Source organism: Escherichia sp. MOD1-EC6842, assembly GCF_002965705.1.
In the GTDB taxonomy this organism is placed as follows: Bacteria; Pseudomonadota; Gammaproteobacteria; order Enterobacterales; family Enterobacteriaceae; genus Escherichia; species Escherichia ruysiae.
On record NZ_PTRF01000008.1, the window covers coordinates 114,127 to 170,780 of the forward strand.

Consider the following 56,654-nt stretch of genomic DNA (forward strand, 5'->3'; position numbering starts at 1 on the left):
ACCTGCGAAAGCAAGGGCAGCGGCTCGCCTTTAAACGCTTTGCTGTACCAACTGCCTGCATCCACGCGCAGTAAATCCTGCCAGTTTAGTTCGCCTGCTACGCCCCAGCCGTTGCTGGTACGCTCGAGATTATCGTCATGGAGCAAGAAGATCTCACCATCTTTCGATAACTTCGCGTCAAATTCGATCATCTTATGACCGTATTTTGCCCCCACATCGATTGCCGCCAGGGTGTTTTCTGGAGCCAGTTTACCGCCGCCACGATGGGCGACGATGCGGGGATAAGGCCAGTTACTCATACTCGTTGTCCTGTTTCACCATCAAAAAGATGTAGCTGATTTTCCGGCAGATGCAGCCACAGTGTGCTGCCTGCCGTCGGGCGCTCCTGATGCGCCAGTCGTACCACCAGCTTCTGTTCGCCCCAGCGTCCGTGCACCAGGTTATCTGCGCCGAGGATCTCCAGCGTGTCCATCACCAGCGGCACGCCGCCTTCTGCCTGCGAGCTTAACGCAATATGTTCCGGGCGAATACCGAGGGTCATTTTACGTCCGGCATACTGCCGGTAGCTACCGTTTAGCGGCAGCGCGATACCGCCGTCCAGTTCGAAGTACGTGCCTTCGTTATTCACGCGGCCTGTCAGCAGGTTCATCGCTGGACTGCCGATAAAACTCGCCACAAACAGGCTGGCGGGCTTTTCATACACTTCAACCGGCGTGCCAATCTGTTCGGCAACGCCGCCGTTCATCACCATCACCCGCTGAGCGAGCGTCATCGCCTCAACCTGATCGTGAGTAACGTAGAGTGAAGTCGTTTTCAGGCGACGGTGCAATTGCTGCAACTCAAGGCGCATCTGCACGCGCAGCTTGGCATCAAGGTTCGAGAGCGGCTCATCAAACAAAAATACCGCCGGATCGCGCACAATCGCGCGCCCCATTGCCACGCGCTGGCGCTGCCCGCCGGAAAGCTCACGCGGGCGGCGCTTAAGCAGGCCGTCCAGTTCCAGAATGCGTGCCGCTTCTTGAACGCGCTCGGCAATTTGCTGCTTGCCCATGCCGCGAATTTTCAGCCCCCACGCCATGTTTTCTTCGACGCTCATATGCGGATAAAGCGCGTAGTTCTGGAACACCATCGCAATCCCGCGATCTTTCGGCTCCATTTCGGTCACCCGCTGGTCGTTGATCCAGATATCGCCTTCCGTCACCCGCTCCAGCCCGGCAACCATGCGCAGCAGCGTCGATTTCCCGCAGCCAGACGGACCGACCATCACGATAAATTCGCCATCCGCCACATCAAGGGTCAGTGGTTTAATCACCTGGGTTTTGCCATCCCAGCTTTTGGTTACTGCCTGTAATTTCAGTCCTGCCATCTTATTTCTCACTATCGACCAGGCCGCGCACGAAGGCACGCTGCATCACTAAAACAATCACCACCGGAGGGATAAGCGTTAACAACATCGCCGCCATCACCGAGTTCCATTCCGTGGTGCCTTCGCCTGTGGCAATCATCCCTTTGATCCCTGCAACGGTAGTGCCGAGATCAACGTCGGTAATAATCAGCAGCGGCCACAGATACTGGTTCCAGCCGTAGATAAAGGTGATCACAAACAGCGCCGCCAGATTGGTTTTCGACAACGGAAAAACAATGTCGCAAAAGAAGCGCATTGCCGACGCGCCGTCGATCCGCGCGGCTTCCACCAGCTCATCCGGCAGCGTCATAAAGAACTGGCGGAACAGGAAGGTAGCGGTCGCCGAGGCCATCAGCGGCAGCGTTAAACCGGCGTAGCTGTCGAGCATCTTCAGATTGGCAATGACTTCTACCGTCGGGAAAATACGCACTTCAACCGGCAGCATCAGGGTGATAAAAATCATCCAGAAGAAGAGGTTACGCAGCGGAAAACGAAACCAGACAATAGCAAATGCCGAAAGCATCGAGACGGTAATTTTGCCGAGCGTAATGCTGAACGCCATCACAAAGCTGTTAAGCAACATCCGCCAGAACGGCGCACTATTCGTGCCTACCCCGTTCACCCAGATGTTGTGGATGTTTTCCAGTAGATGTGTGCCAGGAATTAGCGTCATCGGCGCGGCGTAGACAGCTTGTTTATCCAGCGTTGCCGCGACAAACGCCACGTACAGCGGGAAGAGGATCACCGCGATCCCGAGGATCAGCATGGTATGGCTGAATATCGTCAGCCACGGACGGTTCTCAATCATTGGTAACGCACCTTGCTTTCAACATAGCGGAACTGCACCACCGTCAGCACGATGACGAGGAACATCAACACCACCGACTGCGCGGCAGACGAAGCCAGATCCAGTCCGGTAAAGCCTTCGCGGTAGATCTTATAAATCAGCGTCGTGGTGGCCTGAACCGGCCCGCCGGACGTGGCGGCGTCGATCACCGGGAAGGTGTCGAAGAAGGCGTAGACCAGGTTCACCACCAGCAGGAAGAAACTCACCGGGGCGATAAGCGGCAGCGCAATCTTAAAGAAGCGGCGAATTGGGCCTGCGCCGTCGATGGCTGCGGCTTCGATCAACGAACGGGGAATGGATTGCAGCGCGGCATAGAAGAACAGAAAGTTATAGCTGATTTGCTTCCACACCGAGGCAAACACCACCAGGAACATCGCCTGACCGCTGTTTTGCGCGTGGTTCCAGTCGTAGCCGAACTCAGCGAGAAAATGAGTGATCAGCCCACGACCGGGGTTAAACAGGAAGATCCACAATACGGCGGCAACGGCGGGTGCCACAGCGTAAGGCAGCAGCATTAAGGTTTGATAGAAACGGCTGCCGCGCACGATGTACTCCACCAACGCCGCAAAGAACAGCGACACCAGCAAACCACTGACGGTGACAAAGGTGCTGAATTTTATCGTCGTCCAGAAGGAGTCGAGATAGTAGCTGTCATGGAACAGCGTGACGAAGTTATCCAGGCCGACAAACTGGCTGGAGAAACCAAACGGATCGACGCTTTGTAGCGAATACCACAACGCTTCGCCCGCAGGCCAGATAAAAAAGATAACGGTGATGATGAGCTGCGGCGCGACCAGCAGATAGGGCAGCCAGCGCGAGCGGAACACCGGACGGGATGATGACATAAATAAACTCTTCGTGTTGTGTTCCCCTCACCCCGACCCTCTCCCCAAAGGGGCGAGGGAGAAAGGCGGTGCGGCGTTTTGCCATTGAGTCAACTTCGCTCTACCACGCCGGGTGGTTCCCTTCGCCTTCAGAACGAAGTGACAAACCGACACGGCACTTTCCCACCACGCCGATCGGTTCCCTCTCCCTTAGGGAGAGGGTTAGGGTGAGGGTAAGAGAATTAAGACTTAGTAGACTGCTCAAAGCGGCGCAGTAACTGATTCCCACGCTCAACGGCAGTATCCAGCGCCTGCTGTGGCGTCTTCTTGCCGGTCCACACGCTCTCCAGCTCTTCATCCACAATCACGCGGATCTGCGGCATGTTGCCCAGACGCAGCCCTTTGGTGAACGGCAACGGCGGTTTGTTCAGCATCTGACGCGTCGCGGTATCCGCCCCTGGGTTTTTCTCGTAAAAGCCCTGCTCACGGGTCAGGTCATACGCCGCTTTGGTGATCGGCAGATAACCGGTTTTCTGATGCCACTCAGCAGCGTTTTCTGGCTTCGCGAGGAAGTCGAGGAACTTAGCCACGCCGGTATACGTTTCTTTATCTTTGCCCTGCATCACCCACAGGCTGGCTCCGCCGATAATGGCATTTTGTGGCGCATCTTTCGCGTCAGCGTCGTAAGGCATCATGCCTACGCCATAGTTGAATTTGGCGTACTCGCGAATGTTGGCAAGCGAACCGGAAGAGGCGGTGGTCATCGCGCAATCACCGTTATAGAACTTCTCGGTGGATTCATCCTTACGACCGACGTAGCTGAAGTCGCCCTTCTTGTTCATCTCCTCGAGCATAGCAATGTGTCTCACCTGCTCCGGCTTGTTGAACTCCAGCACCGCGTCTGTGCCGTCAAAGCCGTTGTTTTTGCTGGCAAACGGTAGACCGTTCCAGGCGCTAAAATTTTCCAGTTGGATCCAGCCCTGCCAGCCGCTGGCGTAGCCGCACTTCATGCCGGAGGCTTTCAGTTTTGCGGAATAGTCCGCCAGATCCTGCCAGGTTTTCGGCGGCTGTTCCGGGTCTAAACCGGCTTTCTTGAAGGCGTCTTTGTTGTAATAGAGAACGGGAGTCGAGCTGTTGAACGGCTGGGAGAGTAAGTGGCCGGTTTTGCTGTCGGAGTAGTAACCTGAAACTGTCGGCACAAACTGCGACTCATCGAAGTTAATCCCCGCCTCTTTAAACACGTCATATACCGGTTTAATGGCTTTCGACGCCATCATGGTAGCGGTGCCAACTTCATAAACCTGCAAAATAGCCGGCGCGTTGCCGGTACGAAATGCGGCAATCCCCGCGCTTAAATTCTGTTCGTAGTTGCCTTTGTAGGTCGGTACAATTTTGTAATCCGGGTTTTCGGCATTAAAACGTTGAGCCAGAGAATCCACCTCTTTACCCAGTTCCCCTTCCATAGAATGCCAGAACGGAATGGTCGTCACTGCCTGTGCATTCCCCATTAACGCCAGTCCGAGCGCCAGTGCTGAAGCTGTATAATGTAACGGTTTCATCGTTTATCTCTCTTGTTGTACCGAATGCGCGAATTCACGCGTTTTATGCTCGCGGGGTAACATGACATGCTCGAATTACAGAAAAATAACTTTTTTGTTACATTTGTAAGATAGTAAGGTGTCAGAAAGATGACAAGGCAGTGACGGCGCGGGTGAGGGAAAATGGGAGATGGGACACGGATAAGCGGGAAAATATAGAAGGTCTGAATCAAACTCTACAGATTGCTCATCGTTTCATGCCGGATGCAGCGTAAACGCCTTATCAGGCCTACAAGCTCGTACAAATTCAATATATTGCAACTCACCCAGTAGGCCTGATAAGCGCAGCGCATCAGGCATTTTTACATTTGTCAGCAGTCTCAAAGGAGTCTTTTGACTCCTTATCAATCAACGTGTTATTACCCGCCTAAATACGCGCTTCTCACCGCTTCGTTCGCCAGCAGCGCGTCGCCGGTATCGGAGAGCACCACATGGCCGTTTTCCAGCACGTAGCCGCGATCCGCCAGCTTTAGCGCCTGGTTGGCGTTCTGCTCGACGAGGAAGATAGTCATCCCCTGCTCGCGCAGCTGCTCGATGGTGTCGAAAATTTGCTGGATGATAATCGGCGCAAGGCCGAGCGATGGCTCATCAAGCAACAACAAACGCGGGTTGCTCATCAGCGCACGACCAATCGCCAGCATCTGCTGTTCACCGCCGGACATGGTGCCCGCCCGCTGAATACGGCGCTCATGCAGACGCGGGAACAGCTCATACACCCACTTTATGCGCTCCTGAAACTGGTCGCGTTCGGCAAAGAAGCCGCCCATCGCCAGGTTCTCTTCCACCGTCATCCGCGAGAAGACGCGACGCCCTTCCGGGACAATCGCTACCGCTTCACGCATGATTTTCGCCGTCTGCCAGTCGGTAATGTCTTTATCATCAAACACAATTCGCCCGCTGGTGGCGCGCGGGTCGCCGCATAATGTGCCGAGCAAGGTGGTTTTCCCCGCCCCGTTCGCGCCAATGAGGGTGACAATCTCGCCCTGATTGATATGCAGGCTCACCTCATGCAGCGCCTGGATTTTGCCGTAGTGGGCGCTGACTTTGTCAAAGGACAACATGACTTTTTCCATCTTATGCCTCACCTAAATAGGCACGGATCACGTCCGGGTTATTACGGATCTGCTCCGGCGTACCGTTTGCCAGTGGCGTCCCCTGATTGACCACGTAAATTCTGTCTGAAATCCCCATCACCAGCTTCATATCGTGTTCAATCAACAAGATAGTGGTGTTGTGATGGTTACGCAGTTCGGCAATCAACTCATCCAGCTCTTTGGTCTCTTTCGGATTAAGACCTGCCGCCGGTTCGTCGAGCATTAAAATCTCCGGCTGCGTCACCATGCAGCGGGCAATCTCCAGGCGACGCTGGTCACCGTAGGCCAGGTTACTCGCCTGACGGTTAGCGTGTTCCAGCAAACCAATGCGCTCAAGCCAGGTTGCGGCTCGATCGAGCGCCTCACTTTGGGCGCGACGGAAAGAAGGCGTTTTCAACAGGCCAGAGAACAGCCCGGTTTTCAGTTGCTGATGCTGCGCCACCAGCAGGTTTTCAATCACCGTCATTTCACGGAACAGACGCACGTGCTGAAAAGTACGCACCACCCCCATACGGGCGATTTGCTGACCCGCCAAACCTTCCAGATGCTGATCGCGCAGTAAAATGGTGCCGCCAGTGGGTTTGTAGAATCCGGTCAGGCAGTTGAAGACCGTGGTTTTTCCGGCACCGTTAGGGCCGATTAACGAGACGATCTCCTGCGGGTACAGTTCGAGATTGACGTTATTCACCGCCAGCAGGCCGCCGAAGCGCATCATCAGGCCGTTAACAGATAATAATGGCTGATTCATGCCTGCTCTCCTTTCGCTGCGCCGTTTTTCAGCTTGAGTTGCGGGCGCGTCATGGGCAGCAAGCCCTGCGGACGCCAGATCATCATCAGCACCATCAAACCACCGAGCATTAACATGCTGTATTCGTTGAAATCACGCATCAATTCGCGCGACACCACCAGCAAAATTGCCGCCAGAATTACCGCAAATTGCGAGCCCATACCGCCGAGCACCACTATCGCCAGCACAAACGCCGATTCGGCAAAGGTGAAGGATTCCGGGCTGACAAAGCCCTGGCGCGCAGCAAACAGCGTTCCGGCAAAACCCGCAAACGCGGCGCTGATGGTAAAGGCGGTCAGCTTGATACGACGTGGGCTTAAGCCCAGCGAACGGCAGGCGATCTCGTCTTCACGCAACGCTTCCCACGCACGCCCCAGCGGCATCCGCAGCAGGCGGTTAATGACGAACAAAGAGAACACTACCAGCAGCAACGCCACCAGGTAGAGGAAGATGACGCGATCGGAGGGATCGTATTTCAGGCCAAAGAAATTACTGAACGTATCCCAGCCGCCTTCGCGGGCGGTACGGCTGAACTCAAGGCCGAAGAAGGTCGGTTTAGGGATCTGGCTGATACCGTTCGGACCACCGGTAATTTCGGTGTTATTGAGCAGCAATATGCGCACAATTTCGCCGAAACCGAGGGTAACGATCGCCAGATAATCACCACGCAAACGCAGCACCGGGAAGCCGAGCAGGAAGCCCGCCGCCGCTGCCATTAATCCGGCAATCGGCAGGCAAGTCCAGAAGCCAAGACCGTAATAGTGATTGAGCAGCGCAAAGGTGTAAGCGCCGATGGCGTAAAAGCCGCCGTAACCGAGCACCAGCAAACCAGAAAGCCCTACCACCACGTTCAGCCCGAGGCCGAGGATAATGTAGATCATGGTCAGAGTGGCAATATCCACCGTCCCACGTGACACCATAAACGGCCATGCCACCGCAAGCACCAGCAGCGCCACGAGGAACAGCTTTTGCTTCACCGTGGAACCATCAATCGCTGGCAGAATAAACTTCGGCCCTGAAACGCTTTTTAGCCCTTTCTGGAAAGCGGGTCGCACAAGCTGGAAGAAAAAGACCACCGCCGTGCCAATAAACACCCACTGCCAACGGATGTCCGAAGCACTATCAACCACCAGTTTGGTGCCATCCAGTTCCAGTTGCACGCCCATAAAGATGCCCGCCAGAACAAAGAACATAGCGGCAGAAAGCAGCGCCATTGCAATATGCATCGGTTTCATACTTTCTCTACCTCCGGGCGACCCAGAATACCGGTCGGCATCACCAGCAGAACCAGAATCAGTAGGGCAAATGAGACCACATCTTTATATTCCGTACTCAAATAAGCCGAAGAGAGCGCCTCCGCAATCCCCAGAATCAACCCGCCAATCATCGCCCCCGGAATACTGCCAATCCCACCGAGCACCGCTGCGGTAAAGGCTTTCATCCCGGCCATAAAGCCGATATAGGGGTTAATCACGCCGTAGAACTGACCGAGCAGAACGCCCGCCACCGCCGCCATCGCCGCGCCAATCACAAAAGTCAGCGCAATCACCCGGTCGGTGTTGATGCCAAGCAGGCTCGCCATTTTCAGATCTTCCGCGCAGGCACGACACGCGCGCCCCATGCGGGAATAGCGAATGAAAATCGTCAGCGCCAGCATGGCGAGGAAGGTGACAATCCAGATCACCGCCTGCATGGTGGTAATAGAGGCAGAGAAGTTTTCGCTATGCCCCACCACCCACTGACCGTTAAACAGGCTGGGCAGCGCCACGTCGCGCGAACCTTCGGTGAGGCTGACGTAGTTTTGCAGGAAGATGGACATGCCGATTGCCGAGATGAGGGCAATCAGGCGCTTAGAGTTGCGCACCGGGCGGTAAGCCACCCTTTCGATACTCCAGCCGTAGGCGCTGGCAATGACGATTGCGCCGACAAATCCCGCCGCTACCAGTAGCCAGCCGGTATCAATGCCCATCATCATCAGTGCAGCGATGATCATAAAGGAGACGTAGCTGCCAATCATGTAAACCTCGCCGTGGGCGAAGTTGATCATGCCGATAATGCCGTAAACCATGGTGTAGCCGATGGCTATCAGCGCGTAGGTACTGCCCAGCGTGACGCCGTTAAACATCTGCTGCAAGAAATACAAAAACTGCTCAGACATAAGGTAACCTTTCTAAACCCGCCCGCATTTCACGGACGGTGGGATGATCACTTGGCTGCCGTGGATGAACCGTCGGCGTGCCACTGGAAGACACCAAAATCAAATCCCTTCAGATCGCCTTTTTCATCCCAGTTCAGCGGCCCAATCACGGTGTTTGCACCGTTAGCTTTTAAATCTTTCACCAGCGCCAGCGGCTCATCGCTGCCGGTACGCTCAAGGGCAGTTGCCAGAGATTGCACCGCCGCATAGGTGATCCAGACATAAGGTCCGGACGGATCTTTCTTGTCCGCTTTCAGCGCATCAACGATGCCTTTGTTTGCCGGATCCTGGTCATAGCGTTTTGGCATGGTGACCAACATGCCTTCGGCGGCATCGCCGGCAATGTTCGACAGCGACGCATTACCTACACCTTCCGGCCCCATAAACTGAGTATTCAGGCCAACGGAACGCGCCTGGCGCAGCATCTGCCCCATTTCCGGGTAGTAACCACCGTAGTAAACAAAGTCGATGTTTTCTTTTTTCAGGCGGGCGATCAGCGCGGAGAAATCTTTCTCGCCAGCGGTAATGCCGTCGAAGAAGACGACGTTGGCGTTAGCCGCATTCAGCCCGTCCTGCACCGAACGCGCCAGCCCTTCGCCATACTGTTGTTTGTCGTGAATGATGGCGATGCGCTGAGGCTTCACCGTCTCAACAATGTATTTTGCCGCCGTTGGCCCCTGGGAAGAGTCCAGCCCGGCAGTACGCATGATGTGTTGATAACCGCGTTGAGTCAGCTCCGGGTTAGTCGCCCCCGGCGAGATCATCAGGATACCTTCATCTTCATAGATATCTGACGCAGGTTGGGTAGAAGAGGAACACAGATGGCCAATAACGTATTTAATGCCGTCGTTAACGATTTTGTTGGCGACCGCAACGGCTTGTTTTGGGTCGCAGGCGTCGTCATATTCCACGCCAACCAACTTATCGCCCTTAATTCCCCCTTTGGCATTAATGTCTTTAATCGCCTGACGCGCGCCGTTAAATTCCATATCACCCCACTGGGCAATCGGGCCGGACATCGCGCCGACAACGGCAACTTTAATATCGTCGGCTAAAGCAGTGTGTGAAATTGCCAGTGCAATCATCCCTGCGATGATAGTTTTCGCATTCCGTTTCATAGTCAAAAATCCCCACTCGTAATGTTGTGTTGCTTTGTTTTTTATGTGTTAACAAATCAGACTGTTCTTTTTTATACTGCGCTGTTTTTGCCTGTCCGATTAAGGGTTTAGCGCAGTTTTTTGTGATGATATCGATTAAAATCTCTATTTTTCAGTCGATTAATAACAGATAATATTCTGAATTAATTGATAGATAAACAGAAAAAAGCGCCGTTGTCAGCATAAAATAACGGCACAAAGGGCGGAATAATTCACTACCATTCAGGGGATTATGCTGGACAATTTTCATTCTATAATGTTTTTAATTTGTAATTATTGCTGAAAAAAAATTAATCACCTGCCAAAAGAAATAAAAAAGAGAAAGCCTCCGATTAAATTATTTCGCTACACTGGTTCCACTTTTGTGATTTACACGGGTTCCCCATGAAGCTGACCATCATTCGATTAGAAAACTTTAGCGACCAGGACCGGATTGACCTGCAAAAGATCTGGCCGGAGTATTCTCCTTCCTCTTTACAGGTTGACGATTCCCACCGTATTTACGCCGCGCGTTTTAACGAGCGCCTGCTCGCTGCCGTGCGAGTAACCTTAAGCGGCACCGAGGGAGCGATGGATTCCCTGCGTGTACGGGAAGTCACCCGCCGACGCGGCGTAGGGCAATATCTGCTGGAAGAAGTGTTACGTGATAATCCCGGCGTTTCATACTGGTGGATGGCGGATGCTGGCGTGGAAGATCGCGGCGTGATGACAGCGTTTATGCAAGCACAGGGGTTTACGGCACAGCAGGGCGGTTGGGAGAAGCGTTAATCACTCTGTGTAAAAAGCAGTTCTATGGATTTTGTTGGGAAAAATAACGCATTTTCGTTTTCTCCGACCAACGGGATAAAGCCCAGCGACTGATAAAACGTATGGGCTTTTTCATTCAGCGCCTCGACAAAAAGACCGTGAATACCTACCGCTAAAGAGGCTGACCAGACGACTTTCATGGCATGAGCAACCAGTGTTGCTCCCCATCCCTGCCCCTGTATTGAACGATCAATTGCCAGACGCCCAAGAGTGACGCTGGGAATATTTTTGTAGGGAATTTTTTTCTGTTTCGATTTCGAGGGCAATGCGGCTCGTTCAAAACAACTGCCGGATAATGTGTAATATCCCAGGACCTGACGTTCTGCCGTGTTGGCACGAAGGATGTACGCTCGCAGAATTTTATTGCGATGTTGACGAACCAGATGTGTCGTCAGAAAGAGATTTAAGGCTTCTTCGCCGCAGTCGAATCGCTGTAGATCATAATCTGCATCATCTGTCAGAATCTCTATCGTCAGATCATCCATAAATTATTACATTCCCTGAAGACGTTTTGCCGCACGTTTTAACTTTTCACCTGGTGACGGCGGATTACTCAGCGCATCCATCACCCGCGTCCAGGACTCCTCATTAAGGATCACTCGCCGATGCTGTTCAATCACTTCTGCAGCCCGCTGCGAGGCACTATTCAACATAAATTGGCTGACGGACTGATTAGATATCGCCGCCGCTTCCTCAATTAGACTTTTGTCATCGTCAGTTAAACGCAGATCGATACGCTGCTTTTTAACAGCAGACATGTAAACTCTCCTGCTACTTATAAATATGTACGGAATTCTACCGTACATTAAGCATATCCTGGATTGTTTAATCTTTCTACAACCATTTCGACAAACACAAAAAAACCCGATGGCGGTTCAGCTCATCGGGCATTTTCATTTATCTATCTGTTACTTCGCATCGGTCGCCGTGCCGTTGGCGTGCCAGTCAAACACACCGAACTCAAAGCCTTTCAGGTCACCTTTCTCATCCCAGGTCAGTGGCCCCATCACCGTATCAACCGAGTTCGCTTTCAGGTATTTGGCGATCTCCGCCGGATCGTCAGACTGATTCAGCCCCGCCTGCAAAGATTGCAGCGCCGCGTAGGTGGTCCAGACGAATGCGCCGCTTGGATCCTGTTTTTTCGCTTTGATCGCGTCAACAATCGGTTTGTTCGCCGGAACCTGATCGTAGTTCTTCGGCTTGGTCACCAGCAGTCCTTCCGCTGACTCGCCCGCGATATTAGACAGCGAGACGTTAGCCACACCTTCCGGCCCCATAAACTGAGTTTTCAGCCCCGCCGCGCGCGCCTGACGCAGGATCTGCCCCATTTCCGGGTGATAACCGCCGTAGTAAACGAAGTCGATATTCTCTTTCTTCAGGCGTGCCACCAGCGTCGAGAAATCTTTTTCCCCGGCGGTGATGCCATCAAAGAACACTACGTTAGCATTGCCTTTCTTCAGACCGTCCTGCACCGCACGCGCCAGACCTTCGCCGTACTGTTGTTTGTCGTGAACGATAGCAATACGCTGCGGTTTCACTTTCTCAAGAATATATTTTGCCGCCGTCGGCCCCTGGTCGGAGTCCAGACCGGTGGTGCGCAGGATCAGCTGATAGCCACGGGCTGTCAGCTCTGGCGCGGTTGCCGCTGGGGTGATCATTAAAATGCCTTCGTCTTCATAAATGTCAGACGCTGGCTGTGTTGATGAAGAACAGAGGTGACCAATGACATATTTAATGCCGTCGTTAACCACTTTGTTCGCCACCGCGACGGCCTGTTTCGGGTCACAGGCATCGTCATATTTTACGATTTGCAGTTTGTTGCCTTTAACGCCGCCTTTGGCGTTGATATCCGCAACCGCCTGTTCTGCGCCAGTAAACTCCTGGTCACCATACTGTGCCACCGGACCAGACATTGCGCCCACGACGGCGACTTTAATATCTTCTGCCAGAGCCATATTGCTGAATGCCAGCGCGATACATCCTGCCAGTAACGCTTTACCCTTTATGTTCATCCTGAGAATCCCCATTCTTCTGGTTATTACGTGTGTTGTGATGTTGTTGTTCAGCACTTTATTTCGTTTTATGCATGACTACCCGTGCTTTAGCAGCATACTCTGCTAAAACATACCCGATTTTTATGATATTGGAATAGCTATTTTGACAGTTTATTAACAATCTGCGTGGGGATTGGCGTTTTGCCGGAGGGGGGAATTGATTATTGTAGAGGCCCAAAAAACAAAAACCCCGGACTCTCATCCAGGGTTCTCTGCTTAATAGCGGAAATTACGCTTCAATGGCAGCGCGAAGTTTTTTCATCGCGTTCTTTTCCAGCTGACGTACACGTTCAGCGGAAACGCCGTAACGGTCAGCCAGTTCCTGCAACGTAGATTTGTTATCTTCGTCCAGCCAGCGCGCGCGGATGATATCCTGGCTACGCTCGTCCAGACCCTGCATCGCGTCGGTCAGACGGTTTGCCGCCTGCTCTTCCCAGTTATCATCTTCAATGCCGTCGGCAAAGTTAGATGATTTATCCTGCAGATAGAGCACCGGAGCCATCGGCTGGCTGTCTGAATCGTCGTCGGAAGACATGTCAAAAGTCATGTCCTGTGCCGCCATACGCGATTCCATCTCACGGACGTCTTTGCTGGTTACGCCCAGTTCGCGAGCCACCATTTCGACTTCATCCTGGTTAAACCAGCCCAGACGCTGCTTGGTTTTACGCAGATTAAAAAACAGTTTGCGCTGCGCTTTGGTGGTCGCAACTTTGACGATACGCCAGTTACGCAAAACGTATTCGTGGATCTCTGCTTTGATCCAGTGAACGGCGAAGGAGACCAGGCGCACACCCACTTCCGGGTTGAAACGGCGCACTGCTTTCATCAGGCCGATGTTACCTTCCTGAATCAAATCCGCCTGTGGCAGGCCATAGCCCGCATAATTACGAGCAATATGAACAACAAACCGCAGGTGAGACAGGATCAGCGTTTTAGCTGCTTCCAGATCGCCATGGTAATGCAGCTTTTCAGCCAGCGCCCGCTCCTCGTCAGCCGACAACATCGGCCACGCGTTAGCTGCCCGGATGTAAGAATCCAGGTTGCCAACAGGGGCTAAAGCTAAACTTTGCATTTTGTCAGTCATTCAAATCCTCTCAATCGATATCTTCTGGCGCTTCAGTGGTAGCAACAACTGTGCCAGAGCTTAAGAGCAACGAGATTATCATTCACAGTTTTATCAGACCGTGATTTTATCCACAAGTTCAATGCTGTCTTGTGAATAAATTACGCACAAAATGTGACATAGAGATGAAATACCGGGAAGAGACAACGGGGTCTCTTTCCCTGCTACGGAACCCATTGCAGGGAAAGAGTATAACACGATTTTATTATTCCGGCGTAAAGTGCCGTAAATGTTGTACCGTGGCAAGCCATGCTGCCACCCAGCCAATCATCGAACACACCAGCAGCAGCAGCAGGCATTCATCGAACGATAACCCATTGATATCAAACTTCGTTCCGAATACCTGTGCCACTTCCGCAACCGCCGATGACAAACGCAGCACCAGAATTTCTGACAAAATTAATGACAGTAATGCGCCAGAAAATCCCAGCAGCGCGCCACCATACAGGAACGGGCGAAGTATGAAACCATCCGTCGCGCCAATCAGTTTCTGCACGTTGATGGAGTCGCGGCGGGCAAATATGCTCAGACGCACGCTGTTGCCGATAACCAGGAACACTGCCGCCACCATCAGCACGCCGATCATCGCCGAAACACGCCCTACCAGCCCAGTCAGTGCGGTCAGACGGGCAAACCAGCTATCGTCCATTCGTACTTCATCGATGCCGTTAATTTGCGTGATGCGATCACGCAACGTATTCAGCGACTCCGTCCCCTGAAAATCGAGTTTTGGGATCACCACCGCCACAGCCGGAAGCGGGTTTTCCTCCAGCATGTCCAGCGCGCCGCCAAAACCAGACCAGTTACGGAACTCGCCCAACGCGTCCTCACGAGAAAGATAGTTCACTTTCTCCACGCCCTGTTCGGCCTGTAACTGTGCCACCACACCCGCTGCTGCGTCATCGTCCAGCGTTTTTTGCAGATAAACGGTGATTTGCGGTGAGGGATAATACTGCGTCGCCGCCTGGTTAACGTTTTTGTACACCATGTAGCAGACGCTTGGCAGCGTCAGGGAAATGGCGATGACCATCACCGTTAAAAACGTAGCGAACGGTTTGCTTTTGAGATCCTGCAAAGCGCCGTGGAACGCATAACGCACCTGTTCGTTGAAAACGTTAGTTTTGCGATTTACCGGTTTTGGCGAGGATTTCGGGCGTTTCGGCGCGTTACGACCACCGTCGCCTGAGCCGCCGACCGATTTACGGAAGCGATCCAGACGTCCGCCAAACTGCCGGATATGATTGATTGCATCGCGCTTATTCATGGCCCACGCCTCCATGCAAGTGACCATCGCTCAGGGTGAGCATACGATAGGAACGCCGCGAAATCAGGTTGATGTCGTGCGTTGCCATCAATACCGTTACCCCAACGCGGTTAAACTCTTCAAACAGACGTAAAATCCCTTCCGACAGCGCGTCGTCAAGGTTACCGGTCGGTTCGTCCGCCAGCAGTACCGCTGGTTTGTTAACCACCGCGCGGGCAATGCCAACGCGTTGTTGTTCACCGCCAGAAAGCTGAATCGGAAAGTTCTTCGCTTTGTCCAGTAGCCCGACTTTATCCAGCGCCGCCGATACACGACGACGAATATCGTCACCGCTGGCACCGGCGATAATCAACGGGATCGCCACATTATCGTAGACAGTACGATCCATCAGTAGATGGTGATCCTGGAAAATCATGCCAATCTGGCGGCGCAGAAACGGAACTTCACGGTTTTTCAGACGCGTGATGTCATGGCCGCTAAACCAGATTTTCCCGGCGCTGGGCCGCTCAATCCCACAGATCAGCTTCAGGAGGGTACTTTTCCCTGCACCGGAATGACCGGTCAGAAACGCCATCTCACCCGGCTGCATATGGAACGTAACGCCCTGCAGCGCCTGTCTCCCACCGAGATAAGCCTTGCTGACATGTTCAAAGCGAATCATTGTTAATCCTCTCGGGCAAAAAGTGCCTCTATAAAGTCGTCCGCCTTAAACGGACGCAAATCCTCAATACGTTCGCCGACACCAATATAGCGAATAGGAATACCAAACTGGTCAGCCACCGAGAAAATTACTCCGCCTTTCGCCGTGCCGTCCAGTTTAGTTAACGTGATGCCGGTTAAGCCGACGGCTTCATGGAACAGTTTGGCCTGGCTTACCGCATTCTGCCCGGTGCTGGCATCGATAGTCAGCATAACTTCATGCGGCGCTTCAACGTCGAGTTTCTTCATCACGCGGACGATTTTCTTCAGCTCTTCCATCAGGTGCGATTTGTTCTGCAAGCGTCCGGCGGTATCGGCAATCAGGACATCAACATTACGCGCCTTAGCGGCCTGAATAGCGTCGAAGATAACTGAGGCGGAATCCGCGCCGGTATGCTGGGCAATCACCGGAATATTGTTGCGCTGACCCCAGACCTGAAGCTGTTCAACCGCTGCTGCACGGAAAGTATCGCCCGCCGCCAGCATGACCGATTTACCTTGTTGTTCAAACTGACGCGCCAGCTTACCGATAGTCGTGGTTTTACCCACGCCATTGACGCCTACCATCAGAATCACGAACGGTGTTTTACCTTCGATATTCAGCGGTTCATCGACCTTCGCCAGAATCTCACCCATCTCTTCTTTCAGCAGACCGTAGAGCGCCTCAGCATCGCGAAGCTGTTTGCGGGTCGCGCCGTCAGTCAGATTGGTGATGATTTTGCGCGTGGTTTCCACGCCCACATCGGCGATGAGCAATTGCTCTTCCAGCTCTTCAAACAGATCATCGTCGATTTTTTTACCACGGAACAGGCTGATAAATCCGGAACCGAGGTTTTCTTTAGTTTTCAGAAGGCTGCGTTTCAGGCGAGCGAAGAAACCTTCTTTGGTTGGTTTTTCCTGCTCCTGGGCTACCTCTTCCACCGGCTGATCTTCTTCTGCCGGCGGAACGACCATCACCGCCTCTTCTGCCGCTTCAGCGGCCAGCGCCTGAGCTTCCAGCTCTTCGTCGGTGATTTCTTCTTTCGCTGCTTGTTCTTCCGCCGCTTCGACAATCTCCACGGTTTCCGCTTCGGCCTGCCACTCTTCTGGCGAAACTTCTTCGACTTTAACGTCTTCTGGCAGCGGCAGCTCTTCACGCTCGATAGCCACTGGCTCTGGCGTGACTTCAGGTTCAACTACCGACGCTGGCGTTTCTTCAACTATCGGCTCCGGTTCTGCAATAACTTCCGGCTCGACAACCGCTTCAGGTTGCGCTTTTTCACTTTCAACAACCTGTTCAGTGACTTCCACAACGTCGGCAGCAAAAGTTTCCGCCTCAGCTTCAGTATGCGCCTGCGGCTGTTCTTCAACGGGTTGTTCAGCAACTTTCGCAGGCTCTTGCGCCTGGACGATTTCTTCTACAACCGGTTGTTCGTTTTGGGTTTCTGTCTCTTTTTCCGGGGTCTGCTCTTTTTGACCAAAGCCCAGCCAGGAAAAAAAGCCACGTTTTTTTTCTTTCGCCATCTGCGACTACACTCCTCGCTGTTGCTTCATGGCACAGCGTTAACGCTATGTACATAGCAGCTAAAAAAATGATGAAATAGTCTACCACTTAACTTAATCCACATCACCGCCTGCAAGTATGTGTTATCTGGCGGATTGAGCAATTTACCATGAAAAAACCGAATCATTCCGGCAGCGGTCAAATCCGCATTATTGGTGGGCAGTGGCGAGGCCGTAAACTCCCGGTTCCTGATAGCCCAGGTCTACGTCCTACCACCGATCGCGTGCGCGAAACGCTGTTTAACTGGCTGGCGCCGGTCATTGTTGATGCGCAATGCCTGGACTGCTTCGCAGGTAGCGGTGCGCTGGGGCTGGAAGCCTTGTCACGCTACGCTGCGGAAGCTACGCTGGTTGAGATGGATCGCGCGGTATCTCAGCAATTAACCAAGAATCTCGCGACGCTGAAAGCAGGCAATGCGCGAGTCGTGAACACCAATGCGATGTCTTTTCTAATGCAAAAAGGAACGCCGCATAATATTGTGTTTATTGACCCTCCGTTCCGCCGTGGCTTGCTGGAAGAAACCATTAATTTACTGGAAAACAACGGTTGGCTGGCTGATGAAGCCTGGGTATATGTTGAAAGTGAAGTAGAAAATGGCCTGCCCGCCGTTCCTGCCAACTGGTCGTTATATCGCGAAAAAGTGGCTGGTCAGGTCGCTTATCGGCTGTATCAGCGTGAAACACAAGGAGAAAGTGATGCTGATTAATATTGGACGTTTGTTAATGCTCTGCGTTTGGGGATTTTTGATCCTCAATCTTTTTCAACCATTCCCACGCCCGCTGAATATTTTCGTTAACGTGGCGCTGATTTTTACCGTGCTGATGCATGGTATGCAACTGGCGCTGTTAAAATCGACCTTGCCGAAAGATGGCCCGCAGATGACCACCGCCGAAAAGGTGCGTATTTTCCTTTTCGGCGTGTTTGAACTGCTGGTCTGGCAGAAGAAATTTAAAGTTAAAAAATAACCTTATTGTTCGCCAACAAAGCTAACAAAGCGCGTTCCTTTATAGCTCAGTGTACCTTTATCGCCCACTGTCAGGGCATGGTACTGCTGGGCGTCGAGGCGGAACGTCTGCTCCAGTCCGCCGCTTTGCGGTTTGAAGCTCGCCTCATAGCGCATACTGGTGCCTGCCGGAGTCACTTCCTGCTGGCGCGAACGTCGATCGTTAATCGGTTTTTCCCGCTTGTTACTCACCACCACCAGCTTTTGCTGGAGCGGTGCCATATCATTATCAGCTTTTTCCCGCCGCTGTTGCATAAAACGAAACGATGCGGCGACGATAATTAAGCCAATGATAACAATAAAGAAAAGAGGTGGTTTGCTCATCTTTATCCCTCATCGGAAAATGCGGAAATAAGCATACCCTGCCAGTTATGGTGTTGTCATCCGTCCATCCTCGCCACTAAACTGAATAGCAAGACCGTAGGCATTCCGCTTACGAAAAAATAACGAATTCAAGGAACTAAGATGCTTTGGTCGTTTATCGCTGTCTGTCTTTCCGCATGGCTATCTGTGGATGCATCGTACCGTGGGCCAACCTGGCAACGCTGGGTATTTAAACCGTTAACCCTTCTTCTCCTGCTATTGCTGGCGTGGCAAGCGCCGATGTTCGACGCTATTAGTTATCTTGTGCTGGCGGGGCTGTGTGCCTCACTGCTGGGCGATGCGCTAACGCTATTGCCACGTCAGCGTCTGATGTACGCTATCGGCGCATTTTTCCTCTCACACCTGTTGTACACCATCTATTTCGCCAGCCAGATGACGCTCTCTTTCTTCTGGCCTCTGCCACTGATACTGCTGGTTCTGGGCGCGCTATTGCTGGCCATTATCTGGACGCGTCTGGAGGAGTTCCGTTGGCCTGTCTGTACTTTTATCGGTATGACGCTGGTGATGGTGTGGCTGGCAGGTGAACTGTGGTTCTTCCGTCCGACCGCTCCGGCACTCTCGGCCTTTATGGGCGCTTCGTTGCTGTTTATCAGTAACTTTGTCTGGCTGGGTAGCCACTATCGCCGCCGCTTCCGTGCGGATAACGCTATTGCTGCGGCTTGCTACTTTGCCGGTCACTTCCTCATCGTCCGCTCGCTGTATCTCTGATAAAACTTGACTCTGGAGTCGACTCCAGAGTGTATCCTTCGGTTAATGAGAAAAAACTTAACCGGAGGATGCCATGTCGACTCCCGACAATCACGGCAAAAAAGTCCCTCAATTTGCCGCGTTCAAACCGCTAACCCCGGCACAGAATGCCAACGACTGTTGCTGCGACGGCGCATGTTCCAGCACGCCAACACTCTCTGAAAACGTCTCCGGCACCCGCTATAGCTGGAAAGTCAGCGGCATGGACTGTGCCGCCTGCGCACGCAAAGTGGAAAATGCCGTGCGCCAGCTTGCAGGTGTGAATCAGGTGCAGGTGTTGTTCGCCACCGAAAAACTGGTGGTGGATGCCGACAATGACATCCGTGCGCAAGTTGAATCGGCGGTGCAAAAAGCAGGCTATTCCCTGCGCGATGAACAGGCCACCGACGAACCACAAGAATCACGCCTGAAAGAGAATCTGCCGCTGATTACGCTTATTGTGATGATGGTAATCAGTTGGGGGCTGGAGCAATTTAATCATCCGTTCGGTCAACTGGCGTTTATCGCGACCACGCTGGTTGGTCTGTACCCGATTGCTCGTCAGGCATTACGGCTGATCAAATCCGGCAGCTACTTCGCCATTGAAACCTTAATGAGCGTAGCCGCCATTGGCGCGCTGTTTATTGGCGCAACGGCAGAAGCTGCGATGGTGTTGCTGCTGTTTTTGATTGGCGAACGACTGGAAGGCTGGGCCGCCAGCCGCGCACGTCAAGGGGTCAGCGCGTTAATGGCGCTGAAGCCAGAAACCGCCACGCGTCTGCGTAACGGTGAGCGGGAAGAGGTGGCGATCAATAGCCTGCGCCCTGGCGATGTGATTGAAGTTGCGGCAGGTGGGCGTTTGCCTGCCGACGGTAAACTGCTCTCACCGTTTGCCAGTTTTGATGAAAGCGCCCTGACCGGCGAATCCATTCCGGTGGAGCGCGCAACGGGCGATAAAGTTCCTGCAGGCGCCACCAGCGTAGACCGTCTGGTGACGCTGGAAGTGCTGTCAGAACCGGGTGCCAGCGCCATTGACCGCATTCTGAAGCTGATCGAAGAGGCTGAAGAACGCCGCGCACCCATTGAGCGATTTATCGACCGTTTTAGCCGTATCTACACGCCCGCGATTATGGCCGTCGCCCTGCTGGTAACGCTGGTGCCACCACTGCTATTTGCCGCAAGCTGGCAGGAGTGGATTTATAAAGGCCTGACGCTGCTGCTGATTGGTTGCCCGTGTGCGTTAGTTATCTCCACGCCTGCGGCGATTACCTCCGGACTGGCAGCAGCGGCACGTCGTGGAGCGTTAATTAAAGGTGGTGCGGCGCTGGAGCAGTTAGGTCGTGTCACCCAGGTCGCATTTGATAAAACCGGTACGCTGACCGTCGGCAAACCGCGCGTTACCGCGATTCATCCGGCAACGGGCGTTAGCGAATCTGAACTGCTGGCGCTGGCAGCGGCGGTCGAGCAAGGCGCAACGCATCCACTGGCGCAAGCCATCATTCGTGAAGCACAGGTTGCTGCTCTCGCCATTCCCGCCGCCCAGTCACAGCGGGCGCTGGTCGGCTCTGGCATTGAAGCGCAGGTCAACGGAGAGCGGGTGCTGATATGCGCTGCCGGGAAACATCCAGCCGAGGCATTTGCCGGTTTGATTAACGAACTGGAAAGCGCCGGGCAAACGGTAGTGCTGGTAGTGCGTAACGATGACGTGCTGGGTGTCATTGCATTGCAGGATACCCTGCGCGCCGATGCCGCCACTGCCATCAGTGAACTGAACTCTCTGGGCGTCAAAGGGGTGATCCTCACCGGCGATAATCCACGCGCAGCGGCAGCGATTGCCGGTGAACTGGGGCTGGAATTTAAAGCCGGATTACTACCGGAAGATAAAGTCAAAGCGGTGACGGAGTTGAACCAACATGCGCCGCTGGCGATGGTCGGCGACGGTATTAACGACGCGCCAGCAATGAAAGCAGCAGCTATTGGGATTGCAATGGGCAGTGGCACAGACGTGGCGCTGGAAACCGCCGACGCGGCATTAACGCATAACCACCTGCGCGGTCTGGTACAAATGATTGAGCTGGCACGCGCCACTCACGCTAATATCCGCCAGAACATCACCATTGCGCTGGGGCTGAAAGGGATCTTCCTTGTCACCACGCTTTTAGGAATAACCGGCCTGTGGCTGGCTGTGCTGGCAGATACGGGAGCAACGGTGCTGGTGACGGCGAATGCGTTAAGATTGTTGCGCAGAAAGTAATGGGGGCAGCCTGCAAACCGATCGCAAAATTGGACGCGATCGGTCCCCTCGCCCCTCTGGGGAGAGGGTGAGGGGAAAAGGCGGCATCGAAGCCAATCTTCCCCCATTAACCGCCTTTACGAATCAAATAACGATAAGGCAGTCCATCCGTCTCTTTGGCGACCAGTTCATGTTCCATAAAGGTACAAAACCCAGGAATATCGCGGGTCGTGGCCGGATCATCGGCAATAATCAGCAACGTTTCGCCTGGCTGCATATTGCGCACCGTTTTGCGCACCATCATCACCGGTTCCGGGCAGCGCAGGCCAAGTGCGTCGAGTGTGTGGTCAGGGCTGGAAAAGAGATCGGTCATTTTCTTCTCATCACATAAAAAAACGGCGCTAGTTTACGCCCTGTGAGTCCGTTAGCAAACCAGGTTAACGATTGCGTGAAAATTAACCATTGCATTGTCAAGCCAAAGCAGTATCATGCGGCGGCTCGAAAAAAGGGTAAGCACGTTATTATCTCACTATAAAATAACGTGTCGTACGTATTGGGTTCCCTCACCCCAATGGCTAATCAAAAAGGTACAATATGAACGCTTTCTCACAAACTCAACGCTATAAGGCGTTGTTCTGGTTATCGTTATTTCACCTGTTGGTGATCACCTCCAGTAACTATCTGGTACAGCTTCCGGTCTCTATTTTCGGTTTTCATACCACCTGGGGCGCGTTTAGCTTTCCGTTTATTTTTCTTGCTACCGACCTGACTGTGCGTATTTTTGGCGCACCGCTGGCTCGTCGCATCATCTTTGCGGTGATGATCCCCGCGTTGCTGATCTCCTACGTCATCTCATCACTGTTTTATATGGGTTCATGGCAGGGATTCGGCGTTCTCGCCCACTTCAACCTGTTTGTCGCCCGTATCGCTACCGCCAGCTTTATGGCCTACGCGCTGGGGCAGATCCTCGACGTGCACGTTTTTAACCGCCTGCGTCAGAGTCATCGCTGGTGGCTGGCTCCGACGGCTTCCACACTGTTTGGTAACGTCAGCGATACGCTGGCTTTCTTCTTCATTGCTTTCTGGCGCAGCCCGGATGCTTTTATGGCCGAGCACTGGATGGAAATCGCGCTGGTTGATTACTGTTTCAAAGTGTTAATCAGCATCGTTTTCTTCCTGCCAATGTATGGCGTATTACTCAATATGCTATTGAAAAGACTGGCAGATAAATCCGAAATCAACGCTTTGCAGGCCAGTTAAAGGTTCGTTATCAGAGTTGTGATAAGATGGATGAATGAGCCGTTATGGCCGTTTATCGATAAGGAAGAAGTCAATGCGCAATCTGGTTAAATATGTCGGAATTGGCCTGCTGGTTATGGGGCTTGCGGCCTGTGATGATAAAGACACTAACGCTACGGCGGAAGGCACTGTCGCGGAAAGTAACGCTGCCGCAAATCCCGTCAACCTGCTTGATGGCAAGCTAAGTTTCTCGCTGCCAGCAGATATGACCGACCAGAGCGGTAAGCTGGGAACGCAAGCCAATAACATGCACGTCTGGTCCGACGCCACCGGGCAGAAAGCAGTCATCGTCATCATGGGCGATGACCCGAAAGAAGATCTGGCTGTGCTGGCGAAGCGTCTGGAAGATCAGCAACGTAGCCGCGATCCGCAACTGCAAGTGGTGACCAACAAATCTATTGAGCTGAAAGGTCACAAAATGCAGCAGTTAGACAGCATTATCTCCGCGAAAGGCCAGACGGCGTACTCTTCCGTCATTCTGGGTAACGTGGGTAATCAACTGCTGACCATGCAAATCACGCTGCCAGCTGACGATCAGCAAAAAGCGCAGACCACCGCAGAAAACATCATTAATACGCTGGTTATTCAGTAAATTTTAAGATGATGAGACGGTCTCAGGAACGTGTTCCGGAGGCCGTTTTTTTAATCGCCACGTCAGCAATAACGCGATTGCTACCAGCCCCGCCGCAGCCAGATAAATCACCGGCACGCCAGCCCAACTCATCACCAGCCCTGCCAGCGGCCCGGTCACACCCAGCGATAAATCCATAAACACGGTATAGGTTGCCAACGCCGCACCCTGATTCTGTTGCGGAACTGCTTTTACCGCCACCACGCCCAATGCCGGAAACACCAGCGAAAACCCAGCGCCAGCCAGCAAGACGCCGATCTTCGCCATCCACGGTACGGTGGCTACGCCAACCAATAGCAGGCCGATTATCTCAACGCTAAAGCAGATCATCGCCACGTTTAAGCCGCCGATACGATTAATGCCGTTAGGGAATAACAGTCGCGTGCCGACAAACGCACAGCTAAACAGCGTCAGCGCGAAGGCCGCACCGTCCCAACCTTTAGCGTCATAAAACAGTGTGATAAAGGTGGCGATGACGCCAAATCCGGCAGAAGCCAGTGCCAGCGCCATGCCGTACAGCCAGACGCGCCCAAGCACCGCGCGAAACGGCAGTGGCTTGCCTTTGCTGGCTTTCACCGACGGACGCGGGATCGCCAACAAAATGGCCACCAGCGCCACGGCCATAATGATTAATGCCAGCGTCTGCAACCCGCCCCAGTGATAAAACAGCACGCCCAACGGCGCGCCCATCGCCATCGCCCCGTAAGTGACAATGCCGTTCCACGAAATTACCCGCCCGATATGCAGCGAGCCAACCACGCCAACGCCCCACAGTGTCGATCCGGTTCCGGCAAAACTTTGTCCAATTCCGAGGATCACGCGCCCCAGGCAAAGTAATAACAGGCTGATGACGGGCAGGCTGGCGGTTAATCCTGCTGTCAGATACCCCAGCCCGCTCAAAAAGCAGCCGCACAACCCGAAGACGACTATCTTTTTGGGTCCCAGCAAATCGGCGTAACGCCCGGCATGTGGACGACTCAGCAAAGTAGCGAAATATTGCAGGCTGATAACTAAACCCGCCCAGAAGGCACTAAATCCCATCACATCATGGACATAGCCCGGCAATACGGCGAGCGGCAACCCGATGGTGAGGTAGCTGGCGAAGTTAAACATGACAATGGAGACAATGCGCAGGTTAAGACGCAATCCGTTTAGCGCGGGTTCGGCAACGGGTTCGGGCATGAGGATCACCACATTTTTACAACAGTGTTTCATTTTTACCACGGGCTGGCGTGAAAATCAGCAGTAAGAATCAGAATATTGCTGGCGTGACTCCCGCTACACTTAATACAAAAAGTCACAAGGAAGCCCCAATGGAAACCCTTCAACCGGATAAAACAGGAATGCATATTCTGCTCAAGCTGGCCTCGCTGGTAGTGATTCTCGCCGGCATTCACGCAGCGGCAGATATCATTGTGCAACTGCTACTGGCGCTCTTTTTCGCCATTGTCCTCAATCCGCTGGTCACCTGGTTTATTCGTCGTGGAGTACAACGCCCCATTGCCATTACCATTGTGGTGGTGGTGATGCTGATAGCACTTACTGCGCTGGTCGGCGTACTGGCGGCATCGTTTAACGAATTTATCTCTATGCTGCCGAAGTTTAATAAGGAACTGACCCGTAAGCTGTTTAAATTACAAGAGATGTTACCGTTTCTTAATCTGCATATGTCGCCCGAACGAATGCTTCAGCGGATGGATTCGGAAAAAGTTGTCGCCTTCACCACTGCGCTGATGACCGGGCTTTCCGGCGCAATGGCGAGCGTGCTTCTGCTGGTGATGACCGTAGTTTTCATGCTGTTTGAAGTGCGCCACGTGCCTTACAAAATGCGTTTTGCGTTGAATAATCCACAGATTCACATCGCCGGACTACACCGCGCCTTAAAAGGTGTTTCGCACTATCTTGCATTGAAGACGCTGCTCAGTTTATGGACAGGCGTCATCGTCTGGCTGGGATTGGCGCTAATGGGCGTACAGTTTGCGCTGATGTGGGCGGTACTGGCGTTTTTGCTCAACTACGTTCCCAATATTGGCGCGGTGATCTCCGCCGTACCGCCAATGATTCAGGTGTTGCTGTTTAATGGCGTTTACGAATGTATTCTGGTCGGTGCACTGTTTTTAGTTGTCCATATGGTCATCGGCAATATTTTAGAGCCACGGATGATGGGGCATCGACTGGGGATGTCCACCATGGTGGTGTTTCTGTCATTGTTGATCTGGGGGTGGTTACTCGGTCCGGTGGGTATGCTGCTTTCGGTGCCATTAACCAGCGTCTGTAAAATCTGGATGGAAACCACCAAAGGCGGCAGCAAACTGGCGATTTTACTGGGACCGGGACGACCGAAAAGTCGGTTACCGGGATGAGGCGACAAGTGATACGATACGCACTTTCCTTTTCCATTAAACGTTGGCTCTGATATGTATCGGATAGTTCTGGGGAAAGTTTCGACCTTAAGCGCAGTTCCACTGCCACCGGCTTTACGCGATCAAGCACCGCAAGGTCCACGACGCGAACGCTGGCTGGCGGGACGTGCATTGCTTTCACACGTGCTTTCTCCGCTACCGGACATCATCTACGGTGAACAGGGCAAACCCGCATTCGCGCCGGAAACCCCGCTATGGTTCAACTTAAGTCATAGCGGTGACGATATCGCCCTGCTATTGAGCGATGAAGGCGAAGTTGGCTGCGATATCGAAGTGATTCGCCCGCGCGCCAACTGGCACTGGCTGGCAAACACGGTGTTTAGCCTCGGGGAACATGCCGAAATGGACGCCGTGCATCCTGATCAGCAACTGGAAATGTTCTGGCGCATCTGGACACGCAAAGAAGCCATCGTTAAACAGCGTGGCGGCAGCGCCTGGCAAATCGTCAGCGTAGACAGCACCTATCAGTCCTCGCTGTCTGTCAGCCATTGTCAGCTTGAAAATTTAAGTCTGGCGATCTGCACCCCTACCCCCTTTACGCTCACCACCGACGCGGTGCAATGGGTCGATTCGCTTAACTGATCCGCCCATCCGACTGCCCATCTATTGATCCAGAACAGGTTATCAGTATGACGAATACTTAAAATCGTCATACTTGAAATCGATGACTCAACATGAGCGGGCGCAGTTTTCCCCGTTTTTAGGGAAGGTAGTGGGATTATCACCGTATTTTACCCTCACCCCAACCCTCTCCCTGAAAGGGAGAGGGGGCACACCGTGCAATGAGTGGCGATTGCAGTTGCAGTCACAAAAGCGCACGGACCATCCCCTCGCCCCTTTGGGGAGAGGGTTAGGGTGAGGGGAACAGGCCGCCCCCAGGCCGCATATGCAGAGTCACTACCAGATTTCAACATAGCGAATCGTCGCCATACTTATTTCGCCAACTATTTATCCATTGGGGCTACTATGTTCTCCACACTCCGCCGCACTCTATTTGCGCTGCTGGCTTGTGCGTCTTTTATCGTCCATGCTGCCGCGCCAGATGAAATCACCACCGCCTGGCCGGTGAATGTCGGGCCACTAAACCCGCACCTTTACACGCCTAACCAGATGTTCGCCCAAAGCATGGTTTATGAACCGCTGGTGAAATACCAGGCAGATGGTTCGGTGATCCCGTGGCTGGCAAAAAGCTGGATCCATTCGGAAGATGGCAAAACCTGGACCTTCACCCTGCGCGATGACGTGAAATTCTCTAACGGTGAACCATTTGATGCAGAGGCGGCGGCAGAAAACTTCCGCGCAGTGCTCGATAACCGCCAACGTCACGCCTGGCTGGAGCTGGCAAACCAGATTGTTGATGTCAAAGCACTCAGTAAAACGGAGCTGCAAATCACCCTGAAAAGCGCCTACTATCCTTTCCTGCAAGAACTGGCTCTGCCCCGCCCTTTCCGCTTTATCGCCCCCTCGCAGTTTAAAAACCATGAAACCATGAACGGGATTAAAGCGCCAATTGGCACCGGGCCGTGGGTTTTGCAGGAATCGAAACTGAATCAGTACGATGTCTTCGTCCGTAACGAAAACTACTGGGGCGAAAAGCCGGCGATTAAAAAGATCACCTTCAACGTGATCCCGGATCCGACCACTCGCGCAGTAGCTTTCGAAACCGGTGATATCGACCTGCTGTACGGAAACGAAGGGTTATTACCGCTCGATACCTTCGCCCGCTTTAGCCAGAACCCGGCTTACCACACCCAACTGTCACAGCCGATCGAAACCGTGATGCTGGCGCTCAATACCGCCAAAGCCCCCACCAACGAGCTGGCAGTACGTGAAGCTCTTAATTACGCGGTAAACAAAAAATCGCTGATTGATAACGCGTTGTATGGCACTCAGCAGGTCGCCGACACCCTGTTTGCCCCTTCCGTGCCCTACGCTAATCTCGGCCTGAAACCGCGCCAGTACGATCCGCAGAAAGCGAAAGAGTTGCTGGAAAAAGCCGGTTGGACGCTGCCTGCGGGCAAAGACATCCGCGAGAAAAATGGTCAGCCGCTGCGCATTGAACTGTCGTTCATCGGCACCGATGCGTTAAGCAAATCGATGGCGGAAATCATTCAGGCTGATATGCGCCAGATTGGCGCAGATGTCTCGCTGATTGGCGAAGAAGAGAGCAGTATCTATGCTCGTCAGCGCGACGGTCGTTTTGGCATGATTTTCCACCGCACCTGGGGCGCGCCATACGATCCACACGCCTTCCTGAGTTCAATGCGCGTACCGTCACACGCTGACTTCCAGGCACAGCAAGGATTAGCCGACAAACCGCTGATTGATAAAGAGATCGGCGAAGTGCTGGCGACCCATGATGAAACACAACGTCAGGCGCTGTATCGCGACATTCTGACCCGTCTGCATGACGAGGCGGTTTATCTGCCTATCAGTTACATCTCAATGATGGTGGTATCAAAACCGGATCTGGGTAACATCCCCTACGCGCCGATCGCCACCGAAATTCCGTTCGAACAGATTAAACCGGTGAAACCTTAATGTTGCGATACGTATTACGCCGCCTTCTGCTGCTGATCCCGATGGTGCTCGCCGCCTCGGTGATCATTTTTCTGATGTTGCGCCTCGGCACCGGCGACCCGGCGCTCGACTATTTGCGTTTATCTAACCTGCCGCCGACGCCGGAGATGCTGGCCTCTACCCGCACCATGCTGGGACTGGATCAGCCGCTGTACGTCCAGTACGGCACCTGGTTGTGGAAGGCGCTGCATCTTGACTTTGGTATCTCATTCGCCAGCCAACGCCCGGTGCTCGACGATATGCTGAACTTCCTGCCCGCAACATTGGAACTGGCAGGCGCGGCGCTGGTGTTAATTCTGCTCACTTCCGTGCCGCTCGGTATCTGGGCGGCGCGCCATCGCGACCGCCTGCCGGATTTCGCCGTGCGTTTCATCGCGTTTCTTGGCGTCTCAATGCCTAACTTCTGGCTGGCGTTTTTACTGGTGATGGCGTTTTCGGTGTATCTGCAATGGCTACCCGCGATGGGCTACGGCGACTGGCAGCACATCATTTTGCCGGCGGTTTCCATCGCCTTTATGTCGCTGGCGATTAACGCGCGGCTGCTGCGCGCCAGTATGCTCGACGTCGCCGGTCAGCGTCACGTGACCTGGGCACGGCTACGCGGGCTTAACGCTAAACAGACCGAACGCCGTCACATCCTGCGCAATGCCTCGTTGCCGATGATCACCGCCGTGGGGATGCACATCGGCGAACTGATCGGCGGGACGATGATTATCGAAAACATCTTTGCCTGGCCGGGGGTAGGACGCTATGCGGTGTCGGCGATTTTTAACCGTGACTATCCGGTAATTCAATGCTTTACGCTGATGATGGTGGTGGTTTTTGTGGTCTGTAATTTGATTGTTGATTTACTCAACGCCGCGCTGGACCCGCGTATTCGTCGTCATGAAGGAGCGCACGCGTGAACTTTTTCCTCTCTTCCCGCTGGTCGGTACGCCTGGCGCTGATCATTATCGCCCTGCTGGCGCTGATTGCGCTCACCAGCCAGTGGTGGCTGCCGTATGACCCACAGGCGATTGATCTGCCGTCGCGCCTGCTCTCGCCGGATGCGCAGCACTGGCTGGGCACCGATCACTTAGGGCGTGATATTTTCTCGCGGCTGATGGCGGCGACCCGCGTGTCGCTCGGTTCGGTAATGGCCTGCCTGCTGCTGGTGCTGACATTAGGGCTGGTTATTGGCGGCAGCGCCGGACTGATTGGCGGACGCGTTGATCAGGCCACCATGCGCGTCGCCGATATGTTTATGACCTTCCCGACGTCGATTCTGTCGTTCTTTATGGTTGGCGTGCTCGGCACCGGGCTGACCAACGTAATTATCGCCATCGCCCTGTCGCACTGGGCGTGGTATGCACGCATGGTGCGCAGCCTGGTGATTTCACTGCGCCAGCGCGAGTTTGTGCTGGCATCACGGCTTTCTGGCGCGGGCCATGTGCGGGTGTTTGTTGATCATCTGGCAGGTGCGGCGATCCCCTCGCTGCTGGTGCTGGCAACGCTGGATATCGGCCATATGATGCTGCACGTCGCGGGGATGTCCTTCCTCGGCCTCGGCGTGACCGCACCGACCGCCGAATGGGGCGTGATGATTAACGACGCACGTCAGTATATCTGGACCCAGCCGCTGCAAATGTTCTGGCCGGGGCTGGCGCTGTTTATCAGCGTGATGGCCTTTAACCTGGTGGGTGACGCACTGCGCGATCATCTGGATCCTCATCTGGTGACGGAGCACGCACACTAATGCCGCAACAGATTGAACTACGTAATATCGCGCTACAGGCCGCGCAGCCGCTGGTGCACGGCGTATCGTTAACCCTTAAACGCGGGCGTGTGCTGGCGTTAGTCGGCGGTAGCGGCAGCGGGAAATCACTGACCTGCGCCGCGACGCTGGGCATTCTGCCCGCAGGCGTTTGCCAGACGGCGGGAGAAATTTTAGCCGATGGCAAACCGGTTTCGCCCTGCGCGCTACGCGGTATCAAAATTGCCACCATCATGCAGAACCCGCGCAGCGCCTTTAATCCGCTGCACACCATGCACACCCACGCGCGGGAAACCTGCCTGGCACTGGGGAAACCCGCCGATGACGCCACGCTTATCGCTGCCATAGAAGCGGTGGGGCTGGAAAACGCCGCGCGCGTGCTGAAGCTGTACCCGTTCGAGATGAGCGGCGGTATGTTGCAGCGCATGATGATTGCGATGGCGGTGCTGTGCGAATCGCCGTTTATCATCGCCGATGAACCAACCACCGACCTTGATGTAGTAGCGCAAGCGCGCATCCTCGATCTACTGGAAAGCATTATGCAAAAACAAGCGCCGGGGATGCTGCTGGTCACCCATGATATGGGCGTAGTAGCGCGTCTGGCGGACGATGTGGCGGTAATGTCTCACGGCAAGATTGTTGAACAGGGCGATGTAGAAACGCTGTTTAACGCCCCCAAACATACGGTGACGCGCAGCCTGGTTTCCGCTCATCTCGCCCTCTACGGTATGGAGCTGGCATCATGACTTTACTTAACGTCTCCAACCTTTCACATCACTATGCGCACGGTGGATTCAGCGGTAAGCACCAGCATCAGGCGGTACTCAATAACGTTTCTCTGACCCTGAAAAGCGGTGAAACCGTCGCCCTGCTGGGACGCAGTGGCTGCGGAAAGAGTACCCTCGCGCGGCTGCTGGTAGGCTTAGAGTCGCCCTCACAAGGGAATATTAGCTGGCGTGGCGAACCGCTGGCGAAACTCAATCGCGCGCAACGTAAAGCGTTCCGCCGTGATATTCAGATGGTGTTTCAGGACTCCATCAGCGCCGTTAACCCACGCAAAACCGTGCGCGAGATCCTGCGAGAACCGATGCGCCACCTGCTATCGCTGAAAAAAGCCGAACAACTGGCGCGCGCCAGTGAAATGCTGAAGGCGGTAGATCTCGATGACAGCGTGCTCGACAAACGCCCACCGCAATTAAGCGGCGGTCAGCTCCAGCGCGTCTGCCTGGCGCGCGCGCTGGCGGTCGAACCGAAACTGCTGATTCTGGATGAAGCCGTTTCTAACCTTGATCTCGTGTTACAAGCGGGCGTCATTCGTCTACTGAAAAAGCTACAACAACAGTTTGGCACCGCCTGCCTGTTCATCACCCACGACTTACGCTTGGTGGAACGTTTCTGTCAGCGGGTGATGGTGATGGACAACGGACAAATCGTCGAAACCCAGGTGGTGGGAGAGAAATTAACTTTTTCCTCTGACGCCGGACGTGTGCTACAAAACGCGGTATTACCCGCATTCCCCGTGCGCCGTCGCGCCACTGAAAAGGTTTAACGCAAATGCAACGAGTCACCATCACGCTTGATGACGATTTACTGGAGACGCTGGACAGCCTGAGCCAGCGTCGTGGCTATAACAACCGTTCCGAAGCTATCCGCGATATTCTGCGCAGCGCCCTGGCGCAGGAGGCCACCCAGCAGCACGGCACACAAGGTTTCGCAGTGCTGTCGTATGTGTATGAGCACGAAAAACGCGACTTAGCCAGCCGTATTGTCTCCACCCAGCATCATCACCACGATCTCTCGGTCGCCACACTGCATGTCCACATTAATCACGACGACTGTCTGGAAATCGCCGTGCTGAAAGGTGACATGGGTGACGTGCAGCATTTTGCCGATGACGTTATCGCCCAGCGCGGCGTGCGACACGGGCATTTACAGTGCTTGCCGAAGGAAGATTGAGTTATTTCTGAAACGCGGAAAGAAAAGATATTAACTGAACTTAATTTATAAAATTAAGTTCAGTTGCATAGATAGATCCTGTAAAGGCAGATGTTCTGCGTAATGAACGCCGCTAAAATTTATAAATGATTCAAACGCTCATTCAGCGTTTCAATAATATAGGTATTAACAGAGACTTGTTGCTGCGCAGCCGCATTATTAAGGCGTTCACTCAGCGATTCTGGATAGCGTAACGTAAAGGTCTTAATCTTTTCTGTACGCGCATAAGGCTCAATACCCGCAGCTTTACAATCCTCAAGATACTCTCGCAGGGAAAGCTCCCCCTCTTTTTGCAGCCCCTGAATGCTGTCAGAGACAAAATCACAATAACCTGACAAGCCCAGGAATTTGCCACGAAATGCATTCAGTTCTGGCACATAGGTAATTACAGCAGGTTGCCCGGCAATCTCCATAGAATTTGGCGTCTTCAGTTTGATCATGGTTTTACCCCTATACTTAGTAACCAGTCACGCACGCTTTCTACAGCGCCTTTATCGGTATCTGGCGACGGATGAGGCCGATGGAAACACGCAACGCTCATATTTAGTATGAACTTACAACGCGAGCCTCTTCCTTCCTTAATTTCTCCGCCTAATGCTTTAACCAGTGACTCTATATCAGACCACTTAATCCCTTGAGGAACAGGAGATTTAAATATTTGATCCAATGTATTTTTTTGTTTCTTCCGTAAAGCCTGTACCTGTGTTCTCATGGCATGTCCTTATGACTTCACTTTATGACATCAATAGTATGACATCACAATATGAAGTCAAGTTTCCCTTCCTTACGCCATTGTTCCAATCGTCTTTCTGAATCGCAGCAGCGCGATGGTGAAAAACGCGCCGCCAATTGCCATCAGCGTCAGGAATTGCGGCCAGACGATTTCGAATCCGGCACCACGGTAGAGAATGGCCTGCGCGAGGCTGACAAAGTGTGTCGTCGGCATGGTCAGCATAATGTCCTGCACCATCTGCGGCATACTTTCGCGCGGCGTGGAACCACCGGAAAGCATTTGCAGCGGCAGCAGCACCAGAATCACCAGCAGCCCCAGTTGCGGCATTGAGCGCGCTATCGTCCCCATGAAAATGCCGATTGACGTGGTGGCAAACAGACTGAGCGCCACGCCAAGCATAAACAGCGGGATCGAGCCTTCTATCGGTACGCCCAGCACGCCTTTTACCATCAGCACCAGCGATAATCCCGACACCACCAGCACCACCAGCCCCATCGACCAGACCTTCGCCATCATGATCTCAAACGGCGTTATCGGCATCACCAGTAAATGTTCCACCGTGCCGTGTTCACGCTCGCGGATCAGCGCCGATCCGGTCAAAACAATCGCCAGCATGGTAATGTTGTTGATGATCGCCATCACCCCACCAAACCACGCGGGATCGAGATTCGGGTTAAAGCGCATCCGGGTTTCCAGCGATACCAACGGTTCGCTGTTATCACGGTAGCGCGCGACAAAGCTGTTCACTTCACCGTTGATAATATTCTGGATATACCCGTTGCCAGTGAATGCCTGGCTCATGCGCGTGGCATCGACGTTCACCTGAATATCCGGCTGGCGTCCGGCGAGGACATCACGCTGAAAATTAGGCGGAATATTTACCGCAAAGGTATAGCGCCCGGCGTCCAGTCCGGCATCCATCTCATCGGCAGTGATCATCTCCGGCGGCAAAAACCACGGGCGGTAGAAGCTGTTAACGATCCGGTTCGACAACTGCGATTGATCCATATCGGCAATGGCGATCGGCGCCAGATTTAACGATCCTGGCGTGACGGTTGCCGACGAGTACACCGACACCGTAAACGAGAAGATAATCAGCGTCAGCATTGCTTTATCACCAAGCAGGCTGCGCAACTCTTTGATACCCAGATTAAAAATATTGCGTAAATGGCGCATCATCCCTCCTGTTTTTTCAGCAGCAGGATGCTTAAGCCCATCACCAGCGGTATGGCTATCAGCAACGGGATAAAAAGTTGCCACAAGTCCGTCAGATCCAGCGCCTTCGAAAACGTCCCGCGCGCGATAGTCAGAAAATGACTGGTAGGATAAACCTCGCCGATCCAACGCCCCGGCCCTTCCAGCGATGCCACCGGATCGATCATCCCGGAAAACTGCGTCGCCGGAATCAACGTGATAATCGCCGTACCGAAAATGGCGGCAATCTGGCTCTTCATAAAAGTGGAGATCAGCAGCCCCATTCCGGTGGCAATGATGATATACAGCAACGCCGCCAGGGTGAGCGTCAGGAAGCTGCCTTTATGCGGCACACCAAACACAAACACCGACAAGGCGCAGAGCAGGAAAAAGTTCAGCATCCCCAGCGCGATGTACGGTAGCTGTTTGCCGAGCAAAAATTCGCTACGCGTGGTGGGGGTCACGTAAAGGTTGATAATCGACCCCAACTCTTTTTCCCGCACCACGCTAAGGGCGCTTAGCATTGACGGGATCATCATCAGCAGAAGCGGGATCACCGCCGGAACAATCGCTGGCAGGCTTTTTACGTCCGGGTTATAGCGATAGCGCGTCTCAATATTCATCAGTCCGCTTTGGCTGGCGGGCGTCGATTGCCGGCTCGCCACATCCTGTAACCAACTCTGGTGCATCGCCTGCACGTAACCTTTTACCGTTTCGGCACGGCTGGGCATCGCACCGTCGATCCAGACACCGAGCTCCACAGGCGTACCACGCGCGATATCACGCCCGAAATTGGGCGGGATCTCAATCGCCACCGTGATATCGCCCGCACGCATCCGGCGGTCAAGTTCGTCATAACTGGTGAGCGGCGGCTGTTCGATAAAGTAACGGGAACCGGAGAGATTGAGCGTCCACGCCTGGCTGCTGACGGTCTGGTCGCGGTCGAGCACCGCAAAGCGCAGGTTTTCCACATCCATACTGATGCCATAGCCCATTATCAGCATCAGGATCACCGTTCCCATCAGCGCCAGCGTCGAACGCACCGGATCGCGTCGCAGTTCCAGTGCTTCGCGGCGGCTGTAGCTAAACAGACGGCGCAGGCTAAATCCCTGACGCGGCGCATGGGTAGCGTTGCGCACCACGGGCGGTGCTTCGGCTTCGTTGCTCTGCCCCGCCGCCTCCTGCAAACAGGCGATAAATGCCTCTTCCAGACTGGCGGCTCCGCGTTTCTCAACCAGTTCCTGCGGTGTACCGCTGGCGAGCACTTTTCCGGCGTGCATCAGCGAGATACGGTCGCAGCGTTCCGCTTCGTTCATAAAGTGGGTGGAGATGAAAATGGTCACTTTGTCCTGGCGCGAGAGATCGACCATCAACTGCCAGAACATATCCCTCGCCACCGGATCGACGCCAGAAGTAGGTTCATCGAGGATTAACATCTCCGGGCGATGAATCACCGCCACCGCCAGCGAAAGCCGCTGGCGAATGCCGAGCGGCAATGACTCCGGCAGCACATCTTCAACGTCATTGAGCTTAAAACGCTCGCTCATTTCAGCCACTCGCGCAGGAATTTCCGCTTCCGGGATGTGAAACAAACGAGCATGTAACTCCAGGTTTTGCCGCACGGTGAGTTCGTTATAGAGCGAAAACGCCTGCGACATATACCCCACCCGACGACGGGTATCAATATCTTTTGGATCAACCGGTTGCCCAAACAGCCACGCCTCACCTTCGCTGGCGGGCAGCAGCCCAGTAAGCATTTTCATGGTGGTGGATTTACCGCAGCCGTTCGAACCGAGGAAGCCAAAAATCTCCCCGCGTGGAATGCGGAAATTGACGTGATCAACGGCAACGAAGGAACCAAAACGCATGGTCAGATCGCGCGCTTCGATGGCAATCTCTGCGTTTTCAGGTTGATACGGTGGGATCACTACCGCCTGATGCGCCTGGCGTTGCGCTTGCGGTAACAGATTAATAAATGCTTCTTCCAGCGTGGCGCTTTGCGTTTGCTGACGCAGTTCTTCGGCGCTACCGGTCGCCAGCACTTCTCCGGCATTCATCGCCACCAGCCAGTCGAAGCGTTCGGCCTCTTCCATATAGGCGGTGGCGACCAGCACGCTCATATTGCTCTGCCGCTGGCGAATACTGTCGATGAGATCCCAGAACTGAGCGCGAGAGAGCGGGTCAACCCCCGTCGTTGGCTCATCAAGAATCAACAATTCCGGGTCGTGGATTAACGCACAGCATAGTCCAAGTTTTTGCTTCATCCCGCCGGAGAGCTTTCCCGCCGGACGATCGCGAAACGGTGCTAACCCGGTGCTGGTCAGCAGCTCATTAATTCGGACTTCCCGCTCCGCTTTGTCGTGGCCAAACAGGCGGGCGAAAAAATCGACGTTTTCATACACCGACAAGGTGTGGTAGAGATTTTTTCCCAGCCCCTGCGGCATCCAGGCGATACGCGGGCAGACGTCGCGGCGATGCTTCGGGTCGCGCATATCGCCGCCCAGCACGATCACGTTGCCCTGCTCAATGACGCGGGCACCGGAAATCAGCGATAACAAACTCGACTTCCCGACGCCGTCCGGGCCAATCAGCCCGACCATGCAGCGTGCCGGAATATCGAGAGTGATATTGTTCAGCGCAACGGTTTTTCCATAATGCTGGCTCACGCCCGCCAGTTGCGCGACAGGCGGAACGGGAGCCAGTTCCAGATGCGTCATTGCGGCAACCTCACCACCAGGTCTTCAGGCCACGGACGTTCTTCGTTCACCCGCACCCACGCCACGCCCGGCAAACCGGTTTTGACATATTCCAGATGTTGCTGGAGTAATTCCGGTGGGATACGCGCTTTGACGCGGAACATCAGTTTCAGCCGTTCATCGCTGGTTTCGACGGTTTTTGGCGTGAACTGGGCGACGCTGGCGACAAAACTGATGGTCGCAGGAATACGCAGATCTGGCGCGGCATCGAGGATCAGCCGTGCTTCTCCGCCTAGTTTCAGCGTACCCGCCTGTTCGGTTGGCAGGAAGAAGGTCATATAAACGTCGCTCAGATCGACCATATTCAGCACCCGACCGCCTGCCGCCAGCACTTCGCCTGGCTCAGCAACCCGATACTGCACACGCCCATCGCGCGGGGCTTTTAGTTCACTGTCATCGATATCTGCGGCAATGCGCCGTTCAGTGGCTTGCGCGGCTTCGACGCGGGTTTGCGCCTGAATGATATTGGTGCGTGCTGCTTCTATAGCCGCTTTAGAAGCCGATACCTGGGCTTTTGCCGATTCCAGCGCAGCACGGGCGCTTTCGGCGGCGGCGCGGTCGTCATCCAGTTGTTGCGCAGAAATAGCTCCACGATGGGCGAGCGAGCGGGAACGCGTATGACGTTTGGCAACGGAGTCCAGTTCGGCCTGTCGTTGATTGACCAATGACTGCGCGGCACGAGTTTCACTTTGCCGCTGTTCCAGCAAAGCCTGCGCGGCGGCAACGGCACTTTGCGCCTCTTTGATTTGCGCGATGGCTTCCAGTCGCTGCTCCTGCAACACGCGAGTGTCCATCTTCGCCAGCACTTCGCCTTCGCGGACAAACTGCCCCTCTTTCACCAGAATGGTGTCAATACGTCCGGCAATTTTACTGGCGATATCCACTTCCGTCGCTTCAATGCGACCATTACTGACGGCAAAACCCTCCGGTACACCTGCCGGGCGCAATAACCACCACGCCACGACGGCAGCAACCGCCAGTAACCCGACAACCCACCACGCCAGATGGCGCTTAATCTTATCCATAATCGACCCGCCATAATCCCTGTAAGTAAACGACGCGTGTTACAGCAGCCGCCGAACGATGTTCAGCGGATTCTTCCATCCGGGATGAGAAGGAAACGGCATATACGACCAGGGCGCCGCAAGATGAGCGCCAACGGGGAAAGCTTAGTGAAAACGGGTAGTAATGTTGTCATCATCAGCATTCCTGGCCGTAAATGAAACACGCATACTCATAATTGAAATCAATTAAATACTAACAGTTATATTCATGTTGTCTATTTGATTACAATCAGCTTGTGATACATCACGATGTTCTACATTTCGATTACGTTTTTAACCCAAAATATCCTTAACAGGAACGGTGACTATCACGCAGTGTTATTATTCTCTTGTGTACAAATATCTTACCAAAAGGTAATAAGGTATTTTTGCGAAAAGAGGGTGGATGAGAAAAAGCAGCGTTTTAAGCAACGATGAAAAATAAGGAAAAGATATTCATTCAGAATTAGCTGTAGGATAAATATTTATTTGCCAGCATTAACTCGCCTATAAAATTCAATACTCAGAACAATAAATCCGGTTATAGTAAAGTTACTTTTTACAATTAGTGGTATCTCATTGTTATATTTAATTGACTAAAAATACTACTTACACGCTTTCTGACATTAGCGGAAACGCATATGGAGATTGAGATGAACATATATATCGGATGGTTGTTTAAATTAATCCCTTTGATAATGGGTATAATATGCATCGCGTTAGGTGATTTTGTATTAGCAGGTTCTGGGCAAAGTGAATATTTCGTTGCAGGGCATGTTTTAATTTCTCTTTCTGCAATATGCCTGGCGTTGTTCACTACTGCATTTATTATCATCTCTCAGTTAAATCATGGTGTGAATAAATTCTACAACACGCTATTTCCTATTATTGGTTATTCAGGTTCCGTTGCAACGATGATTTGGGGATGGTCTCTGCTGGCAAGTGATAATGTGATGGCGGATGAATTTGTTGCCGGGCACGTTATTTTTGGTGTTGGGATGATTGCCGCCTGCGTATCAACCGTCGCGGCATCTTCCGGGCATTTTCTGCTCATCCCGAAAAACGCAGCAGGGAGTAAAAGCGATGGAACTCCGCTTCAGGCTTATTCTTCGTTTATTGGTAATTGCTTAATTGCCGTGCCACTACTTCTGACTCTCTTTGGTTTCCTCTGGTCAGTTGCGCTTTTGCGTAGTGCAGATATTCCAGCGCATTATGTTGCAGGCCATGTATTCCTGGGGCTAACGGCAATTTGCGCTTGTCTTATTGGCCTGGTCGCCACTATTGTTCATCAAACGCGGAACACATTCTCAGCGAAAGAACATTGGCTCTGGTGTTATTGGGTTATTTTGCTCGGCTCACTTACCGTTATTCAGGGTATCTACGTATTAATCAGTTCAGATGCAAGCGCCCGTCTGGCACCCGGCATTATTCTCATTTGTCTGGGGATGATCTGCTACAGCATTTTCTCCAAAGTGTGGCTGTTGGCGTTAGTCTGGAGACGCACCTGTTCGTTAACCAACAGAATACCAATGATACCGGTATTTACCTGTCTGTTTTGCCTATTCCTCGCGGCGTTCCTTGCTGAAATTGCGCAAATCGATATGGCTTACTTTATTCCCTCGCGAGTTTTGGTGGGCTTAGGTGCAGTGTGTTTTACGCTGTTTTCAATCGTTTCTATATTAGAAGCGGGTTCAGCGAAAAAATAATAGAAAAGGCTTTAGATAAGGTGTCGAATGTCTTATCTGGGCTTTATTCAGGTTAATCCCCCCTGGTTACACCACGAAAACGAGGGGGCATTTTGCTTCTTATTCTGCCGCCAAATCCTGCGCACAAGCCCACGCACTCGACCATGCCCACTGGAAGTTATAGCCCCCCAGCCAGCCGGTGACGTCCATCACTTCACCAATGAAGTACAGCCCCGGCACTTTGCGCGCTTCCATTGTCCGTGAAGAGAGTTCGTTGGTGTCCACTCCGCCGAGCGTCACTTCGGCGGTGCGATAGCCTTCAGTGCCGTTAGGTTGTACGCGCCAGTCGGTCAATGTGGTAATCAGCGCCTGTTGATCACGCACGTTGAGCTGTTTTAGCGAGACATCCGGGATTTGCCCGAGTTGTTGTAACCGTTCAACCAACCGTTTCGGCAGATGAACCGCCAGGGTGTTCTTCAGGCTCTGGTTTGGATGTGCGTTACGCTGCTCATTAAGGAAGGTTTCGAGATCCACATCCGGTAGCAGATTGATGCTGACAAATTCTCCCGGCTGCCAGTAGCTGGAAATCTGTAATACCGCAGGGCCGGATAAGCCACGATGAGTGAAGAGTAAGTTCTCGCGGAATACAGTGCCGTTTTCAGCGGTGATCACCGAAGGCGCCGCCACGCCTGCCAGCACCTGTAACTCTTCCAGCAACGGTTTATGCAGAGTGAATGGCACCAGGCCAGCGCGGGTGGGCAACACGTTGAGGCCAAATTGTTCGGCAATCTTATAACCGAACGGCGATGCGCCCAGACCAGGCATCGAGAGGCCTCCGGTGGCAATGACCAGTTTATCGCAGCCGACGGTCATACCGTTCAGTTCAAGCGTAAACCCCGTTTCATCCTTTGCCACACTCAGCACTTCGCTGCGCAATCTGAAGGTCACATTACCCTTTTCACACTCATCCACCAGCATGTCGACAATCTGCTGTGCAGAGTCATCACAGAAGAGTTGCCCTAACGTTTTCTCGTGCCAGGCGATGCCGTGTTTATTGACCAGATCAATGAAATCCCACTGGGTAAAACGCGCGAGTGCAGACTTACAAAAATGCGGATTCTGGCTCAGATAGGCGCCAGGCTCGACATAAAGGTTGGTAAAGTTGCAGCGTCCACCGCCAGACATGAGGATTTTGCGCCCCGGTTTTTTACCATTATCAATCAGCAAAACTCTGCGTCCCGCCTGACCTGCCAGCGCAGAACAGAACATACCAGCCGCACCAGCGCCTATAATAATGGCATCAAACCTTTCCACGTTGCGCTCCTCTTAGAAAAAACGGGCGTGAATTGTAAAGATTCCTCAGTGGTCGCACCAGCATCAATATTACTTAGGGGAAGTATTTACCTGAATTATATAAGATAATTATTTTTTGAGCAAAAATCATACAGGAGGCAAATCAAAAAAATCTATATTTCACTTTGCCCGCGCCGCGAAAGTCACTGATAATGCGCCGCGTTCATGTCCTCAAAATGGCGTAACGTCCTATGCTACATTTGTTTGCTGGCCTGGATTTGCATACCGGGCTGTTATTATTGCTTGCACTGGCTTTTGTGCTGTTCTATGAAGCCATTAATGGTTTCCATGACACAGCCAACGCTGTGGCAACTGTCATCTATACCCGCGCGATGCGTTCTCAGCTCGCAGTGGTTATGGCGGCAGTGTTCAACTTTTTGGGTGTTTTGCTGGGTGGTCTGAGTGTTGCCTATGCCATTGTGCATATGCTGCCGACAGACTTGCTGCTTAATATGGGATCGTCTCATGGCCTTGCCATGGTGTTCTCTATGTTACTGGCGGCGATTATCTGGAACCTGGGTACCTGGTACTTTGGTTTACCTGCATCCAGCTCTCATACGCTGATTGGCGCAATCATCGGTATTGGTTTAACCAATGCGTTGATGACCGGTACGTCAGTGGTGGATGCACTCAATATCCCGAAAGTATTAAGTATTTTCGCATCTCTGATCGTTTCCCCTATTGTCGGCCTGGTGTTTGCTGGCGGTCTAATTTTCTTGCTGCGTCGCTACTGGAGCGGCACCAAGAAACGCGCCCGTATCCACCTGACCCCAGCGGAGCGTGAAAAGAAAGACGGTAAGAAAAAACCGCCGTTCTGGACGCGTATCGCGCTGATCCTTTCCGCTGTCGGCGTGGCGTTTTCCCACGGCGCGAACGATGGTCAGAAAGGCATTGGTCTGGTTATGCTGGTGCTGATTGGCGTCGCACCAGCGGGCTTCGTGGTTAATATGAATGCCTCAGGCTACGAAATCACTCGTACCCGTGATGCAATCAACAACGTGGAAGCTTACTTTGAGCAACACCCTGCACTGCTGAAACAGGCGACCGGTGCTGATCAGTTAGTACCGACTCCGGAAGCAGGCGCAACACAACCTGCGGAGTTCCATTGCCATCCGTCGAATACCATTAACGCGCTCAATCGCCTGAAAGGCATGTTGACTGCTGACGTGGAAAGCTACGACAAGCTGTCGCTTGACCAACGTAGCCAGATGCGCCGCATTATGCTGTGCGTATCTGACACCATCGACAAAGTGGTGAAAATGCCTGGCGTCACAGCAGATGATCAGCGTCTGTTGAAGAAACTGAAGTCCGATATGCTGAGTACCATCGAGTACGCTCCGGTGTGGATCATCATGGCGGTCGCGCTGGCATTAGGTATCGGTACGATGATTGGCTGGCGTCGTGTGGCAACGACTATCGGTGAGAAAATCGGTAAGAAAGGCATGACCTACGCTCAGGGGATGTCTGCCCAGATGACGGCTGCGGTGTCTATCGGCCTGGCGAGTTATACCGGGATGCCGGTTTCCACCACTCACGTACTCTCCTCTTCCGTAGCGGGGACGATGGTTGTTGATGGCGGCGGCTTACAGCGTAAAACAGTAACCAGCATTCTGATGGCGTGGGTGTTTACCCTCCCGGCTGCGATACTGCTCTCCGGCGGGCTGTACTGGATCTCCTTGCAGTTCCTGTAATCGCACGCAGAAAAACGAGCGGGTCAGCTGAATGACCCGCTTCAGATTGTTGACATAGTGCGCTTTGTTCATGCCGGATGCGGCGTGAACGCCTTATCCGGCCTACAAAAACATGCAAATTCAATAAATTGCAGAGATCATGTAGGCCTGATAAGCGTAGCGCATCAGGCAATTTTGCGTTTGTCATAAGTCACGAGCGGGTCAGTTTTCTGACCCGCTTTTTTTATGCGTTATTGCTGTGGTACTTAATGCCAGATCATCAATGCAATCAGGCTTACCACGACCAGACCACACAATGCGCTGGTCAGAATAAACTGCCGACGCACACGCTCGCAGCGACGAATAAACTCATCATCGTGATGATCGCGATACCTCTGAGCATAGATATACCAGACGAGACGCACCTGTTTGTTAGGTTGGCCATGTGAGGTAAAAAAGCCCCCTCCATCTACATATTGATAGAGCAATGGATCGCAATTACGCAGTACCACTAACAACGCGCGTAGTGATGAGAAATAGCGCGCCATGTTAACAATGCAAACGACACATAAAGCCCAAAATAATGCGACGGTGCTTATCATACCTCCTCCCCGGCGACCTGCCCACGGAGTTCCACTCCGGGGCTACCGCTCCCGATACGCTGCCAATCAGTTAACACCAGGTCCTGGAGAAACCGCTTTTGTCGTGACACACATCCGAGCGGCTCTATAGATAGTGTAGGAGATCAGCTTGTTTTTTTTCCATAAGGTTAACCACTATCAATATATTCATCTCGAAAATTTGATTATCTGATTGGTAAGCAAGGCGGATTGACGGATCATCTGGGTCGCTATAAGGTAAGGATGGTCTTAACACTGAATCTTTACGGCTGGGTTAGCCCCGCGCACGTAGTTCGCAGGACGCGGGTGACGTAACGGCACAAGAAACGCTAGCTGGCCAGTCATCGACAACTTTATGGAAGGAGTAACACTATGGCTTATAAACACATTCTCATCGCGGTCGATCTCTCCCCGGAAAGCAAAGTTCTGGTAGAGAAAGCAGTCTCTATGGCTCGTCCCTACAATGCGAAGGTTTCTCTGATCCACGTAGATGTAAACTACTCTGACCTATACACCGGGCTTATTGATGTGAATCTGGGTGATATGCAGAAACGCATCTCCGAAGAGACGCATCACGCGCTGACCGAGCTCTCTACCAACGCAGGTTACCCAATCACTGAAACCCTGAGCGGCAGCGGCGATCTGGGTCAGGTTCTGGTGGATGCAATCAAGAAATACGATATGGATCTGGTTGTTTGTGGTCATCACCAGGACTTCTGGAGCAAACTGATGTCTTCCGCGCGTCAACTTATCAACACCGTTCACGTTGATATGCTGATTGTTCCGCTGCGCGACGAAGAAGAATAATCATCCCCTCCCGACTTGCCCCCGACGCCCGCTTATGCGGGCGTTCTGCTTTTGCGCTCTCCTGTTTTCCAGATGCGGCCAGCAGGCTCATAGATACCCAGGGCTATCCAAATTTTCAGCATCTCAAAAATCAGAATGTAAAACCATCTTACTTTAAACAACCAGCATGATTAGCTGGTTACTTTCTGTTGAAATAGTGCATATAACTATTTACCACATCAATATTAAAAATCTTAGACATCTGTAAAATCTTTCGCGTGCAACCACTTACGCGTTCATACTTTTCAGGATGGTATTGGAAGGTTAATAAATATGAATACAACAACACCCACTGGGATGCTGCAACAACCTCGCCCATTTTTCATGATCTTTTTTGTCGAATTATGGGAGCGATTCGGCTACTACGGCGTGCAAGGCGTGCTGGCGGTTTTCTTCGTTAAACAGCTCGGATTCTCACAAGAGCAGGCCTTTGTTACCTTTGGCGCTTTTGCTGCGCTGGTCTATGGACTTATCTCCATTGGCGGCTATGTCGGCGACCACCTGCTTGGGACTAAACGCACCATTGTTCTTGGGGCGATTGTGCTGGCGATTGGCTACTTCATGACCGGAATGTCACTACTTAAGCCTGATCTGATTTTCATCGCCCTGGGGACTATTGCCGTCGGTAACGGCTTGTTTAAAGCCAACCCGGCAAGCCTGCTTTCTAAATGCTATCCACCGAAAGATCCGCGTCTGGATGGTGCTTTCACACTGTTTTACATGTCGATCAATATTGGTTCATTGGTGGCGTTGTCGCTGGCACCCGTGATTGCCGATAGATTTGGTTATTCCGTAACCTATAACCTGTGTGGGGCAGGTCTGATTGTCGCGCTACTGGTCTACATCGCCTGTCGCGGGATGGTGCAAGATATTGGTTCAGATCCTGACTTCCGACCACTGAACTTCGGCAAACTGTTGTACGTGTTGATTGGCAGCGTAGTGATGATCTTCGTCTGTGCATGGCTGATGCACAACGTAGAAATCGCCAATCTGGTGCTGATCGCCCTCTCCATCGTCGTCACCATTATCTTCTTCCGTCAGGCATTCAAGCTGGATAAAACCGGGCGCAATAAAATGTTTGTCGCCTTTGTCCTGATGCTCGAAGCGGTGGTGTTTTACATCCTCTATGCCCAGATGCCAACGTCGCTGAACTTCTTTGCCATCAACAACGTACATCATGAAATTCTCGGTTTTTCCATCAACCCGGTCAGCTTCCAGGCGCTTAACCCGTTCTGGGTGGTACTCGCCAGCCCAATACTGGCGGGCATTTACACGCATCTGGGTAACAAAGGCAAAGACCTCTCGATGCCGATGAAATTTACTCTCGGCATGTTTATGTGCTCGCTGGGATTTCTGACTGCCGCCGCTGCGGGAATGTGGTTTGCTGATGCGCAGGGGCTGACATCGCCGTGGTTTATCGTGCTGGTTTACTTGTTCCAGAGCCTGGGTGAACTGTTTATTAGCGCCCTGGGTCTGGCGATGGTTGCTGCTCTGGTGCCACAGCATTTGATGGGCTTTATTCTGGGAATGTGGTTTCTGACGCAGGCTGCCGCGTTCTTGCTCGGCGGCTATGTGGCAACATTTACCGCAGTGCCAGACAACATTACCGATCCGCTTGAGACGTTACCTGTCTACACCAACGTGTTTGGTAAGATTGGTCTGGTCACGCTGGGCGTTGCAGTAGTGATGCTGATGATGGTGCCCTGGCTGAAACGAATGATTGAGACGCCGGAAAGCCATTGATGATTCTTGCAGAAAAACGGGTAGCTATAACGCTACCCGTTTTCACTTTTACACCGGCGTTCCGGCATAAATATCAAAGCGATGCCCTTTGGTGACAACCGCGTTCGGTGTGGCAATGTTTGCCAGCGGCGGCGCGTAGTCCGGGCGCTTTACCACCACACGTTTGGTCGCCAGTTGCCGCGCAGGCTCCAGCAACCCATCGGCATCGAGATCCGGCCCCACCAGCGACTGAAACACTCGCATCTCTTTCTTCACCAGCGCGCTTTTCTGCTTATGTGGGAACATCGGGTCAAGATAGACCACTTGCGGGCGCGGAGTAATATCGGTCAGCGCCGTCAAACTGGAAGCGTGAATCAACTGCAACCGTTCCTGCAACCAGCCACCAATTTCCGCATCGGCATAGCCACGCGCCAGGCCATCGTCGAGCAGCGCGGCAACTACCGGATTACGCTCCAGCATCCGTACACGACAACCGACAGAAGCCAGCACGAAGGCATCACGACCTAATCCTGCGGTCGCATCGACGACATCCGGCAGATAATCGCCCTTAATGCCCACCGCTTTTGCTACCGCTTCGCCGCGACCACCGCCGAATTTGCGTCGGTGCGCCATTGCCCCGCCGACAAAATCAACGAAAATGCCGCCGAGTTTCGGCTCATCACGCTTACGCAGTTCCAGATGCTCTGGCGTTAACACCAAGGCCATCAGATTGTCTTCATCGTGCTCCAGCCCCCAGCGGGTCGCCAGAACAGATAAGGCGCCGTCTCCGGCGCCCGATTCATCAATTAAGCAGATTTTCACTGAATGATCAGCCCTTAATGCCGTAGTGCTCCAGCATCGCATCCAGTTGCGGTTCGCGACCACGGAAGCGTTTGAACAGTTCCATCGGCTCTTCTGAACCGCCACGGCTCAGAATGTTGTCGAGGAACGACTGTCCAGTATCACGGTTGAAAATCCCCTCTTCCTCAAAGCGCGAGAAAGCATCCGCCGCCAGCACATCAGCCCACAGGTAGCTGTAGTAACCTGCTGCATAACCACCAGCAAAGATATGGCTAAATGCATGTGGGAAACGGCCCCATGACGGAGACGGCACCACGGCAACCAGTTTTTTGATTTCTGCCAGGGTTTCGAGGATTTTTGCCCCCTGATCCGGACGGAATTCCGCATGGAGGCGGAAATCGAACAGACCGAACTCCAGCTGACGCAGAATAAACAGCGCCGCCTGGTAGTTCTTCGCCGCCAGCATTTTATCCAGCAACTCTTTCGGCAGCGGTTCGCCGGTTTCATAGTGACCGGAGATAAACGCCAGCGCCTCCGGCTCCCAGCACCAGTTTTCCATAAACTGACTCGGCAGTTCGACCGCATCCCACGGCACACCGCTGATACCGGAAACACCGGCGGTTTCGATGCGGGTCAGCATATGATGCAGGCCGTGACCGAACTCGTGGAACAGGGTGATCACTTCGTCATGGGTAAACAGCGCCGGTTTACCGTTCACCGGGCGGTTGAAGTTACAGGTCAGATAAGCGACCGGTTTTTGCAGCGAACCGTCGGCTTTGCGCATCTGGCCTACGCAGTCATCCATCCACGCCCCGCCGCGCTTGTTCTCACGGGCATACAGGTCGAGGTAGAAGCTGCCGCGCAGTTCGTTGTTCTCATCATACAGTTCGAAGAAACGCACATCAGGATGCCAGACATCAACATCTTTACGCTCTTTGGCGGTGATGCCGTAAATACGTTTCACCACTTCAAACAGGCCGTTAACCGCTTTGTTTTCCGGGAAGTACGGACGCAGTTGTTCGTCGCTGATGCTGTAGAGGTGCTGTTTCTGTTTTTCGCTGTAGTAAGCGATATCCCACGGCTGCAACTCATCCACACCAAATTCGGCTTTGGCGAAGGCACGCAGTTGCGCCAGCTCTTTTTCGCCCTGCGGACGCGCACGTTTTGCCAGATCGGTTAAGAAATCAAGCACCTGCTGCGGATTTTCTGCCATTTTAGTGGCAAGCGATTTGAAGGCGTAGTTTTCAAAACCCAGCAATTGCGCCAGTTCGTGACGCAGGGTGAGGATCTCTTCCATCACCTTGCTGTTGTCCCACTTACCGGCGTTCGGGCCTTGATCGGAGGCGCGTGTGCTGTAAGCGCGATACATCTCTTCGCGCAGAGACTGGTTGTCGCAGTAAGTCATTACCGGCAGGTAGCTTGGGATATCCAGCGTCAGCAGATAGCCTTCCAGTTCTTTCGCTTCGGCCTGGGCTTTTGCTGCAGCCAGCGCGCTTTCTGGCATACCCGCCAGCTCAGCTTCGTCGGTAACGAGTTTAGTCCAGCCCATCGTCGCATCGAGGACGTTGTTGCTGTACTGGTTGCCCAGCTCGGAGAGACGGGTGGCAATCTCGCCGTAGCGTTGCTGTTTCTCTTTCGGCAGACCGATGCCCGACAGTTCAAAATCACGCAGTGCGTTATCAACCGCTTTCTTCTGTGCCGTGTTCAGCGTGGCGTAATGATCGCCATCGCGCAGATCGCGATACGCTTTATACAGCCCTTCATGTTGCCCTACCCAGGTGCTGTATTCTGACAGCAGCGGCAGCGTTTGTTCGTAGGCTTCGCGCAGCTCCGGGCTATTTTTCACCGAGTTCAGGTGGCTGACCGGGGAGAAAATACGTCCCAGCACATCGTCCACTTCTGCCAGCGGTTGGCAGAGATTTTCCCAGGTGTACGGTGCCCCCTGCGCTACCACGCGCTCCACATTTTCGCGACAGTCGTTCAGCGCCTTAGTCACGGCAGGAACGACATGTTCCGGGAGAATTTTAGAAAACGGAGGCAATTCAAAGGGAGTCAGTAACGGATTCGTCATAGGTACAGTCCTGGTTAAATAGAGGGAACGAAACGCTCACAGGCGCTTTCGCCGGAGGCGACGCAGACGTCTTATCCGGCCTACGTTAATAGGCCGATGCCATCCGACGCGTAATGGGTAATAGCATGGGGTTAAGTGTAGTGAATTTCAATGAGAAACGTTACGCTTTCGCGGCGACGTCCTCTTTTCGGTATACTGTCCTGATATGCTTTTGTGCGCCCCAAATACGGGCCGATTTTTACTTACCGGAACACCTTTACCCATGCTCAGTTATCGCCACAGCTTTCACGCTGGCAACCACGCCGACGTCCTTAAACATACCGTTCAGAGCCTGATCATCGAGTCGCTGAAAGAGAAAGATAAACCGTTTCTCTATCTCGATACCCACGCAGGAGCCGGGCGTTATCAGTTAGGCAGCGAACATGCCGAGCGTACCGGCGAATATCTCGAAGGTATCGCCCGTATCTGGCAGCAGGACGATTTGCCCGCAGAACTGGAGCCGTACATCAATGTGGTAAAACACTTCAACCGTAGCGGACAGTTGCGTTACTACCCCGGTTCGCCGTTGATTGCCCGTCAGTTACTGCGTGAACAAGACAGCCTGCAACTGACCGAGCTACATCCGAGCGATTTCCCGTTGCTGCGTTCTGAATTTCAGAAAGACAGCCGTGCGCGCGTAGAAAAAGCCGACGGCTTCCTGCAACTGAAAGCAAAACTGCCGCCAGTTTCCCGTCGTGGCCTGATCCTTATCGACCCACCGTATGAAATGAAAACCGACTATCAGGCGGTGGTCAGCGGGATAGCAGAAGGCTACAAACGTTTCGCTACCGGCACTTACGCGTTGTGGTATCCAGTGGTGCTGCGCCAGCAAATTAAGCGCATGATCCACGACCTGGAAGCGACTGGCATTCGCAAAATTCTGCAAATTGAACTGGCGGTACTGCCAGACAGCGATCGCCGTGGCATGACCGCTTCCGGCATGATTGTGATTAACCCGCCGTGGAAGCTGGAACAGCAGATGAATAACGTGCTGCCGTGGCTGCACAGCAAACTGGTTCCGGCAGGCACCGGGCACGCCACCGTAAGCTGGATCGTGCCGGAGTAATTGCAGCCATTGCTGGCACCTATTACGTCTCGCGCTACAATCGCGGTAATCAACGATAAGGACACTCTGTCATGACTAAACACTATGATTACATCGCCATCGGCGGCGGCAGCGGCGGTATCGCCTCCATCAACCGCGCGGCTATGTACGGTCAGAAATGCGCGCTGATTGAAGCCAAAGAGCTGGGCGGCACCTGCGTGAATGTTGGCTGCGTGCCGAAAAAAGTGATGTGGCACGCGGCGCAAATCCGCGAAGCGATCCACATGTACGGCCCGGATTATGGCTTTGATACCACCATCAATAAGTTCAACTGGGAAACGTTGATCGCCAGCCGTACCGCCTATATCGACCGTATTCATACTTCCTATGAAAACGTACTCGGTAAAAATAACGTTGATGTAATCAAGGGCTTTGCTCGCTTCGTTGATGCCAGAACGCTGGAAGTTAACGGTGAAACCATTACGGCCGATCATATTCTGATCGCCACCGGTGGTCGTCCAAGCCACCCGGATATTCCGGGCGTGGAATACGGCATTGATTCCGATGGTTTCTTTGCCCTACCCGCTTTGCCAGAGCGTGTAGCGGTTGTTGGTGCGGGTTACATCGCCGTTGAACTGGCTGGCGTGATTAACGGCCTCGGCGCGAAGACGCATCTGTTTGTGCGTAAACACGCGCCGCTGCGCAGCTTTGACCCGATGATCTCTGAAACGCTGGTCGAAGTGATGAACGCCGAAGGCCCGCAGTTGCACACCAACGCCATCCCGAAAGCGGTAGTGAAAAATGCCGATGGCAGCCTGACGCTGGAGCTGGAAGATGGTCGCAGTGAAACGGTGGATTGCCTGATTTGGGCGATTGGTCGTGAGCCTGCCAATGACAACATCAACCTGGAAGCCGCTGGCGTAAAAACCAACGAAAAAGGCTATATCGTCGTCGATAAATATCAAAATACCAACGTTGAAGGTATTTACGCGGTGGGCGATAACACAGGCGCAGTGGAACTGACGCCGGTCGCGGTAGCGGCAGGTCGCCGTCTCTCTGAACGCCTGTTTAATAACAAGCCGGATGAGCATCTGGATTACAGCAACATTCCGACCGTGGTCTTCAGCCATCCACCGATTGGTACTGTTGGTTTAACGGAGCCGCAGGCGCGCGAGCAGTACGGCGACGATCAGGTGAAAGTGTATAAATCCTCTTTCACCGCGATGTATACCGCCGTCACCACTCACCGCCAGCCGTGCCGCATGAAGCTGGTGTGCGTTGGATCGGAAGAGAAGATTGTCGGTATTCACGGCATTGGTTTTGGCATGGACGAAATGTTGCAGGGCTTCGCGGTGGCGCTGAAGATGGGCGCAACCAAAAAAGACTTCGACAACACGGTTGCCATTCACCCGACGGCGGCAGAAGAGTTCGTGACAATGCGTTAAATGTTAAAGGGCAAAGAGTGGTGTGCTCTTTGCCCTTAGTTACGTTTCCGCTATCAGTTCAGAAGCTGAAGCAGAAAGCGGATCAGTTCCAGCAGCGCAATTAACGCCCCAAGAACGATGATTGCTTTATCAATCACCCGTTTTCTCCATGCGATGGAGTGAGAATGCATCCGCTTACTCATCCACTGCCTGTCACGGCGCATGTCCCATTGTTAGATGACGACTATCTCACTCCGGCCAGAGCATCAGTTAACGGCACCACCCGTACTTTTGACCAGGACTTTGAAAGCGTTTATGCGCATTGTCAGAGTGAAAATGTCTCAGAGCTAACTGGATAATCATACAGTACATACAGGTTATAAAACCAGCTCGTCCTTGCAATAGTTTCAGTATGGTATTAGCATTGATGCGTTAGATGATGACTATCTCACTCCAGCCAGAGCCACCAACTCAGGGCTGGAAAGTAAAAAACCGACGCAAAGTCGGTTTTTTTACATCCGGATTCGGACAAGGCTTAATATGACGATGACCCAGTGAAAGTATATAAATCGTCACTGCGATATATACCGAAGTGCCCCCTCCGCCAGCTGAAGAAATTGCTAATTCTTGCAATGTTAGCCACTGGCTAATAGTATTGAGCTGTTAGATAAGAGCTCTCTCACTCCAGCCAGAGCCACCAACTCTGGGCTGGAAAGTAAAAAACCGACGCAAAGTCGGTTTTTTTACGTCCTGATTCAGACCTCCTTTCGAATGAATAGCCAACTCAAAATTCACACCTATTACCTTCCTCTGCACCTACGCATCCGTTAAAACATATATGTTTTTGACTTATCCGCTTCGAAGAGAGACACTACCTGCAACAATCAGGAGCGCAATATGTCATTTCTGTTACCCATCCAATTGTTCAAAATTCTTGCTGATGAAACCCGTCTGGGCATCGTTTTACTGCTTAGCGAACTGGGAGAGTTATGCGTGTGTGATCTCTGTACTGCCCTGAATCAGTCGCAGCCCAAGATCTCACGCCACCTGGCATTGCTGAGGGAAAGCGGTTTATTGCTGGATCGCAAGCAAGGTAAGTGGGTTCATTACCGCCTATCGCCGCATATTCCAGCATGGGCGGCGAAAATTATTGATGAGGCCTGGCGATGTGAACAGGAAAAGGTTCAGGCGATTGTCCGCAACCTGGCTCGACAAAATTGTTCCGTAGACAGTAAGAACATTTGCAGTTAAAAAATTTAGCTAAACACATATGGATTTTCGTATGTGTTTTATCCGGGAGGCATTATGTTACTGGCAGGCGCTATCTTTGTCCTGACCATCGTATTGGTTATCTGGCAGCCGAAAGGTTTAAGCATCGGCTGGAGTGCGACGCTGGGCGCAATACTGGCGTTAGTTACAGGCGTGGTTCATCCGGGTGATATTCCGGTGGTGTGGAATATCGTCTGGAATGCAACCGCCGCATTTATTGCCGTCATTATCATCAGCCTGCTGCTGGATGAATCCGGCTTTTTCGAATGGGCGGCGCTGCACGTTTCACGCTGGGGCAATGGACGCGGTCGCCTGTTGTTTACCTGGATTGTCCTGCTCGGCGCCGCCGTTGCAGCTCTGTTTGCCAATGATGGCGCGGCGCTTATTTTAACGCCGATTGTCATCGCCATGCTGCTGGCGTTAGGGTTCAGCAAAGGCACTACGCTGGCGTTCGTGATGGCAGCCGGATTCATTGCCGATACCGCCAGCCTGCCGCTTATCGTCTCGAACCTGGTGAATATCGTTTCGGCAGATTTCTTTGGTCTTGGCTTTCGCGAATATGCTTCGGTAATGGTGCCGGTGGATATCGCCGCGATACTGGCTACGCTGGTGATGCTACATCTCTACTTTCGCAAAGACATTCCGCAGAACTACGATATGGCGCTGCTGAAAGCACCGGCAGAAGCAATTAAAGATCCCGCCACCTTCAAAACTGGCTGGGTTGTTTTACTGCTTCTGCTGGTGGGATTTTTCGTCCTGGAACCACTCGGCATTCCGGTAAGCGCCATTGCGGCGGTGGGTGCGCTGATTTTGTTTGTAGTCGCTAAACGCGGTCATGCTATCAATACGGGTAAAGTGCTGCGCGGTGCGCCCTGGCAGATTGTCATCTTCTCGCTCGGTATGTATCTGGTGGTTTATGGCCTGCGCAATGCCGGGTTAACGGAATATCTTTCTGGCGTACTCAACGTGCTGGCGGATAACGGCCTGTGGGCCGCGACGCTGGGCACCGGATTCCTCACCGCCTTCCTCTCTTCTATTATGAACAATATGCCGACGGTACTGGTTGGCGCGTTGTCCATTGATGGCAGCACGGCATCTGGCGTTATCAAAGAAGCGATGGTTTATGCCAACGTGATTGGCTGCGATTTGGGGCCGAAAATCACCCCAATTGGTAGCCTGGCGACGCTGCTCTGGCTGCACGTACTTTCGCAGAAGAATATGACGATTACCTGGGGATATTACTTCCGCACAGGGATTCTCATGACCCTGCCGGTACTGTTTGTAACGCTGGTGGCGCTGGTGCTACGCCTCTCTTTCACTTTGTAATGAGATACTGATATGAGCAACATTACCATTTATCACAACCCGGCCTGCGGCACGTCGCGTAATACGCTGGAGATGATCCGCAACAGCGGTACAGAACCGACCATTGTCTATTATCTGGAAAACCCACCGACGCGTGATGAGCTGGTAAAACTCATTGCTGATATGGGAATTTGTGTTCGCGCTCTGCTACGTAAAAACGTTGAACCGTATGAGGAACTGGGTCTGGCAGAAGATAAATTTACTGACGATCAGTTAACCGACTTTATGTTGCAACACCCGATTCTGATTAACCGCCCAATCGTGGTAACGCGGCTGGGAACCCGGCTGTGCCGTCCTTCGGAAGTGGTGCTGGAGATCCTGCCAGATACTCAGAAAGGGGCGTTTACCAAGGAAGACGGTGAGAAAGTGGTCGATGATTCGGGTCAACGATTAAAATAAACAAAGGGGGGTGGCTGTGCCCCCAATCTCTGACGAACGCGTATCATTTCTTACCGGATGCGAGATCGTGCAATCTCAGTAAATTGCGCTTCCTGCCCTCGAAGATAAATAGTTTCCATTTTAATAAATGGTTATCACCATAATGCTAATAATTAGCACTCCATGTAACATGAGATAAAAAATAAACTCATTATAATAATTAAATAAAGAACTAATATTACGAGGAGACGGATAATAACATCATATGTCAATGCTATCCGGGACTAATATTCAAGGATATAAATATCAGACAGGTTTACGTTACTATCAGGCATATCGCCTAAGAATCGGATGAAAACTATAAAGAAATATCTATTATGGTTTTAACATTTGTTGATAAGGATAGTAACATGAACAAGACAAAAGGTGCACTCATCTTCAGCCTTTCATTTTTTCTTGCCGCATGTAGTTCGATTCCGCAAAATATTAAAGGCAATAATCAACCTGATATTCAAAAAAGTTTTGTTGCTGTTCATAACCAACCGAATTTGTATGTTGGGCAACAGGCACGCTTTGGCGGTAAGGTTATCAACGTTATTAACGGCAAAACTGATACGTTGTTAGAAATCGCCGTATTACCGCTGGATAGCTATGCCAAACCTGACATTGAAGCCAACTATCAAGGTCGCCTGCTCGCCAGACAAAATGGCTTCCTTGACCCAGTGAACTATCGTAATCACTTTGTTACTGTTCTCGGCACAATTCAGGGCGAACAACCTGGATTTATCAATAAAGTCCCATATAACTTCGTTGACGTGAATGTACAAGGTATTCAGGTGTGGCATTTGAGAGAAGTGGTCAACACCACCTACAACCTGTGGGATTACGGCTACGGCGCATTCTGGCCTGAACCAGGCTGGGGCGCACCTTACTACACCAATGCGGTTAGCCAGGTAACACCAGAACTGGTGAAATAATTTAGTTTAAAGATGCAGATATTTTTCAAATATCTGCATCTTTAGTATGAATATTTATATATAACTATAATTATAATATCCTCTCTATTTATTACCTTTGGCACCTGATTATAAAGTTAATGTCCGCAACAGGAGTCGGTTATGTTTCTTATAATTACCAGGGATACAATGTTTTTCACCGCGATGAAAAATATTTTAAGTAGGGGTAATGTCGTTCATATACAGAACGAAGAGGAGATCGACTTAACATTGCATCAGAATGCCTTAGTGATTATTGATACATTAATGAACAATGTCTTTCATTCTTCAATACTCAACAAAATTGAACATCTGAAGCCTGTTCATGTCATTGTTTTCTCACCGTTTAATATTAAACGCTGTCTGGGAAAAGTCCCGGTAACTTTTGTCCAGAGAAATATTACGATTATTGACTTTGTCGCGCTGCTTAATGGCAGTTACTGTTCTGTGCCAGAAGCGGATGTGTCACTCTCATGCAAACAACATCAAGTTCTGACCTGCATTGCTAATCAAATGACGACAGAAGATATTCTGGGAAAATTAAAAATTTCGCTGAAAACATTCTACTGCCATAAACACAATATTATGATGATTCTCAACCTTAAGCGGATCAACGAACTGGTACGTCATCAACATATTGATTATCTGGTCTGAACTCGCCAGCTGATATTTATAAAGAGGCCCGGCGACCGCCAGACCTCCGCACAATTACGCTTTACGCAGTAACACCTTCCTGCGTCAATGCCGCAATCTGTTTACGCCATTGCGCTTGCTCCTGTTCGCCTTCTGTACGTTGACCATAGAGCTGCGCAATCTGCGTACCGTCATGGGCAAACAATTCCAGACTGGTTACGTAGCCATCGCTGGCGGGTTTACGAGTTACCCAGGTTTCAGCAATGCACTCCTCTAAAAGGTGAAGAGTAAACGTTGGGTTGAAAATATTCAGCCAGCCTTTCATCGGCACCACTTTTTCAACCACACCGGTGAAGATCTGTACGCAACCACGGTTGCCAACAAATACCATGATCTCATTACCATCTTGCTGGGCGGATTCCAGTATCTGCGCCAGCGCACTATTGGGTACTTTGCAGGCCAAATCGTCTGCCACCAGATTAAACGCCTGCTGGCGAGTCAGGTTGTGGCGCTTGAGCAACGTAAAAAACTGATGAACGTCGGTCATCGCCCGCCACTCTTGCTCGACCACACTGGCATCTACGTC

Annotated in this window: 58 protein-coding genes (2 of these 58 only partly in view); 26 read left to right on the top strand and 32 right to left on the bottom strand. The window is 52.6% G+C overall.

Translation table 11 applies throughout. The features are described from left to right. The 10 genes from ugpQ to livK all read right to left on the bottom strand — a co-directional run. Nucleotides 1-299 carry the 5' end (the start) of a glycerophosphodiester phosphodiesterase gene (ugpQ, locus tag A7Z29_RS11965; RefSeq protein WP_000073604.1) on the bottom strand. It extends 445 nt beyond the left edge of the window, so the window shows 299 of its 744 coding nt (coding positions 1-299); it begins with the start codon at nt 297-299; the stop codon falls past the left edge of the window. Further along, nucleotides 296-1,366 (bottom strand): sn-glycerol 3-phosphate ABC transporter ATP binding protein UgpC, encoded by a 1,071-nt coding sequence (gene ugpC / locus A7Z29_RS11970; RefSeq protein ID WP_105290282.1) that lies wholly within the window; start codon nt 1,364-1,366, stop codon nt 296-298. Before ugpC ends, ugpQ begins: the two co-directional genes overlap by 4 nt. A gap of 1 nt (nt 1,367) precedes the next feature. Continuing rightward, complete coding sequence (gene ugpE, locus A7Z29_RS11975; protein ID WP_105290283.1) at nt 1,368-2,213, bottom strand: sn-glycerol-3-phosphate ABC transporter permease UgpE; 846 nt, start codon at nt 2,211-2,213, stop codon at nt 1,368-1,370. After that, nucleotides 2,210-3,097: a sn-glycerol-3-phosphate ABC transporter permease UgpA gene (gene ugpA, locus A7Z29_RS11980; RefSeq protein WP_000099289.1), complete on the bottom strand. Its 888-nt coding sequence runs from the start codon at nt 3,095-3,097 to the stop codon at nt 2,210-2,212. The genes ugpE and ugpA overlap by 4 nt, the downstream gene beginning before the upstream one ends. A gap of 221 nt (nt 3,098-3,318) precedes the next feature. Beyond that, nucleotides 3,319-4,635 (bottom strand): sn-glycerol-3-phosphate ABC transporter substrate-binding protein UgpB, encoded by a 1,317-nt coding sequence (gene ugpB / locus A7Z29_RS11985; protein WP_105290284.1) that lies wholly within the window; start codon nt 4,633-4,635, stop codon nt 3,319-3,321. Nucleotides 4,636-5,033: 398 nt separating this feature from the next. Continuing rightward, nucleotides 5,034-5,747, bottom strand: a complete 714-nt coding sequence (gene livF / locus A7Z29_RS11990; RefSeq protein WP_000416891.1) for a high-affinity branched-chain amino acid ABC transporter ATP-binding protein LivF — start codon at nt 5,745-5,747, stop codon at nt 5,034-5,036. A 1-nt stretch (nt 5,748) separates the two neighbouring features. Further along, nucleotides 5,749-6,516, bottom strand: a complete 768-nt coding sequence (gene livG / locus A7Z29_RS11995; protein ID WP_001075509.1) for a high-affinity branched-chain amino acid ABC transporter ATP-binding protein LivG — start codon at nt 6,514-6,516, stop codon at nt 5,749-5,751. Next, nucleotides 6,513-7,790, bottom strand: coding sequence for a branched chain amino acid ABC transporter permease LivM (livM, locus tag A7Z29_RS12000; RefSeq protein ID WP_105290285.1), 1,278 nt, complete (start codon nt 7,788-7,790; stop codon nt 6,513-6,515). Before livM ends, livG begins: the two co-directional genes overlap by 4 nt. After that, a complete protein-coding gene (gene livH / locus A7Z29_RS12005; protein WP_001295111.1) occupies nt 7,787-8,713 on the bottom strand; it encodes a high-affinity branched-chain amino acid ABC transporter permease LivH in 927 nt (308 codons plus the stop codon). Before livH ends, livM begins: the two co-directional genes overlap by 4 nt. A gap of 47 nt (nt 8,714-8,760) precedes the next feature. Continuing rightward, nucleotides 8,761-9,870: a high-affinity branched-chain amino acid ABC transporter substrate-binding protein LivK gene (livK, locus tag A7Z29_RS12010; RefSeq protein WP_105290286.1), complete on the bottom strand. Its 1,110-nt coding sequence runs from the start codon at nt 9,868-9,870 to the stop codon at nt 8,761-8,763. Nucleotides 9,871-10,293: 423 nt separating this feature from the next. Here livK and panM point away from each other — a divergent pair, with 423 nt between their 5' ends. Then, nucleotides 10,294-10,677 carry an aspartate 1-decarboxylase autocleavage activator PanM gene (gene panM / locus A7Z29_RS12015; RefSeq protein ID WP_105281201.1) on the top strand — a complete coding sequence of 128 codons (384 nt, stop codon included), beginning with the start codon at nt 10,294-10,296 and terminating at the stop codon, nt 10,675-10,677. Here panM and ataT read toward each other — a convergent pair. The 7 genes from ataT to ftsY all read right to left on the bottom strand — a co-directional run bounded on the left by ataT (nt 10,674) and on the right by ftsY (nt 17,359). After that, nucleotides 10,674-11,201 carry a type II toxin-antitoxin system toxin acetyltransferase AtaT gene (gene ataT, locus A7Z29_RS12020; RefSeq protein ID WP_032226690.1) on the bottom strand — a complete coding sequence of 176 codons (528 nt, stop codon included), beginning with the start codon at nt 11,199-11,201 and terminating at the stop codon, nt 10,674-10,676. The two genes, panM and ataT, sit on opposite strands and share 4 nt — an antisense overlap. 6 nt (nt 11,202-11,207) lie before the next feature. Continuing rightward, nucleotides 11,208-11,474: a type II toxin-antitoxin system antitoxin AtaR gene (gene ataR, locus A7Z29_RS12025; protein WP_001277103.1), complete on the bottom strand. Its 267-nt coding sequence runs from the start codon at nt 11,472-11,474 to the stop codon at nt 11,208-11,210. Nucleotides 11,475-11,624: 150 nt separating this feature from the next. Next, nucleotides 11,625-12,728, bottom strand: a complete 1,104-nt coding sequence (gene livJ, locus A7Z29_RS12030; RefSeq protein ID WP_001022009.1) for a branched chain amino acid ABC transporter substrate-binding protein LivJ — start codon at nt 12,726-12,728, stop codon at nt 11,625-11,627. A 271-nt stretch (nt 12,729-12,999) separates the two neighbouring features. Further along, nucleotides 13,000-13,854 (bottom strand): RNA polymerase sigma factor RpoH, encoded by an 855-nt coding sequence (gene rpoH, locus A7Z29_RS12040; protein ID WP_000130220.1) that lies wholly within the window; start codon nt 13,852-13,854, stop codon nt 13,000-13,002. Nucleotides 13,855-14,098: 244 nt separating this feature from the next. Next, on the bottom strand, nt 14,099-15,157 hold the full coding sequence (ftsX, locus tag A7Z29_RS12045; protein ID WP_001042014.1) for a permease-like cell division protein FtsX: 1,059 nt from the start codon (nt 15,155-15,157) through the stop codon (nt 14,099-14,101). Beyond that, on the bottom strand, nt 15,150-15,818 hold the full coding sequence (gene ftsE / locus A7Z29_RS12050) for a cell division ATP-binding protein FtsE (RefSeq protein WP_000617723.1): 669 nt from the start codon (nt 15,816-15,818) through the stop codon (nt 15,150-15,152). The genes ftsX and ftsE overlap by 8 nt, the downstream gene beginning before the upstream one ends. A 2-nt stretch (nt 15,819-15,820) precedes the next feature. Next, the gene (gene ftsY / locus A7Z29_RS12055) at nt 15,821-17,359 is read right to left on the bottom strand and encodes a signal recognition particle-docking protein FtsY (RefSeq protein ID WP_105290287.1); all 1,539 of its coding nucleotides are present in this window, start codon (nt 17,357-17,359) and stop codon (nt 15,821-15,823) included. Nucleotides 17,360-17,508: 149 nt separating this feature from the next. On the opposite strand from ftsY, the gene rsmD reads away from it, so the two are divergent. Together rsmD and A7Z29_RS12065 are read left to right on the top strand one after the other, a co-directional pair. Then, nucleotides 17,509-18,105, top strand: a complete 597-nt coding sequence (gene rsmD / locus A7Z29_RS12060; RefSeq protein WP_105290288.1) for a 16S rRNA (guanine(966)-N(2))-methyltransferase — start codon at nt 17,509-17,511, stop codon at nt 18,103-18,105. After that, entirely contained in the window at nt 18,095-18,364 is a 270-nt protein-coding gene (locus A7Z29_RS12065) for a DUF1145 family protein (RefSeq protein ID WP_001517271.1), read from the top strand. The genes rsmD and A7Z29_RS12065 overlap by 11 nt, the downstream gene beginning before the upstream one ends. A 2-nt stretch (nt 18,365-18,366) precedes the next feature. Here A7Z29_RS12065 and A7Z29_RS12070 read toward each other — a convergent pair whose 3' ends face one another. Further along, on the bottom strand, nt 18,367-18,726 hold the full coding sequence (locus tag A7Z29_RS12070) for a DUF2500 domain-containing protein (protein WP_105290289.1): 360 nt from the start codon (nt 18,724-18,726) through the stop codon (nt 18,367-18,369). A gap of 141 nt (nt 18,727-18,867) precedes the next feature. Here A7Z29_RS12070 and A7Z29_RS12075 point away from each other — a divergent pair, with 141 nt between their 5' ends. Both A7Z29_RS12075 and zntA read left to right on the top strand, forming a co-directional pair. Next, the gene (locus A7Z29_RS12075; RefSeq protein ID WP_105290290.1) at nt 18,868-19,494 is read left to right on the top strand and encodes a lysoplasmalogenase; all 627 of its coding nucleotides are present in this window, start codon (nt 18,868-18,870) and stop codon (nt 19,492-19,494) included. A gap of 73 nt (nt 19,495-19,567) precedes the next feature. Continuing rightward, nucleotides 19,568-21,766 (top strand): Zn(II)/Cd(II)/Pb(II) translocating P-type ATPase ZntA, encoded by a 2,199-nt coding sequence (gene zntA / locus A7Z29_RS12080; RefSeq protein ID WP_105290291.1) that lies wholly within the window; start codon nt 19,568-19,570, stop codon nt 21,764-21,766. 106 nt (nt 21,767-21,872) lie between these two features. Here the strand turns inward: zntA and tusA are convergent, their stop codons facing one another. Beyond that, nucleotides 21,873-22,118 (bottom strand): sulfurtransferase TusA, encoded by a 246-nt coding sequence (gene tusA / locus A7Z29_RS12085; RefSeq protein ID WP_000130621.1) that lies wholly within the window; start codon nt 22,116-22,118, stop codon nt 21,873-21,875. Between the two features lie 221 nt (nt 22,119-22,339). On the opposite strand from tusA, the gene A7Z29_RS12095 reads away from it, so the two are divergent. Together A7Z29_RS12095 and dcrB are read left to right on the top strand one after the other, a co-directional pair. Continuing rightward, entirely contained in the window at nt 22,340-23,005 is a 666-nt protein-coding gene (locus A7Z29_RS12095; RefSeq protein WP_000991083.1) for a 7-cyano-7-deazaguanine/7-aminomethyl-7-deazaguanine transporter, read from the top strand. 73 nt (nt 23,006-23,078) lie between these two features. Continuing rightward, complete coding sequence (gene dcrB / locus A7Z29_RS12100; RefSeq protein ID WP_001245286.1) at nt 23,079-23,636, top strand: phage sensitivity protein DcrB; 558 nt, start codon at nt 23,079-23,081, stop codon at nt 23,634-23,636. A 3-nt stretch (nt 23,637-23,639) separates the two neighbouring features. Here the strand turns inward: dcrB and A7Z29_RS12105 are convergent, their stop codons facing one another. Further along, the gene (locus tag A7Z29_RS12105; protein ID WP_123058185.1) at nt 23,640-24,890 is read right to left on the bottom strand and encodes an MFS transporter; all 1,251 of its coding nucleotides are present in this window, start codon (nt 24,888-24,890) and stop codon (nt 23,640-23,642) included. A 98-nt stretch (nt 24,891-24,988) separates the two neighbouring features. On the opposite strand from A7Z29_RS12105, the gene A7Z29_RS12110 reads away from it, so the two are divergent. The 8 genes from A7Z29_RS12110 (at nt 24,989) to nikR (ending at nt 32,387) form a co-directional block, all read left to right on the top strand. Beyond that, entirely contained in the window at nt 24,989-26,038 is a 1,050-nt protein-coding gene (locus A7Z29_RS12110; protein WP_105290292.1) for an AI-2E family transporter, read from the top strand. A 54-nt stretch (nt 26,039-26,092) separates the two neighbouring features. Further along, nucleotides 26,093-26,680: a 4'-phosphopantetheinyl transferase AcpT gene (gene acpT / locus A7Z29_RS12115; protein ID WP_000285798.1), complete on the top strand. Its 588-nt coding sequence runs from the start codon at nt 26,093-26,095 to the stop codon at nt 26,678-26,680. A 384-nt stretch (nt 26,681-27,064) separates the two neighbouring features. Continuing rightward, nucleotides 27,065-28,639: a nickel ABC transporter substrate-binding protein gene (gene nikA, locus A7Z29_RS12120; RefSeq protein ID WP_105290293.1), complete on the top strand. Its 1,575-nt coding sequence runs from the start codon at nt 27,065-27,067 to the stop codon at nt 28,637-28,639. After that, entirely contained in the window at nt 28,639-29,583 is a 945-nt protein-coding gene (nikB, locus tag A7Z29_RS12125; protein WP_000947092.1) for a nickel ABC transporter permease subunit NikB, read from the top strand. The genes nikA and nikB overlap by 1 nt, the downstream gene beginning before the upstream one ends. Further along, on the top strand, nt 29,580-30,413 hold the full coding sequence (gene nikC / locus A7Z29_RS12130) for a nickel ABC transporter permease subunit NikC (protein ID WP_097482345.1): 834 nt from the start codon (nt 29,580-29,582) through the stop codon (nt 30,411-30,413). The genes nikB and nikC overlap by 4 nt, the downstream gene beginning before the upstream one ends. Then, the gene (nikD, locus tag A7Z29_RS12135) at nt 30,413-31,177 is read left to right on the top strand and encodes a nickel import ATP-binding protein NikD (protein WP_105290294.1); all 765 of its coding nucleotides are present in this window, start codon (nt 30,413-30,415) and stop codon (nt 31,175-31,177) included. The genes nikC and nikD overlap by 1 nt, the downstream gene beginning before the upstream one ends. Further along, entirely contained in the window at nt 31,174-31,980 is an 807-nt protein-coding gene (gene nikE, locus A7Z29_RS12140) for a nickel import ATP-binding protein NikE (protein WP_000173713.1), read from the top strand. Before nikD ends, nikE begins: the two co-directional genes overlap by 4 nt. Nucleotides 31,981-31,985: 5 nt before the next feature. Beyond that, nucleotides 31,986-32,387, top strand: coding sequence for a nickel-responsive transcriptional regulator NikR (gene nikR / locus A7Z29_RS12145; protein ID WP_001190062.1), 402 nt, complete (start codon nt 31,986-31,988; stop codon nt 32,385-32,387). Between the two features lie 119 nt (nt 32,388-32,506). Here the strand turns inward: nikR and A7Z29_RS12150 are convergent, their stop codons facing one another. From A7Z29_RS12150 to A7Z29_RS23735, 6 genes are all read right to left on the bottom strand, one after another. Then, entirely contained in the window at nt 32,507-32,866 is a 360-nt protein-coding gene (locus tag A7Z29_RS12150) for a type II toxin-antitoxin system HicB family antitoxin (RefSeq protein ID WP_000593555.1), read from the bottom strand. Beyond that, nucleotides 32,863-33,138, bottom strand: coding sequence for a type II toxin-antitoxin system HicA family toxin (locus A7Z29_RS12155; RefSeq protein WP_001260301.1), 276 nt, complete (start codon nt 33,136-33,138; stop codon nt 32,863-32,865). Before A7Z29_RS12155 ends, A7Z29_RS12150 begins: the two co-directional genes overlap by 4 nt. 72 nt (nt 33,139-33,210) lie before the next feature. Then, nucleotides 33,211-34,335 carry an ABC transporter permease gene (locus A7Z29_RS12160; protein WP_024212598.1) on the bottom strand — a complete coding sequence of 375 codons (1,125 nt, stop codon included), beginning with the start codon at nt 34,333-34,335 and terminating at the stop codon, nt 33,211-33,213. Next, a complete protein-coding gene (rbbA, locus tag A7Z29_RS12165; RefSeq protein WP_105290295.1) occupies nt 34,335-37,070 on the bottom strand; it encodes a ribosome-associated ATPase/putative transporter RbbA in 2,736 nt (911 codons plus the stop codon). Before rbbA ends, A7Z29_RS12160 begins: the two co-directional genes overlap by 1 nt. After that, entirely contained in the window at nt 37,067-38,134 is a 1,068-nt protein-coding gene (locus tag A7Z29_RS12170; protein WP_105290296.1) for an HlyD family secretion protein, read from the bottom strand. Before A7Z29_RS12170 ends, rbbA begins: the two co-directional genes overlap by 4 nt. Nucleotides 38,135-38,196: 62 nt before the next feature. Then, nucleotides 38,197-38,310: a hypothetical protein gene (locus A7Z29_RS23735; RefSeq protein WP_286135342.1), complete on the bottom strand. Its 114-nt coding sequence runs from the start codon at nt 38,308-38,310 to the stop codon at nt 38,197-38,199. 495 nt (nt 38,311-38,805) lie between these two features. On the opposite strand from A7Z29_RS23735, the gene A7Z29_RS12175 reads away from it, so the two are divergent. Continuing rightward, entirely contained in the window at nt 38,806-39,858 is a 1,053-nt protein-coding gene (locus tag A7Z29_RS12175; protein WP_105290305.1) for a DUF2776 family protein, read from the top strand. A gap of 99 nt (nt 39,859-39,957) precedes the next feature. On the opposite strand, the gene A7Z29_RS12180 is transcribed toward A7Z29_RS12175, so the two are convergent. Next, a complete protein-coding gene (locus tag A7Z29_RS12180; RefSeq protein ID WP_000439175.1) occupies nt 39,958-41,151 on the bottom strand; it encodes a BaiN/RdsA family NAD(P)/FAD-dependent oxidoreductase in 1,194 nt (397 codons plus the stop codon). 230 nt (nt 41,152-41,381) lie between these two features. Between A7Z29_RS12180 and pitA the strand changes: the two genes are divergently transcribed. Next, a complete protein-coding gene (pitA, locus tag A7Z29_RS12185; RefSeq protein WP_000902771.1) occupies nt 41,382-42,881 on the top strand; it encodes an inorganic phosphate transporter PitA in 1,500 nt (499 codons plus the stop codon). Between the two features lie 245 nt (nt 42,882-43,126). Here pitA and uspB read toward each other — a convergent pair whose 3' ends face one another. Then, on the bottom strand, nt 43,127-43,462 hold the full coding sequence (gene uspB, locus A7Z29_RS12190; protein WP_000626187.1) for a universal stress protein UspB: 336 nt from the start codon (nt 43,460-43,462) through the stop codon (nt 43,127-43,129). Between the two features lie 390 nt (nt 43,463-43,852). Here uspB and uspA point away from each other — a divergent pair, with 390 nt between their 5' ends. After that, the gene (gene uspA / locus A7Z29_RS12195) at nt 43,853-44,287 is read left to right on the top strand and encodes a universal stress protein UspA (RefSeq protein ID WP_000323571.1); all 435 of its coding nucleotides are present in this window, start codon (nt 43,853-43,855) and stop codon (nt 44,285-44,287) included. Between the two features lie 312 nt (nt 44,288-44,599). Then, nucleotides 44,600-46,069 (top strand): dipeptide/tripeptide permease DtpB, encoded by a 1,470-nt coding sequence (gene dtpB / locus A7Z29_RS12205; RefSeq protein WP_105290297.1) that lies wholly within the window; start codon nt 44,600-44,602, stop codon nt 46,067-46,069. Between the two features lie 48 nt (nt 46,070-46,117). On the opposite strand, the gene rsmJ is transcribed toward dtpB, so the two are convergent. Both rsmJ and prlC read right to left on the bottom strand, forming a co-directional pair. Continuing rightward, nucleotides 46,118-46,870: a 16S rRNA (guanine(1516)-N(2))-methyltransferase RsmJ gene (rsmJ, locus tag A7Z29_RS12210; RefSeq protein ID WP_000686601.1), complete on the bottom strand. Its 753-nt coding sequence runs from the start codon at nt 46,868-46,870 to the stop codon at nt 46,118-46,120. A 7-nt stretch (nt 46,871-46,877) separates the two neighbouring features. After that, nucleotides 46,878-48,920 (bottom strand): oligopeptidase A, encoded by a 2,043-nt coding sequence (gene prlC, locus A7Z29_RS12215; protein WP_085461361.1) that lies wholly within the window; start codon nt 48,918-48,920, stop codon nt 46,878-46,880. 262 nt (nt 48,921-49,182) lie between these two features. Here prlC and rlmJ point away from each other — a divergent pair, with 262 nt between their 5' ends. Both rlmJ and gorA read left to right on the top strand, forming a co-directional pair. Beyond that, nucleotides 49,183-50,025 (top strand): 23S rRNA (adenine(2030)-N(6))-methyltransferase, encoded by an 843-nt coding sequence (gene rlmJ / locus A7Z29_RS12220; RefSeq protein ID WP_085461362.1) that lies wholly within the window; start codon nt 49,183-49,185, stop codon nt 50,023-50,025. A gap of 71 nt (nt 50,026-50,096) precedes the next feature. Next, nucleotides 50,097-51,449 carry a glutathione-disulfide reductase gene (gorA, locus tag A7Z29_RS12225; protein WP_000160829.1) on the top strand — a complete coding sequence of 451 codons (1,353 nt, stop codon included), beginning with the start codon at nt 50,097-50,099 and terminating at the stop codon, nt 51,447-51,449. A 53-nt stretch (nt 51,450-51,502) separates the two neighbouring features. On the opposite strand, the gene dinQ is transcribed toward gorA, so the two are convergent. Then, nucleotides 51,503-51,586, bottom strand: a complete 84-nt coding sequence (dinQ, locus tag A7Z29_RS12230; RefSeq protein WP_001295215.1) for a damage-inducible type I toxin DinQ — start codon at nt 51,584-51,586, stop codon at nt 51,503-51,505. A 739-nt stretch (nt 51,587-52,325) separates the two neighbouring features. On the opposite strand from dinQ, the gene arsR reads away from it, so the two are divergent. The 5 genes from arsR to A7Z29_RS12265 all read left to right on the top strand — a co-directional run bounded on the left by arsR (nt 52,326) and on the right by A7Z29_RS12265 (nt 56,089). Then, nucleotides 52,326-52,679, top strand: coding sequence for an As(III)-sensing metalloregulatory transcriptional repressor ArsR (gene arsR / locus A7Z29_RS12240; RefSeq protein WP_000008972.1), 354 nt, complete (start codon nt 52,326-52,328; stop codon nt 52,677-52,679). 54 nt (nt 52,680-52,733) lie between these two features. Next, nucleotides 52,734-54,023 (top strand): arsenite/antimonite:H(+) antiporter ArsB, encoded by a 1,290-nt coding sequence (arsB, locus tag A7Z29_RS12245; protein ID WP_010346206.1) that lies wholly within the window; start codon nt 52,734-52,736, stop codon nt 54,021-54,023. Nucleotides 54,024-54,035: 12 nt separating this feature from the next. Continuing rightward, the gene (gene arsC, locus A7Z29_RS12250; protein WP_000065797.1) at nt 54,036-54,461 is read left to right on the top strand and encodes a glutaredoxin-dependent arsenate reductase; all 426 of its coding nucleotides are present in this window, start codon (nt 54,036-54,038) and stop codon (nt 54,459-54,461) included. A gap of 389 nt (nt 54,462-54,850) precedes the next feature. Next, nucleotides 54,851-55,417 carry an outer membrane lipoprotein Slp gene (gene slp, locus A7Z29_RS12255; RefSeq protein WP_001044201.1) on the top strand — a complete coding sequence of 189 codons (567 nt, stop codon included), beginning with the start codon at nt 54,851-54,853 and terminating at the stop codon, nt 55,415-55,417. A gap of 141 nt (nt 55,418-55,558) precedes the next feature. Continuing rightward, nucleotides 55,559-56,089: a helix-turn-helix transcriptional regulator gene (locus A7Z29_RS12265; RefSeq protein ID WP_105290299.1), complete on the top strand. Its 531-nt coding sequence runs from the start codon at nt 55,559-55,561 to the stop codon at nt 56,087-56,089. Between the two features lie 61 nt (nt 56,090-56,150). On the opposite strand, the gene chuS is transcribed toward A7Z29_RS12265, so the two are convergent. Then, nucleotides 56,151-56,654, bottom strand: partial view of a hematinate-forming heme oxygenase ChuS gene (gene chuS / locus A7Z29_RS12270; RefSeq protein WP_001017205.1) — the 3' portion only. It continues 525 nt past the right edge of the window; 504 of the gene's 1,029 nt are visible here — the last part of the coding sequence; its start codon lies beyond the right edge, outside the window — the gene reads right to left on this strand; it ends in the stop codon at nt 56,151-56,153.

Bases quoted from the DNA above. Each gene is read 5' to 3' on its own strand.
- A7Z29_RS12170 (WP_105290296.1), bottom strand. From the start codon at position 38,134: ATGGATAAGATTAAGCGCCATCTGGCGTGGTGGGTTGTCGGGTTACTG.
- A7Z29_RS12160 (WP_024212598.1), bottom strand. From the start codon at position 34,335: ATGCGCCATTTACGCAATATTTTTAATCTGGGTATCAAAGAGTTGCGC.
- A7Z29_RS12105 (WP_123058185.1), bottom strand. From the start codon at position 24,890: ATGAAACACTGTTGTAAAAATGTGGTGATCCTCATGCCCGAACCCGTT.
- nikB (WP_000947092.1), top strand. From the start codon at position 28,639: ATGTTGCGATACGTATTACGCCGCCTTCTGCTGCTGATCCCGATGGTG.
- nikD (WP_105290294.1), top strand. From the start codon at position 30,413: ATGCCGCAACAGATTGAACTACGTAATATCGCGCTACAGGCCGCGCAG.
- rbbA (WP_105290295.1), bottom strand. From the start codon at position 37,070: ATGACGCATCTGGAACTGGCTCCCGTTCCGCCTGTCGCGCAACTGGCG.
- ugpB (WP_105290284.1), bottom strand. From the start codon at position 4,635: ATGAAACCGTTACATTATACAGCTTCAGCACTGGCGCTCGGACTGGCG.
- tusA (WP_000130621.1), bottom strand. From the start codon at position 22,118: ATGACCGATCTCTTTTCCAGCCCTGACCACACACTCGACGCACTTGGC.
- nikE (WP_000173713.1), top strand. From the start codon at position 31,174: ATGACTTTACTTAACGTCTCCAACCTTTCACATCACTATGCGCACGGT.
- livJ (WP_001022009.1), bottom strand. From the start codon at position 12,728: ATGAACATAAAGGGTAAAGCGTTACTGGCAGGATGTATCGCGCTGGCA.
- ftsY (WP_105290287.1), bottom strand. From the start codon at position 17,359: ATGGCGAAAGAAAAAAAACGTGGCTTTTTTTCCTGGCTGGGCTTTGGT.
- A7Z29_RS12110 (WP_105290292.1), top strand. From the start codon at position 24,989: ATGGAAACCCTTCAACCGGATAAAACAGGAATGCATATTCTGCTCAAG.
- gorA (WP_000160829.1), top strand. From the start codon at position 50,097: ATGACTAAACACTATGATTACATCGCCATCGGCGGCGGCAGCGGCGGT.
- A7Z29_RS12070 (WP_105290289.1), bottom strand. From the start codon at position 18,726: ATGAGCAAACCACCTCTTTTCTTTATTGTTATCATTGGCTTAATTATC.
- nikR (WP_001190062.1), top strand. From the start codon at position 31,986: ATGCAACGAGTCACCATCACGCTTGATGACGATTTACTGGAGACGCTG.
- acpT (WP_000285798.1), top strand. From the start codon at position 26,093: ATGTATCGGATAGTTCTGGGGAAAGTTTCGACCTTAAGCGCAGTTCCA.
- A7Z29_RS12175 (WP_105290305.1), top strand. From the start codon at position 38,806: ATGAACATATATATCGGATGGTTGTTTAAATTAATCCCTTTGATAATG.
- A7Z29_RS12155 (WP_001260301.1), bottom strand. From the start codon at position 33,138: ATGAGAACACAGGTACAGGCTTTACGGAAGAAACAAAAAAATACATTG.
- livM (WP_105290285.1), bottom strand. From the start codon at position 7,790: ATGAAACCGATGCATATTGCAATGGCGCTGCTTTCTGCCGCTATGTTC.
- ataR (WP_001277103.1), bottom strand. From the start codon at position 11,474: ATGTCTGCTGTTAAAAAGCAGCGTATCGATCTGCGTTTAACTGACGAT.
- A7Z29_RS12095 (WP_000991083.1), top strand. From the start codon at position 22,340: ATGAACGCTTTCTCACAAACTCAACGCTATAAGGCGTTGTTCTGGTTA.
- zntA (WP_105290291.1), top strand. From the start codon at position 19,568: ATGTCGACTCCCGACAATCACGGCAAAAAAGTCCCTCAATTTGCCGCG.
- livH (WP_001295111.1), bottom strand. From the start codon at position 8,713: ATGTCTGAGCAGTTTTTGTATTTCTTGCAGCAGATGTTTAACGGCGTC.
- livF (WP_000416891.1), bottom strand. From the start codon at position 5,747: ATGGAAAAAGTCATGTTGTCCTTTGACAAAGTCAGCGCCCACTACGGC.
- A7Z29_RS12065 (WP_001517271.1), top strand. From the start codon at position 18,095: ATGCTGATTAATATTGGACGTTTGTTAATGCTCTGCGTTTGGGGATTT.
- panM (WP_105281201.1), top strand. From the start codon at position 10,294: ATGAAGCTGACCATCATTCGATTAGAAAACTTTAGCGACCAGGACCGG.
- rlmJ (WP_085461362.1), top strand. From the start codon at position 49,183: ATGCTCAGTTATCGCCACAGCTTTCACGCTGGCAACCACGCCGACGTC.
- slp (WP_001044201.1), top strand. From the start codon at position 54,851: ATGAACAAGACAAAAGGTGCACTCATCTTCAGCCTTTCATTTTTTCTT.
- ftsX (WP_001042014.1), bottom strand. From the start codon at position 15,157: ATGAATAAGCGCGATGCAATCAATCATATCCGGCAGTTTGGCGGACGT.
- nikA (WP_105290293.1), top strand. From the start codon at position 27,065: ATGTTCTCCACACTCCGCCGCACTCTATTTGCGCTGCTGGCTTGTGCG.
- rsmD (WP_105290288.1), top strand. From the start codon at position 17,509: ATGAAAAAACCGAATCATTCCGGCAGCGGTCAAATCCGCATTATTGGT.
- arsR (WP_000008972.1), top strand. From the start codon at position 52,326: ATGTCATTTCTGTTACCCATCCAATTGTTCAAAATTCTTGCTGATGAA.
- uspB (WP_000626187.1), bottom strand. From the start codon at position 43,462: ATGATAAGCACCGTCGCATTATTTTGGGCTTTATGTGTCGTTTGCATT.
- ugpA (WP_000099289.1), bottom strand. From the start codon at position 3,097: ATGTCATCATCCCGTCCGGTGTTCCGCTCGCGCTGGCTGCCCTATCTG.
- ataT (WP_032226690.1), bottom strand. From the start codon at position 11,201: ATGGATGATCTGACGATAGAGATTCTGACAGATGATGCAGATTATGAT.
- livK (WP_105290286.1), bottom strand. From the start codon at position 9,870: ATGAAACGGAATGCGAAAACTATCATCGCAGGGATGATTGCACTGGCA.
- arsB (WP_010346206.1), top strand. From the start codon at position 52,734: ATGTTACTGGCAGGCGCTATCTTTGTCCTGACCATCGTATTGGTTATC.
- arsC (WP_000065797.1), top strand. From the start codon at position 54,036: ATGAGCAACATTACCATTTATCACAACCCGGCCTGCGGCACGTCGCGT.
- dcrB (WP_001245286.1), top strand. From the start codon at position 23,079: ATGCGCAATCTGGTTAAATATGTCGGAATTGGCCTGCTGGTTATGGGG.
- ftsE (WP_000617723.1), bottom strand. From the start codon at position 15,818: ATGATTCGCTTTGAACATGTCAGCAAGGCTTATCTCGGTGGGAGACAG.
- A7Z29_RS12150 (WP_000593555.1), bottom strand. From the start codon at position 32,866: ATGATCAAACTGAAGACGCCAAATTCTATGGAGATTGCCGGGCAACCT.
- livG (WP_001075509.1), bottom strand. From the start codon at position 6,516: ATGAATCAGCCATTATTATCTGTTAACGGCCTGATGATGCGCTTCGGC.
- pitA (WP_000902771.1), top strand. From the start codon at position 41,382: ATGCTACATTTGTTTGCTGGCCTGGATTTGCATACCGGGCTGTTATTA.
- A7Z29_RS12075 (WP_105290290.1), top strand. From the start codon at position 18,868: ATGCTTTGGTCGTTTATCGCTGTCTGTCTTTCCGCATGGCTATCTGTG.
- A7Z29_RS12265 (WP_105290299.1), top strand. From the start codon at position 55,559: ATGTTTCTTATAATTACCAGGGATACAATGTTTTTCACCGCGATGAAA.
- uspA (WP_000323571.1), top strand. From the start codon at position 43,853: ATGGCTTATAAACACATTCTCATCGCGGTCGATCTCTCCCCGGAAAGC.
- dtpB (WP_105290297.1), top strand. From the start codon at position 44,600: ATGAATACAACAACACCCACTGGGATGCTGCAACAACCTCGCCCATTT.
- ugpE (WP_105290283.1), bottom strand. From the start codon at position 2,213: ATGATTGAGAACCGTCCGTGGCTGACGATATTCAGCCATACCATGCTG.
- rpoH (WP_000130220.1), bottom strand. From the start codon at position 13,854: ATGACTGACAAAATGCAAAGTTTAGCTTTAGCCCCTGTTGGCAACCTG.
- ugpC (WP_105290282.1), bottom strand. From the start codon at position 1,366: ATGGCAGGACTGAAATTACAGGCAGTAACCAAAAGCTGGGATGGCAAA.
- A7Z29_RS23735 (WP_286135342.1), bottom strand. From the start codon at position 38,310: ATGATGACAACATTACTACCCGTTTTCACTAAGCTTTCCCCGTTGGCG.
- prlC (WP_085461361.1), bottom strand. From the start codon at position 48,920: ATGACGAATCCGTTACTGACTCCCTTTGAATTGCCTCCGTTTTCTAAA.